This window comes from Pseudomonas sp. NPDC089422 (assembly GCF_044749405.1).
In the GTDB taxonomy this organism is placed as follows: domain Bacteria; phylum Pseudomonadota; class Gammaproteobacteria; order Pseudomonadales; family Pseudomonadaceae; genus Aquipseudomonas.
Genome location: NZ_JBIVHW010000002.1, coordinates 1 through 57,671, shown reverse-complemented (window position 1 = coordinate 57,671; position 57,671 = coordinate 1). Strand labels below are relative to the sequence as shown.

General features: G+C 64.0%; 48 protein-coding genes, 1 other RNA gene and 1 pseudogene (1 of these 50 running past the window's edge). 11 read left to right on the top strand and 39 right to left on the bottom strand.

Features of this window, described 5'->3' with window-relative positions; genetic code table 11:
• The 3 genes in view from ubiH to ACIPZ8_RS03965 are tightly spaced (at most 22 nt apart) and all read right to left on the bottom strand, a layout consistent with a single transcriptional unit that may run on beyond the window.
• Positions 1 to 323, bottom strand: partial view of a 2-octaprenyl-6-methoxyphenyl hydroxylase gene (gene ubiH, locus ACIPZ8_RS03975; RefSeq protein ID WP_400719828.1) — the 5' portion only. 877 nt of this gene lie to the left of the window's left edge; 323 of the gene's 1,200 nt are visible here — the first part of the coding sequence; it begins with the start codon at positions 321 to 323; its stop codon lies off the left edge, out of view.
• A complete protein-coding gene (gene pepP / locus ACIPZ8_RS03970; RefSeq protein WP_400719826.1) occupies positions 320 to 1,654 on the bottom strand; it encodes a Xaa-Pro aminopeptidase in 1,335 nt (444 codons plus the stop codon). Before pepP ends, ubiH begins: the two co-directional genes overlap by 4 nt.
• A 22-nt stretch (positions 1,655 to 1,676) precedes the next feature.
• Positions 1,677 to 2,231 (bottom strand): YecA family protein, encoded by a 555-nt coding sequence (locus ACIPZ8_RS03965; RefSeq protein ID WP_027920874.1) that lies wholly within the window; start codon positions 2,229 to 2,231, stop codon positions 1,677 to 1,679.
• A gap of 182 nt (positions 2,232 to 2,413) precedes the next feature.
• Between ACIPZ8_RS03965 and ACIPZ8_RS03960 the strand changes: the two genes are divergently transcribed.
• The 4 genes from ACIPZ8_RS03960 to ACIPZ8_RS03945 all read left to right on the top strand — a co-directional run bounded on the left by ACIPZ8_RS03960 (position 2,414) and on the right by ACIPZ8_RS03945 (position 3,775).
• A complete protein-coding gene (locus ACIPZ8_RS03960) occupies positions 2,414 to 2,596 on the top strand; it encodes a TIGR02449 family protein (RefSeq protein WP_029886233.1) in 183 nt (60 codons plus the stop codon).
• Positions 2,593 to 2,913, top strand: coding sequence for a cell division protein ZapA (locus ACIPZ8_RS03955; RefSeq protein WP_079230148.1), 321 nt, complete (start codon positions 2,593 to 2,595; stop codon positions 2,911 to 2,913). The genes ACIPZ8_RS03960 and ACIPZ8_RS03955 overlap by 4 nt, the downstream gene beginning before the upstream one ends.
• Before the next feature lie 17 nt (positions 2,914 to 2,930).
• A non-coding RNA gene (gene ssrS / locus ACIPZ8_RS03950) (6S RNA) lies at positions 2,931 to 3,110 on the top strand.
• Between the two features lie 56 nt (positions 3,111 to 3,166).
• Positions 3,167 to 3,775 (top strand): 5-formyltetrahydrofolate cyclo-ligase, encoded by a 609-nt coding sequence (locus ACIPZ8_RS03945; protein WP_400719823.1) that lies wholly within the window; start codon positions 3,167 to 3,169, stop codon positions 3,773 to 3,775.
• Positions 3,776 to 3,795: 20 nt separating this feature from the next.
• Here ACIPZ8_RS03945 and ACIPZ8_RS03940 read toward each other — a convergent pair whose 3' ends face one another.
• A complete protein-coding gene (locus ACIPZ8_RS03940; RefSeq protein ID WP_165837333.1) occupies positions 3,796 to 3,945 on the bottom strand; it encodes a hypothetical protein in 150 nt (49 codons plus the stop codon).
• A 178-nt stretch (positions 3,946 to 4,123) separates the two neighbouring features.
• On the opposite strand from ACIPZ8_RS03940, the gene ACIPZ8_RS03935 reads away from it, so the two are divergent.
• A complete protein-coding gene (locus ACIPZ8_RS03935; protein ID WP_400719821.1) occupies positions 4,124 to 4,576 on the top strand; it encodes an EVE domain-containing protein in 453 nt (150 codons plus the stop codon).
• Between the two features lie 170 nt (positions 4,577 to 4,746).
• Here the strand turns inward: ACIPZ8_RS03935 and ACIPZ8_RS03930 are convergent, their stop codons facing one another.
• Positions 4,747 to 5,151: a flagellar basal body-associated protein FliL gene (locus tag ACIPZ8_RS03930; RefSeq protein WP_027920870.1), complete on the bottom strand. Its 405-nt coding sequence runs from the start codon at positions 5,149 to 5,151 to the stop codon at positions 4,747 to 4,749.
• A 169-nt stretch (positions 5,152 to 5,320) separates the two neighbouring features.
• Here ACIPZ8_RS03930 and ACIPZ8_RS03925 point away from each other — a divergent pair, with 169 nt between their 5' ends.
• Positions 5,321 to 6,298: an NADPH:quinone oxidoreductase family protein gene (locus ACIPZ8_RS03925; protein ID WP_400719819.1), complete on the top strand. Its 978-nt coding sequence runs from the start codon at positions 5,321 to 5,323 to the stop codon at positions 6,296 to 6,298.
• A 24-nt stretch (positions 6,299 to 6,322) separates the two neighbouring features.
• On the opposite strand, the gene ACIPZ8_RS03920 is transcribed toward ACIPZ8_RS03925, so the two are convergent.
• From ACIPZ8_RS03920 to trxA, 5 genes are all read right to left on the bottom strand, one after another.
• Positions 6,323 to 6,997 (bottom strand): gamma-glutamylcyclotransferase, encoded by a 675-nt coding sequence (locus tag ACIPZ8_RS03920; RefSeq protein ID WP_400719817.1) that lies wholly within the window; start codon positions 6,995 to 6,997, stop codon positions 6,323 to 6,325.
• 245 nt (positions 6,998 to 7,242) lie between these two features.
• Positions 7,243 to 8,211: a CDP-6-deoxy-delta-3,4-glucoseen reductase gene (locus tag ACIPZ8_RS03915; RefSeq protein ID WP_400719815.1), complete on the bottom strand. Its 969-nt coding sequence runs from the start codon at positions 8,209 to 8,211 to the stop codon at positions 7,243 to 7,245.
• Positions 8,211 to 9,677 (bottom strand): 4-hydroxy-3-polyprenylbenzoate decarboxylase, encoded by a 1,467-nt coding sequence (gene ubiD, locus ACIPZ8_RS03910; RefSeq protein ID WP_027920866.1) that lies wholly within the window; start codon positions 9,675 to 9,677, stop codon positions 8,211 to 8,213. The genes ACIPZ8_RS03915 and ubiD overlap by 1 nt, the downstream gene beginning before the upstream one ends.
• 123 nt (positions 9,678 to 9,800) lie before the next feature.
• Positions 9,801 to 11,060, bottom strand: a complete 1,260-nt coding sequence (gene rho / locus ACIPZ8_RS03905; RefSeq protein ID WP_003253661.1) for a transcription termination factor Rho — start codon at positions 11,058 to 11,060, stop codon at positions 9,801 to 9,803.
• A 232-nt stretch (positions 11,061 to 11,292) separates the two neighbouring features.
• The gene (gene trxA / locus ACIPZ8_RS03900; protein ID WP_294335681.1) at positions 11,293 to 11,622 is read right to left on the bottom strand and encodes a thioredoxin TrxA; all 330 of its coding nucleotides are present in this window, start codon (positions 11,620 to 11,622) and stop codon (positions 11,293 to 11,295) included.
• Between the two features lie 242 nt (positions 11,623 to 11,864).
• On the opposite strand from trxA, the gene ppx reads away from it, so the two are divergent.
• A complete protein-coding gene (ppx, locus tag ACIPZ8_RS03895) occupies positions 11,865 to 13,367 on the top strand; it encodes an exopolyphosphatase (protein WP_400719813.1) in 1,503 nt (500 codons plus the stop codon).
• On the opposite strand, the gene ppk1 is transcribed toward ppx, so the two are convergent.
• Positions 13,354 to 15,585, bottom strand: coding sequence for a polyphosphate kinase 1 (gene ppk1 / locus ACIPZ8_RS03890; RefSeq protein ID WP_400719811.1), 2,232 nt, complete (start codon positions 15,583 to 15,585; stop codon positions 13,354 to 13,356). The two genes, ppx and ppk1, sit on opposite strands and share 14 nt — an antisense overlap.
• 213 nt (positions 15,586 to 15,798) lie before the next feature.
• Between ppk1 and ACIPZ8_RS03885 the strand changes: the two genes are divergently transcribed.
• On the top strand, positions 15,799 to 16,443 hold the full coding sequence (locus tag ACIPZ8_RS03885) for a DedA family protein (protein WP_400719809.1): 645 nt from the start codon (positions 15,799 to 15,801) through the stop codon (positions 16,441 to 16,443).
• A 501-nt stretch (positions 16,444 to 16,944) separates the two neighbouring features.
• On the opposite strand, the pseudogene ACIPZ8_RS03880 reads toward ACIPZ8_RS03885, so the two are convergent.
• Positions 16,945 to 17,571: pseudogene (locus ACIPZ8_RS03880) on the bottom strand (sterol desaturase family protein); the annotation flags it as partial.
• A 113-nt stretch (positions 17,572 to 17,684) separates the two neighbouring features.
• On the opposite strand from ACIPZ8_RS03880, the gene elbB reads away from it, so the two are divergent.
• A complete protein-coding gene (elbB, locus tag ACIPZ8_RS03875; RefSeq protein WP_400719807.1) occupies positions 17,685 to 18,350 on the top strand; it encodes an isoprenoid biosynthesis glyoxalase ElbB in 666 nt (221 codons plus the stop codon).
• Here the strand turns inward: elbB and ACIPZ8_RS03870 are convergent, their stop codons facing one another.
• From ACIPZ8_RS03870 to ACIPZ8_RS03815, 12 genes are all read right to left on the bottom strand, one after another.
• Complete coding sequence (locus ACIPZ8_RS03870) at positions 18,351 to 18,803, bottom strand: YaiI/YqxD family protein (protein WP_103446197.1); 453 nt, start codon at positions 18,801 to 18,803, stop codon at positions 18,351 to 18,353.
• Between the two features lie 72 nt (positions 18,804 to 18,875).
• Positions 18,876 to 20,816, bottom strand: coding sequence for an FTR1 family protein (locus ACIPZ8_RS03865; protein WP_400719805.1), 1,941 nt, complete (start codon positions 20,814 to 20,816; stop codon positions 18,876 to 18,878).
• A gap of 124 nt (positions 20,817 to 20,940) precedes the next feature.
• Positions 20,941 to 21,192, bottom strand: a complete 252-nt coding sequence (locus tag ACIPZ8_RS03860; RefSeq protein ID WP_400719803.1) for a DUF3077 domain-containing protein — start codon at positions 21,190 to 21,192, stop codon at positions 20,941 to 20,943.
• Between the two features lie 16 nt (positions 21,193 to 21,208).
• Positions 21,209 to 21,463, bottom strand: coding sequence for a hypothetical protein (locus ACIPZ8_RS03855; protein ID WP_400719801.1), 255 nt, complete (start codon positions 21,461 to 21,463; stop codon positions 21,209 to 21,211).
• A gap of 400 nt (positions 21,464 to 21,863) precedes the next feature.
• Entirely contained in the window at positions 21,864 to 22,148 is a 285-nt protein-coding gene (locus ACIPZ8_RS03850) for a helix-turn-helix domain-containing protein (RefSeq protein ID WP_400719799.1), read from the bottom strand.
• Between the two features lie 17 nt (positions 22,149 to 22,165).
• A complete protein-coding gene (locus ACIPZ8_RS03845; protein ID WP_400719797.1) occupies positions 22,166 to 22,492 on the bottom strand; it encodes a type II toxin-antitoxin system RelE/ParE family toxin in 327 nt (108 codons plus the stop codon).
• Between the two features lie 784 nt (positions 22,493 to 23,276).
• The gene (locus ACIPZ8_RS03840; protein WP_400719795.1) at positions 23,277 to 24,683 is read right to left on the bottom strand and encodes an efflux transporter outer membrane subunit; all 1,407 of its coding nucleotides are present in this window, start codon (positions 24,681 to 24,683) and stop codon (positions 23,277 to 23,279) included.
• Positions 24,680 to 25,555 (bottom strand): efflux RND transporter periplasmic adaptor subunit, encoded by an 876-nt coding sequence (locus tag ACIPZ8_RS03835; RefSeq protein ID WP_400719793.1) that lies wholly within the window; start codon positions 25,553 to 25,555, stop codon positions 24,680 to 24,682. Before ACIPZ8_RS03835 ends, ACIPZ8_RS03840 begins: the two co-directional genes overlap by 4 nt.
• On the bottom strand, positions 25,552 to 25,764 hold the full coding sequence (locus ACIPZ8_RS03830) for a DUF1656 domain-containing protein (RefSeq protein ID WP_016392395.1): 213 nt from the start codon (positions 25,762 to 25,764) through the stop codon (positions 25,552 to 25,554). Before ACIPZ8_RS03830 ends, ACIPZ8_RS03835 begins: the two co-directional genes overlap by 4 nt.
• Positions 25,761 to 27,848, bottom strand: coding sequence for an FUSC family protein (locus tag ACIPZ8_RS03825; RefSeq protein ID WP_400719791.1), 2,088 nt, complete (start codon positions 27,846 to 27,848; stop codon positions 25,761 to 25,763). Before ACIPZ8_RS03825 ends, ACIPZ8_RS03830 begins: the two co-directional genes overlap by 4 nt.
• Positions 27,845 to 28,297, bottom strand: a complete 453-nt coding sequence (locus ACIPZ8_RS03820; protein WP_060486199.1) for a MarR family winged helix-turn-helix transcriptional regulator — start codon at positions 28,295 to 28,297, stop codon at positions 27,845 to 27,847. Before ACIPZ8_RS03820 ends, ACIPZ8_RS03825 begins: the two co-directional genes overlap by 4 nt.
• Before the next feature lie 106 nt (positions 28,298 to 28,403).
• A complete protein-coding gene (locus tag ACIPZ8_RS03815; RefSeq protein ID WP_400719789.1) occupies positions 28,404 to 29,198 on the bottom strand; it encodes a tetratricopeptide repeat protein in 795 nt (264 codons plus the stop codon).
• A gap of 206 nt (positions 29,199 to 29,404) precedes the next feature.
• Here ACIPZ8_RS03815 and ACIPZ8_RS03810 point away from each other — a divergent pair, with 206 nt between their 5' ends.
• Positions 29,405 to 29,962 (top strand): WYL domain-containing protein, encoded by a 558-nt coding sequence (locus ACIPZ8_RS03810; RefSeq protein WP_400719787.1) that lies wholly within the window; start codon positions 29,405 to 29,407, stop codon positions 29,960 to 29,962.
• 75 nt (positions 29,963 to 30,037) lie between these two features.
• Here ACIPZ8_RS03810 and ACIPZ8_RS03805 read toward each other — a convergent pair whose 3' ends face one another.
• The 15 genes from ACIPZ8_RS03805 to ACIPZ8_RS03735 all read right to left on the bottom strand — a co-directional run bounded on the left by ACIPZ8_RS03805 (position 30,038) and on the right by ACIPZ8_RS03735 (position 51,425).
• Positions 30,038 to 30,901: an ABC transporter permease gene (locus ACIPZ8_RS03805; protein ID WP_400719785.1), complete on the bottom strand. Its 864-nt coding sequence runs from the start codon at positions 30,899 to 30,901 to the stop codon at positions 30,038 to 30,040.
• Between the two features lie 14 nt (positions 30,902 to 30,915).
• Entirely contained in the window at positions 30,916 to 31,779 is an 864-nt protein-coding gene (locus ACIPZ8_RS03800) for an ABC transporter ATP-binding protein (RefSeq protein ID WP_400719783.1), read from the bottom strand.
• 6 nt (positions 31,780 to 31,785) lie between these two features.
• Positions 31,786 to 32,805 (bottom strand): ABC transporter substrate-binding protein, encoded by a 1,020-nt coding sequence (locus ACIPZ8_RS03795; protein ID WP_400719781.1) that lies wholly within the window; start codon positions 32,803 to 32,805, stop codon positions 31,786 to 31,788.
• A gap of 17 nt (positions 32,806 to 32,822) precedes the next feature.
• A complete protein-coding gene (locus tag ACIPZ8_RS03790) occupies positions 32,823 to 33,722 on the bottom strand; it encodes a TauD/TfdA dioxygenase family protein (protein WP_400719779.1) in 900 nt (299 codons plus the stop codon).
• 213 nt (positions 33,723 to 33,935) lie between these two features.
• Complete coding sequence (gene bcsC / locus ACIPZ8_RS03785; RefSeq protein ID WP_400719777.1) at positions 33,936 to 37,457, bottom strand: cellulose synthase complex outer membrane protein BcsC; 3,522 nt, start codon at positions 37,455 to 37,457, stop codon at positions 33,936 to 33,938.
• Positions 37,445 to 38,557, bottom strand: a complete 1,113-nt coding sequence (gene bcsZ, locus ACIPZ8_RS03780) for a cellulose synthase complex periplasmic endoglucanase BcsZ (protein WP_400719775.1) — start codon at positions 38,555 to 38,557, stop codon at positions 37,445 to 37,447. The genes bcsC and bcsZ overlap by 13 nt, the downstream gene beginning before the upstream one ends.
• A 2-nt stretch (positions 38,558 to 38,559) precedes the next feature.
• The gene (gene bcsB, locus ACIPZ8_RS03775) at positions 38,560 to 40,842 is read right to left on the bottom strand and encodes a cellulose biosynthesis cyclic di-GMP-binding regulatory protein BcsB (RefSeq protein WP_400719773.1); all 2,283 of its coding nucleotides are present in this window, start codon (positions 40,840 to 40,842) and stop codon (positions 38,560 to 38,562) included.
• Positions 40,839 to 43,448 carry a UDP-forming cellulose synthase catalytic subunit gene (bcsA, locus tag ACIPZ8_RS03770; RefSeq protein WP_400719771.1) on the bottom strand — a complete coding sequence of 870 codons (2,610 nt, stop codon included), beginning with the start codon at positions 43,446 to 43,448 and terminating at the stop codon, positions 40,839 to 40,841. The genes bcsB and bcsA overlap by 4 nt, the downstream gene beginning before the upstream one ends.
• Positions 43,445 to 44,161 (bottom strand): cellulose biosynthesis protein BcsQ, encoded by a 717-nt coding sequence (gene bcsQ, locus ACIPZ8_RS03765; RefSeq protein ID WP_400719769.1) that lies wholly within the window; start codon positions 44,159 to 44,161, stop codon positions 43,445 to 43,447. The genes bcsA and bcsQ overlap by 4 nt, the downstream gene beginning before the upstream one ends.
• Positions 44,158 to 44,376 carry a cellulose biosynthesis protein BcsR gene (bcsR, locus tag ACIPZ8_RS03760; protein WP_400719767.1) on the bottom strand — a complete coding sequence of 73 codons (219 nt, stop codon included), beginning with the start codon at positions 44,374 to 44,376 and terminating at the stop codon, positions 44,158 to 44,160. Before bcsR ends, bcsQ begins: the two co-directional genes overlap by 4 nt.
• Complete coding sequence (gene bcsG / locus ACIPZ8_RS03755) at positions 44,373 to 45,995, bottom strand: cellulose biosynthesis protein BcsG (protein WP_400719765.1); 1,623 nt, start codon at positions 45,993 to 45,995, stop codon at positions 44,373 to 44,375. The genes bcsR and bcsG overlap by 4 nt, the downstream gene beginning before the upstream one ends.
• Entirely contained in the window at positions 45,995 to 46,174 is a 180-nt protein-coding gene (gene bcsF / locus ACIPZ8_RS03750; RefSeq protein WP_400719764.1) for a cellulose biosynthesis protein BcsF, read from the bottom strand. The genes bcsG and bcsF overlap by 1 nt, the downstream gene beginning before the upstream one ends.
• Positions 46,171 to 47,661, bottom strand: coding sequence for a cellulose biosynthesis protein BcsE (gene bcsE / locus ACIPZ8_RS03745; protein WP_400720460.1), 1,491 nt, complete (start codon positions 47,659 to 47,661; stop codon positions 46,171 to 46,173). Before bcsE ends, bcsF begins: the two co-directional genes overlap by 4 nt.
• Before the next feature lie 241 nt (positions 47,662 to 47,902).
• Complete coding sequence (locus ACIPZ8_RS03740; RefSeq protein ID WP_400719762.1) at positions 47,903 to 49,279, bottom strand: HlyD family type I secretion periplasmic adaptor subunit; 1,377 nt, start codon at positions 49,277 to 49,279, stop codon at positions 47,903 to 47,905.
• Positions 49,269 to 51,425: a type I secretion system permease/ATPase gene (locus tag ACIPZ8_RS03735; protein ID WP_400719760.1), complete on the bottom strand. Its 2,157-nt coding sequence runs from the start codon at positions 51,423 to 51,425 to the stop codon at positions 49,269 to 49,271. The genes ACIPZ8_RS03740 and ACIPZ8_RS03735 overlap by 11 nt, the downstream gene beginning before the upstream one ends.
• Positions 51,426 to 51,940: 515 nt before the next feature.
• On the opposite strand from ACIPZ8_RS03735, the gene ACIPZ8_RS03730 reads away from it, so the two are divergent.
• A partial coding sequence (locus ACIPZ8_RS03730) for a retention module-containing protein (RefSeq protein WP_400719758.1) occupies positions 51,941 to 57,671 on the top strand: 5,731 nt, incomplete at its 3' end.

Here is a 57,671-nt window from a genome sequence, read left to right as displayed (position 1 = left end):
TAACCCAGGGCCGGCACGCCCTCTTCCATGGCATCCAGGCGGGTAGCACCGAAACGGCCCCGATCAGAGACCTGGATCTGCCGGATCGGCTCGGCACGCGAGCTGATGGTTTGCCACAGGCCAAGGTGCTGATAGATCTGCCGGGTGCCGAAAGACAATGCCGAGGAACGTGCGTCGTAGCTGGGCTGGAAACTGTCGCCGGGGGCGAACGGCTCGATCAGCAGGATCTTCCAGCCACGCGCCTTGGCGCCGGCCTGCAGGGCCAGGGCAAGGCTTGCGCCCACCAGGCCACCGCCGATGATCGCCAGATTGACCCGATTCATGCCGCGTCCTTACGTGCAGCCTGCATCAGCGCCTCGATCTCGGCGACAGTACGGGGCACACCCGAGGTCAGAATGTCACAGCCTTGCCTGGTCACTACCACGTCGTCCTCGATCCTGATGCCGATGCCGCGCCATTTCTTCGCGACCAACTCGTTGTCGGCGGCAATGTAGATGCCTGGCTCGACAGTCAACGCCATGCCAGGCTCCAGCACCCGCCACTCGCCACCCACCTTGTATTCGCCAACATCGTGCACATCCATGCCCAGCCAGTGCCCGGCACGGTGCATGTAGAAGGCCCGGTAGGCCTCGCTGTCGATCAGCGCCTGCACCTCTCCCTTGAGCAAACCGAGCTCTACCAGGCCTTCGGTGATGACTCGCACGGTTGCCTCGTGGGCGTGGTTCCAGTGCTTGCCTGGGGCGATCTCGGCAAAGGCGGCGGCCTGGGCCTTGAGCACCAGCTCGTAGATGGCCTTCTGTTCGGGCGAAAAACGCCCGCTGACCGGGAAGGTACGGGTGATATCGCTGGCGTAGCAGTCGATCTCGCAACCGGCATCGATCAGCACCAGGTCACCGTCCTTGAGCGGGGCATCGTTCTGCTGGTAGTGCAGGATGCAGCCATTGCGCCCGGCGGCGACGATCGAGCCGTAGGCCGGCATCTTCGCCCCACCCTTGCGGAACTCGTAGTCCAGCTCGGCTTCCAGGCTGTACTCGTGCAGCCCGGCCCGGCAGGCCTGCATGGCCCGTACATGGGCGCGCGCAGAGATATCTGCGGCGGCACGCATCACCTTCACTTCCGCTGCCGATTTATACAGGCGCATGTCGTGCAGCAGATGATCCAGCGCAACGAACTCGTTCGGCGGCTGGGCACCGAGGCGCGCCTTGGAGCGGATCACGTTGATCCAGTCCATCAAGCGGCGGTCGAACTCGGCGTTGCTGCCCATGGCACTGTAGACCCGTTCGCGACCTTCGATCAGGCCCGGCAGGATCTCGTCGATATCGGTGATCGGGAAGGCATCGTCCGCGCCAAAGTCCCGGACCGCGCCTTCCTGGCCGGCACGCAGGCCGTCCCATTGTTCGCGCTCAGGGTTGCGCTCGCGGCAGAACAGCACGTACTCGCCATGCTCGCGGCCTGGGATCAGTGCGATCACTGCCTCAGGCTCGGGGAAGCCGCTGAGGTACTGGAAATCGCTGTCCTGGCGGTACACGTGCTCGACATCGCGGTTGCGGATGGCAACCGCGGCAGCCGGCAGGATCGCAATGCTGTTGGGGACCATCTGCGCCATCAGCGCCTTGCGCCGACGGGCATACTCGGCCTTGGGTATGTGGCTCATGGGCAGAACTACCCCCGGTTGATCAGTGCAGCGAAGGTTTTGGCGCGGGTGCGGCAGGCGCCGCCAGCTCCGTGTACAGCAGCAGCGGTGCGACGCGCAGGTACTCCATGACTTCCATGTAGTCGCTCTCGCCGTCTTCGGATTCTTCAAGGGCTTCCTGGACCTGGGAAATGGCCACCAGGTCCTGCAGCACTTCCTTGGCTTCGGTAGACAGGTCCTTGCCACCGGCGTTCAGACCGAAGCCGGTGATGAAGCCCTGGCACCACTGGCCCAGCGCCTCGGCGCGGTCGGCCAGTGCGGCATCGTCGCTCGGCAGCAGCAGGACGATGGCCATGTCCTCGCTGTTCAGCTCGCCCTTGACCATCTCTTGCAGGCCGATCAGGGCATTGCGCACGGTGTCGCCGGGTTCGGTTTCCAGCAGTTGGGCGGCGTCGGCCAGCCAGGCCTCGGCATCGAAGCCGGCACCGGCGCAGCTGCGCCCGATCAGCAGGCCGTGCAGCTCGGCAGGGGTGACAGGATGGCCATTGCTCGAGAGCAGCATGGCAAAAGCAACGTAAGGCGATTGAGTATTAGGCATGGTCGGCTAGGCGCCAGACGGCGCATTTGACTAGAATGAAGACCTTGTATCCTAGCACCGGCAGGCGCGCCAAGACCATCGGCACTGGCCGCCGCTGCGCAGGGAGAGGCATCATCGCAGGGTGATTCAACGACGGAGCGAATCGAGTGCAACCCACGCAAGAGAACGACCTGCAAGCGCTGATGAGCCGATTCGAGTTGCTGATCGAACGCGTCGAGCAACTAAAACGGCAAAATGCACTCCTAGTAGCTCAGGAAAAATCCTGGCGCGAGGAGCGCGCCCACCTCATCGAAAAGAACGAGATCGCCAAGCGCAAGGTCGAGTCGATGATTTTACGCCTGAAGGCCCTGGAGCAAGACTCATGAGTTCAAGCAATAGCGTCACCGTGCAGATCCTCGACAAGGAGTATTCGATCATCTGCCCGCCGGAAGAGCGCAACAACCTGGTCAGCGCCGCGCGCTACCTGGACGGCAAGATGCGCGAGATCCGCAGCAGCGGCAAGGTGATCGGTGCCGACCGTATTGCGGTGATGGCTGCGTTGAACATCACTCACGAGATGCTGCACCGCCAGGAGGATCGCAGCGACGCGCCGGTGAGTGGCACCAGCCGTGAACAGGTGCGTGACCTGCTGGAGCGGGTCGATCAGGCTTTGTCCGACGATGCGGGTACCAAAAACGGCTGAGATTGGTATACTGGCGCCACTCCCTGGGGGATGCGCCAGTCGGTTATGTCCCTGAGCCGATACGCACAACCACGGGGGTTGCACGCTGGGGCCGGTGTGCATGTCCGCCCGACGGAAAGCCTTAACGCCCCCTGCAATCTCCACCTTGAACTTTCGGGTTCAAGGGCTACACCGATAGCGGTCTTATCGGGGAGCCTGATTCTTCCTGCCCAGCGCCCTGCTGGGCAATCCGACACCTGGGATCGCCAGTGCCATGACTGAAACTGCGCCGCTTACACGCCCCCAGCTTCGTCGCCTGCTTCGCAATGCCCGCCGCGCCCTTTCCCCCGCCCAGCAACACCAGGCTTCACGCGGCCTGTACCGCCAATTGGCGCAGCACCCCTTGTTCCGCCGTGCCCGGCATATCGCCCTGTACCTGCCCAATGACGGTGAAATCGACCCGCGCCTGCTGCTGCGCGAGGCCCAGCGCCGGGGCAAGCGCACCTACCTGCCGGTACTGCATGCCTGGCCACGCACGCGCATGGTGTTCCAGCGTTTCGAACAGGGCGAAAAGCTCAAGCGTAACCGCTTCCGCATTCCCGAGCCGTTGACCGATCGTCGGCGCCAGCGCCCGATCTGGTCGCTGGACCTGATCCTGCTGCCGCTGGTCGGCTTCGATGAAGTCGGTGGGCGATTGGGCATGGGCGGGGGGTTCTACGACCGTAGCCTGGCCTACCAGGCACGTCGCAAGACCTGGAAGAAACCGCTGCTGCTGGGGTTGGCGCATGAATGCCAGAAGGTCGAGCGGCTGGCGCAGGCCAGTTGGGACGTACCACTGCAGGGCACGGTCAGCGACCGTGGCTGGTACCTGGCGCCGAAATAGGCGGCGTCAGCGAGGGGATATCAGCGTTGCTGTGGGTTGGCGTCGACCGGCGTCTGATAGGCGGTATCCAGCTTGCGCTCCCAGATTCCCTGGGCATAACCGGTGGTGACCACACCAAGGCCAAAGATGAAGACCAGGATCCACAGTAGATCCGGTTTGCGTTGATTCATCGAAGAATGCCCCCCTAGGCATACGTTCAGGCTCGGCGACCTTCTAGGTGCCGCCGGAGCGTCTAGCTTTAAAATCGGCGCATTTTCCGACAACCTGAGTCGTCACGCAAACGTTGACGCCAACCGGCTGTCGGTTTCGTGCAACAGGTTATTTCAAACCTTTTCAGGAGCAGTATCCATGGCCTATTGGCTGATGAAATCCGAGCCCGACGAGCTCTCGATCGAAGGCCTGGGCCGCCTGGGCGAGGCGCGCTGGGATGGCGTACGCAACTACCAGGCGCGCAATTTCATGCGGGCCATGAACGTAGGCGACGAGTTCTTTTTCTACCACTCCAGCTGCCCGCAACCGGGCATTGCCGGCATCGCCCGCATCATTGCTGCGGCCTACCCGGACCCGACGGCACTGGACCCGGAAAGCCATTACTTCGACGCCAAGGCCAATGCCGAGAAAAACCCTTGGAGCGCGGTGGACGTGGCCCACGTGAAGACCTTCCGCCAGGTGCTGGGGTTGGGCCTGCTGAAGCAGCAGAGTGCGCTGGCAGAGTTGCCGCTGGTGCAGAAAGGCACGCGGTTATCAGTGATGCCGGTAACTGAAGAGCAGTGGGCGGCGATCATCGCGCTGGCGCGCTGACTCTGCTTCGCAGAGCAAACGAGGTCAACTGTGGGAGCGGGCTTGCCCCGCGAACACCGGCGAAGCCGGTGCCAAGCACCGCGGTGCCTTCTTCGCGGGACAAGCCCGCTCCCACAGGAATCGCATACTCAGATGAACATCCGACCTGCTGCGAAATCAACGAGCCTTGCTTACTGCACAATCAGGTTATTGAACAGCAGATCCTCGACAATCGGCTTGCCCTCTTCCGATTCCATCACCTGCTGCACCTGCTTCAACGCTTCCTGGCGCAGCTTCTCCTTGGCGTCGACGTTGCTCATGCTATCCACCGTCTGCTGGGTGAACAGTGCCACCAGCTGGTTGCGGATCAGCGGTTCCTGGTGCTTGACCGCAGCCGCGGCGGCATCACCGGTCACGCGCAGGGCCACATCGGCCTTGTACACGCGCAGCTTGGGGCTGCCATCGAGGGCGTAGTTGCCGACGAAGGGTGGGCTCAGGGTGATGTAGGAAACTTTCGGCTCCCCTTCCTTGGCTTCCTCGGCCATGGCCGCCGCTGGCAGCATCAGCGCCAGTACCATCAAGATCCACGCTTTCACGAATTCGCTCCTCAAAACAATTGGCGCCAGCTTACCCAGCATGCCGCGCAAACCCAAGCACGGGCTTGTGCCGGCACTTATGTCAGCACATCAGGGCGGGGCATGCTCGTTGACCCGGCAGGCGACCCTCCTACACTTATCGGCCACTACACGCAAAGGAATAGCCCCGATGAAAGCTGTGTTGTGCAAAACCCTGGGCCCGGCTCGTGACCTGGTGCTGGAAGACGTGGCCAGCCCGGTGCCGAAGAAGAACGAGATCCTGCTCGATGTGCAGGCTGCCGGGGTCAACTTCCCCGACACGCTGATCATCGAAGGCAAGTACCAGTTCCAGCCACCGCTGCCATTCTCGCCTGGTGGTGAGGCCGCCGGCGTGGTCGCTGCTGTCGGCGAACGGGCCGGCACCTTCAAGGTGGGCGACCGGGTGATGGCCCTCACCGGCTGGGGAGCGTTCGCCGAGCAGGTGGCGGTGCCCTTCTACAACGTGATGCCGATCCCCGAGCAGATGGATTTTGCCACCGCAGCGGCGTTCGGCATGACCTATGGCACCTCGATGCATGCCCTCAAGCAGCGCGGCCAGTTGCAGCCAGGCGAAACCCTGCTGGTGCTCGGTGCATCCGGTGGTGTTGGCCTGGCAGCGGTGGAAATCGGCAAGGCCATGGGTGCAAAAGTGATTGCCGCCGCCAGCAGCGCCGAGAAACTCGCCGTCGCCAAGGCTGCCGGGGCTGACGAACTGATCGACTACAGCCAGGCCAGCCTCAAGGAAGAAATCAAGCGCCTGACCGGCGGTCAGGGCGTGGATGTGATCTACGACCCGGTGGGTGGCGAGCTGTTCGACCAGGCCGTGCGCGGGCTGGCGTGGCAGGGCCGGCTGCTGGTGGTGGGGTTTGCCAGCGGGACGATACCGCAGATGGCGGCGAACCTGGTGCTGCTCAAGGGGGCGGCGGTACTTGGGGTGTTCTGGGGGGCGTTTGCCCAGCGCCAACCCGAGGACAATGCGGCGAACTTCCGGCAATTGTTTGCCTGGCATGCCGAGGGCAAGTTGAAACCCTTGGTATCGAAGACTTATCCACTGGCTGAAGCCGGGGCTGCCATTGAAGAACTTGGGCAGCGGCGGGCTGTGGGTAAGTTGGTGGTACTGGCCAAGTAAGGCAGGTCTGGCCTCTTCGCGGGTTTATCGAGGCGTCGAACCGCCGCGAAGAGGCCCGTGCAGGTTATGGCAGCGCCTGAACCGCGCCTCCAGATTGCGATCCGGCATCTGATGGCTGCGCAACGCATTCAATGTCTGCTCGACATAGTCCCGCGTGGTGCCATAGCGCCCCTTGGCACTGGCCAAGATCTGGCTGAGCAGCGTATCCGGCAAATTGCCCGCATAGCACGGCAGATGCCGCTCCAGCACGAACCCCAACGCCTGCACCTTGCTGCCATCGCCCAGTCGGCAACTGAGCCAGTGCGGCCGATACGCCGGATAAGGCATTTCCCGCTGCCACAGGGCCATCAGCGAATCATCGAGGTTGCTTTCATCCAGGCGGTAGGCAAACCCGCTGCAGGAGCCGCCGCGATCCAGGCCGAACACCAGGCCGGGCGTTTCCGGCGTGCCCCGGTGCTCGTGCGACCACAGGTACAACCCACGGTGATAACCATGCACTCGCGCCCGTTGGCGCTCCACGGAATTACATTCCGGGCGCCAGATCAACGAGCCATAGGCAAACAACCAGACAGGGCCACCTTCATGGCGAGACATGGTCATGTGCATGGAGTTGAGCAATTGCTCACGGGTCAGTTGCTGGCCGAAGTCGAGCGTCGGAGGATAGGCAACTTCCCAGGACAAACTTTCAAGTGCCGACATAACTGCCGCCATTATTCCCCGTGTACTACAGATGTAGCGAGAGTCGTGTGTCATGCGGCCTGCGCCGCCGCGCCATGGGCGCTTGCATTAACCATAGGATAGAAACCGGGCAATGCTCAAGCCCTGGCGCGAAAGTTTCACGCACTGTTCCGACGACTGGGAATTATTGTTTCGAAGGCGGTGAAAGTTAGTGGCGCAGGCGGTAACAATTACCGCCTTATACCCGCTAGTTGGAACTTCGGTTATTAACCGCGTGGTGCGTAGGCAAACACATCGGCGCGCATGCGGTGCGCATCCATGCCGGCCTCGACCAGGGCGTCGAGGGTGGCGTAGACCATGTTCGGCGAACCGCTGGCATACACATGCACGGTATTGAGGTCTTTCACGTCCTCGCATACCGCTTCATGCAGCATGCCGCAACGCCCTTCCCAGCCACACAGGTCGCTGACCACCTTGTGCAGGAACAGGTTGGGCAAGCGCTCCCATTCAGCCCAGTGCTCGATGCTGTAGAAGTCCTCCGGGCGACGGACACCCCAGTACAGGTGCACCGGATGCTTGAAGCCCTGGGCACGGCAATGTTCGACCAGGCTGTGCATCTGGCCCATGCCGGTGCCAGCGGCAATCAGCACCAGCGGTCCGTCAGGCAACTCGGCCAGGTGGGTATCGCCGAACGGCATTTCGATACGCGCCACGCGATCACGCTGCAGCTGCGCCAACAGCTGCAGCGCACTGGCTTCGCGGGCCAGCACATGCAACTCGAGCTCTCGCCCGGAATGCGGCGCAGAGGCGAGCGAGAAGGCCGCCGGCTTGCCACCCTCACGCTCGATCATCAGGTACTGCCCGGCATGGTAGCGCGGCGGCTTGCCGGCCGGCGCACGCAGGCGCACCCGCCAGACGTCGCCACCGACCTCGACGCATTCGCTCACGCTGCACGCCAGCTTGCGCACTGGCAGCTCACCCAAGGCAAGCACACCATCCCAGAGCAACACACAGTCCTCCAGCGGTTCGGCAATGCAGGTGAACAACTCGCCATGGTCACGGACTTCACCGTCCTGACGCACGCTTCCTTCGACCAACAACGCGGCGCAGACATGGCAATTGCCATTGCGGCAGCTGTTCGGGCAGTCATAGCCCAGCCGCCGCGCTCCATCCAGGATCCGTTCCCCGGGTTCGAGCGCCAGCACCGCCCCGGACGGCTGCAACGTTACCTGCATCAATCTATTCCCAACTGATCCCACAGCTCATCGATACGGCGGGTGACGGCCTCGTCCTTGACGATGACCCGGCCCCATTCGCGTGTAGTCTCGCCCGGCCACTTGTGCGTGGCGTCCAGGCCCATCTTCGACCCCAGCCCCGATACCGGCGACGCGAAGTCCAGGTAGTCGATCGGCGTGTTGTCGATCATCACCGTATCACGCTTGGGGTCCATGCGCGTGGTGATGGCCCAGATCACATCGTTCCAGTCGCGGGCGTTGATATCGTCATCGGTGACAATAACGAACTTGGTGTACATGAACTGTCGCAGGAACGACCACACACCCAGCATCACGCGCTTGGCGTGGCCTGGGTACTGCTTTTTCATGGTCACCACCGCCATGCGGTACGAGCAGCCTTCCGGCGGCAGGTAGAAGTCGACGATTTCCGGGAACTGCTTCTGCAGGATCGGCACGAACACTTCGTTCAGTGCCACACCCAGGATCGCCGGCTCATCCGGCGGCCGGCCAGTGTAGGTGCTGTGGTAGATCGGCTTCTGTCGGTGAGTGATGCGCTCGACGGTGAACACCGGGAAGCTGTCCACTTCGTTGTAGTAGCCGGTGTGATCGCCATACGGGCCTTCCGGGGCCATTTCGCCCGGGTGAATCACGCCTTCGAGGATGATCTCGGCGGTGGCCGGCACCTGCAGGTTGCTGCCACGGCACTTGACCAGCTCGGTGCGGTTGCCGCGCAGCAGGCCGGCGAAGGCGTATTCGGAAAGGGTGTCCGGCACGGGAGTCACGGCGCCAAGGATGGTGGCCGGGTCAGCGCCCAGGGCCACGGCGACCGGGAACGGCTGGCCTGGGTTCTTTTCGCACCACTCGCGATAATCCAGGGCGCCGCCACGGTGGCTCAGCCAGCGCATGATCACCTTGTTGCGGCCGATCACCTGCTGGCGATAGATGCCCAGGTTCTGACGGTCCTTGTTCGGACCGCGGGTCACGGTCAGGCCCCAGGTGATCAGCGGCGCAACGTCGCCTGGCCAGCAGTGCTGGATCGGCAGCTGGCCGAGGTCGACATCGTCTCCCTCGATGACCACTTCCTGACATACCGCGTCCTTGACCACCTTCGGCGCCATCGACACGACCTTCTTGAAGATTGGCAGCTTGGACCAGGCGTCCTTCAGGCCTTTCGGCGGCTCGGGCTCCTTGAGGAAGGCCAGCAGCTTGCCGATCTCGCGCAGTTCGTCGACCGACTCGGCGCCCATGCCCATGGCCACGCGCTCTGGCGTGCCGAACAGGTTGCCCAGTACCGGGATGTCGAAGCCGGTGGGCTTTTCGAACAGCAAGGCCGGACCCTTGGCGCGCAGGGTGCGGTCGCAGACCTCGGTCATTTCCAGGACAGGGGAAATCGGAACCTGGATGCGCTTGAGTTCACCGCGCTGCTCCAGGCCACGGATGAAGTCGCGCAAATCGCGATACTGCATGCATGAGCCTCGTGTTGGCCGTATCGGTCGGGGTGCAGAGTGTAGCGCCGATAGGGCCGCAATAGCCAAAGTACAGATAGCAAAAAGCCGGGTTTCCCCGGCTTTTCGCGTGGTACGACGATCTTACTTGCGCTTCATCGACAGGAAGAACTCGTCGTTGGTCTTGGTCTGCTTGAGCTTGTCGACCAGGAACTCGATGGCGGCGATCTCGTCCATCGGGTGCAGCAGCTTGCGCAGGATCCACATGCGCTGCAGTTCGTCGTCGGCGGTCAGCAGCTCTTCGCGGCGGGTGCCGGAGCGGTTGATGTTGATGGCCGGGAACACGCGCTTTTCAGCGATGCGACGATCCAGGGGCAGCTCCATGTTGCCGGTACCCTTGAACTCTTCGTAGATCACTTCGTCCATCTTCGAGCCGGTTTCGACCAGCGCGGTGGCGATGATGGTCAGCGAACCGCCTTCCTCGATGTTACGCGCAGCGCCGAAGAAGCGCTTCGGCTTCTCCAGGGCGTGGGCGTCGACACCACCGGTCAGCACCTTGCCGGAGCTCGGGATCACGGTGTTGTAGGCACGCGCCAGACGGGTGATGGAGTCCAGCAGGATGACCACGTCCTTCTTGTGCTCGACCAGGCGCTTGGCCTTCTCGATGACCATTTCGGCAACCTGCACGTGGCGGGTTGGCGGCTCGTCGAAGGTCGAGGCAACCACTTCGCCGCGCACGGTGCGCTGCATTTCGGTCACTTCTTCCGGGCGCTCGTCGATCAGCAGGACGATCAGGTGGCACTCGGGGTTGTTGCGGGTAATGTTCGCCGCGATGTTCTGCAGCATGATCGTCTTACCGGCTTTCGGCGGAGCGACGATCAGGCCACGCTGGCCTTTGCCGATCGGGGCGCACAGGTCGATGACGCGGCCGGTGAGGTCTTCGGTGGAGCCGTTGCCGGCTTCCATCTTCAGGCGCTTGTTCGGGAACAGCGGCGTCAGGTTTTCGAAGAGGATCTTGTTCTTCGCGTTTTCCGGACGATCGAAGTTGATGGTGTCGACCTTCAGCAGGGCGAAGTAACGCTCCCCTTCCTTCGGCGGGCGGATCTTGCCGACGATGGTGTCGCCGGTACGCAGGTTGAAACGGCGGATCTGGCTTGGCGAGACGTAGATGTCGTCGGGGCCGGCCAGGTAGGACGCATCAGCCGAACGCAGGAAACCGAAACCATCCTGGAGAATCTCCAGCACGCCGTCACCCGAGATCTCTTCGCCGCTTTTCGCGTGCTTCTTCAGCAGGGCGAAAATCACGTCCTGTTTGCGCGAACGGGCCATGTTTTCGATGCCCATCTGTTCGGCCATTTCCAAAAGATCGGTAATCGGCTTTTGCTTGAGTTCAGTCAGGTTCATAAGGGGAGTGACGTAATCATGTAAGAAGGGAGAATTAAGCTGTGGCTTAATGAGGCCGCGCCGCTAGATGGCGACAGGATCGCGTACTGATTCGAATTAGGGATGCTTCGGCGACGGCGTGCAGAGGGCACTGGAGAAGCAGTGCGAGGCCGAATGTAACACTTGCTTTTTTCTGCGTCTAGTGCTCTGAAAAAGAAAAAACCCCGCATTTGCGGGGTTTTTTCACATCACATCACAGGCTGGCGTCAAGGAACGCCTTCAGCTGCGACTTCGACAGGGCGCCGACCTTGGTGGCTTCGACGTTGCCGTTCTTGAACAGCATCAGGGTCGGGATGCCACGCACGCCGTGCTTGGCCGGGGTTTCCTGGTTGTTGTCGATGTTCAGCTTGGCGATGGTCACCTTGCCTTCGTATTCAGCGGCGATGTCGTCCAGAACCGGAGCGATCATCTTGCATGGACCGCACCATTCAGCCCAGTAGTCGACCAGTACCGCGCCTTCGGCCTTCAGGACTTCGGCTTCGAAGGTAGCGTCGGTGACGTGTTTGATCAGATCGCTGCTCATGGATATCTCCAGGGTCGTAAGCAAAAAAACGTGGCCCATGATAGCGGCACCCAGGCCCTACAGGAAGTCACGGACGATTGAGTGTAACTATAGTTGTGCAAGACGCCGCGAATCGAAACTGTCACACAAGTGTCATAGCATGGAATGGCACATTGCCTTGCATCAAGGCCCGGTGTGGTGCGCGTTGGCGTCAGCCAAGGATCGTGGCACGATTGCCGGGTTACCGACCGAGAACACACAGAATGCCGCATACCTCCGCGAAGAACCTGTCCCTGATCGCCGCCATCGACCTGGGCTCCAACAGCTTCCACATGGTCGTGGCCAAGGCGCACCACACCGAAATCCGCATTCTCGAGCGGCTCGGCGAGAAGGTTCAGCTGGCCGCCGGCATCGACGATGAGCGCATGCTCAGCGAAGAAGCCATGGAGCGAGGCCTGGAATGCCTCAAGCGTTTTGCCCAACTGATCAACGGCATGCCGGCAGGCTCCGTGCGCATCGTCGGCACCAACGCCCTGCGCGAAGCGCGCAACCGCAACAACTTCATCCTGCGCGCCGAAGCCATCCTCGGCCACCCGGTAGAGGTCATCTCCGGCCGTGAAGAAGCACGCCTGATCTACCTCGGTGTATCGCACACCCTGGCCGACACCCCCGGCAAGCGCCTGGTCGCCGACATCGGCGGCGGCAGTACCGAGTTCATCATTGGCCAGCGCTTCGAGCCGCTGCTGCGCGAAAGCCTGCAGATGGGCTGCGTAAGCTTCACCCAGCGCTATTTCCGCGACGGCAAGATCACCCCGGCGCGCTACGCCCAGGCCTACACCGCCGCACGCCTGGAGCTGATGAGCATCGAAAACGCCCTGCACCGCCTGACCTGGGACGAGGCCATCGGGTCGTCCGGCACCATCCGCGCCATCGGCGCCGCGATCAAGGCCGGTGGACTGGGCAACGGCGAGGTCAATGCCGAGGGCCTGGCCTGGGTCAAGCGCAAGCTGTTCAAGCTCGGCGAGGTCGACAAGATCGACTTCGAAGGCATCAAACCCGACCGTCGCACCATCTTCCCGGCTGGCCTGGCGATTCTCGAGGCGATCTTCGACGCCCTCGAACTGCAGCGCATGGACCACTGCGACGGCGCCCTGCGCGAAGGTGTGCTGTTCGACCTGCTCGGTCGCCACCACCACGAGGACGTGCGCGAGCGCACCCTGAACTCGCTGATGGAGCGCTATCACGCCGACCAGGGCCAGGCGGCGCGGGTCGAGCGCAAGGCCCTGAGCGCCTTCGACCAGGTGGCCAAGGCATGGAAGCTTGAAGAAGGAAACTGGCGCGATCTGCTGGGCTGGGCGGCGAAGATCCATGAAATCGGCCTGGATATTGCCCACTACCATTACCACAAGCACGGCGCCTACCTGATCGAGCATTCCGACCTGGCCGGTTTCTCGCGCGACGAGCAGCAGATGATGGCCTTGCTGGTGCGCGGCCATCGCCGCAACATCCCCAAGGACAAGTTCACGGAATTCGGCGACGACGCCGTGCAACTGATTCGCCTGTGCGTGCTGCTGCGCTTCGCCATCCTGTTCCACCACATTCGTGGCAACCAGCAGATGCCCAAGGTGGAGCTGCAAGCCGGCGAAGACAGCCTTGAAGTGGTGTTCCCCGAAGGCTGGCTGGAACAGAACCAGCTGACCCAGGCCGACTTCGCCAACGAGGCGGAGTGGCTGGCCCGGGTCGGCTTCGTCCTCAGCGTACGTTGAGGAGCGGGTTGCTCAGGCGCTCCAGCAGGGTCGCCTGGGCACTGCGCGGGTTCTGGTTGCCGGTCGGGGTGCTGCGCACGTAGCGCCCGTCAGGCTGCAGGGTCCAGGCGTGGGTGTTGTCGGTCAGATAGCCTTCCAGCTCCTTCTTCACCCGCAGCAACAGCTTCTTGCCCTCTACCGGGAAGCACGTCTCGACGCGCTTGTCGAGGTTGCGTTCCATCCAGTCGGCGCTGGACAGGTAGATCTGCTCTTCGCCGCCGTTGAGGAAGTAGAACACTCGCGTGTGCTCAAGGAAGCGGCCAATGATCGAGCGCACCTGGATGTTGTGCGAAACCCCCGGAATACCTGGGCGCAGGCAGCACATGCCACGTACCACCAGGTCGATCTTCACGCCCGACTGGCTGGCCTTGTACAGCGCCTTGATGACCTTGGCGTCGGTCAGCGAGTTGAACTTGGCGATGATGTGCGCGGGCTTGCCTTCGAGCGCGAACTGGGTCTCCCGGGCGATCATGTCGAGCATGCCCTTCTTCAGGGTGAATGGCGCGTGCAGCAGCTTCTTCATGCGCAGGGTCTTGCCCATGCCGATCAGCTGGCTGAACAGCTTGCCGACGTCCTCGGTGAGGGCGTCGTCAGAGGTCAGCAGGCTGTAGTCGGTGTACAGGCGGGCGTTGCCGGCGTGGTAGTTACCGGTACCCAGGTGCGCATAGCGCACGATCTCGCCCTGCTCGCGGCGCAGGATCAGCATCATCTTGGCGTGGGTCTTGAAGCCGACCACGCCGTAGATCACCACCGCACCGGCTGCCTGCAGGCGGCTGGCCATCTGCAGGTTGGACTCTTCGTCGAAGCGCGCGCGCAGCTCGATCACCGCGGTGACCTCCTTGCCGTTACGCGCCGCATCCACCAATGCGTCGACAATCTCCGAGTTGGCCCCGGAACGGTACAGGGTCTGGCGCACGGCGAGCACGTGCGGGTCCTTGGCGGCCTGGCGCAGCAGGTCGATCACCGGGGTGAAGGATTCGAACGGGTGCATCAGCAGGATGTCCTGCTTGCCGATCACGCTGAAGATGTTGTCGGCGTTCTGCAGCAGCTTGGGGATGGCCGGAGTGAACGGCGTGTACTGCAGCTCCGGGTGGCTGTCCAGGCCGGTGATGCTGAACAGGCGGGTCAGGTTGACCGGGCCGTTGACCTGGTAGAGCTCGCTCTCGCTCAAGCTGAACTGCTTGAGCAGGTAGTCAGACAGGTGTTTCGGGCAGGTGTCGGCGACTTCCAGGCGCACGGCATCGCCGTAGCGGCGCGAGAACAGCTCACCGCGCAGGGCGCGAGCCAGGTCGTCGACTTCTTCGGAGTCCAGCGCCAGGTCGGCGTTACGGGTCAGACGGAACTGGTAGCAACCCTTGACCTTCATGCCCTGGAACAGGTCATCGGCGTGGGCGTGGATCATCGATGACAGGAAGACGTAGTTGTCGCCTGGGCCACCGACGTCTTCCGGCACACGAATGACGCGCGGCAGCAGGCGTGGGGCCGGGATGATCGCCAGACCGGAATCGCGGCCAAAGGCGTCGACACCTTCGAGCTCGACGATGAAGTTCAGACTCTTGTTCACTAGCAGCGGGAACGGGTGGGTCGGGTCGAGGCCGATCGGGGTGATGATCGGCGCGATCTCGTCGCGGAAGAAGCGGCGCACCCAGGTCTTGAGCTTGGGTGTCCAGTAACGGCGACGAATGAAGCGGATGGCGTGCTTCTCCAGCTCCGGCAGCAGCACGTCGTTGAGGATCGCGTACTGGCGCTCCACTTCGAAGTGCACCAGCTCGCTGATGCGCGCCAGCGCCTGGTGCGGCTGCAGGCCATCGGCGCCGGCCAGCTCGCGGGCGAAGTTGATCTGCTTCTTCAGGCCAGCGACGCGGATCTCGAAGAACTCGTCGAGGTTGCTGGAGAAGATCAGCAGGAATTTGAGGCGTTCGAGCAGCGGGTACGATTCGTCCAGCGCCTGCTCCAGCACGCGGATGTTGAATTGCAACTGCGAAAGTTCGCGATGAATGTACAGGCTGCTGTCGTCCAGGCTCGGGACGGCGATGGCCGGCGCAGGCGCGGGGGCCGGGGCGGCGACTTCGACCACCGGTTCCACGACCTCAGGCAGGTCTGGCGGGGTCTGAACCATCTCTTCGGGGACTGCCTGGGCATCCTTGATCGCGACAGGGGTTAGCACTTCATTATTCATCTGACGTTCCTGAGGACGTTAACGCCCTATGATCAATTGAGCGGCAAGATAAGCGCCCATTATGACGCCTGTGTTACAGCTTCAGGCAAGCCGCGACTTAAGGCTGCCGGTATTGTCCGTGCAGGAAATGTTCACGTCGAGACACATTTGGACACTTTCACGAATGCGCGCGAAGGGGTAGGCTGCGCGTTCATTTCGCCAGCACCTCAGAAAATGCTCCAACAATTCCTGCAGGATTTCGGCTACTTTGCCCTTTTTCTAGGCACCTTCTTCGAAGGCGAGACCATTCTGGTACTTGCGGGATTCCTTGCGTTCCGCGAATACATGGACATCAAGCTGGTGGTCCTGGTGGCCTTCTGCGGCAGCTACGCCGGCGACCAGCTGTGGTACTTCATGGGCCGGCGGCACGGGCGCAAGATCCTGGCGCGCAAGCCGCGCTGGCAGGCCATGGGTGACCGGGCACTGGAGCATATCCGCCGCCACCCGGACATCTGGGTACTGAGCTTCCGCTTCGTCTATGGCCTGCGCACGGTGATGCCGATCGCCATCGGCCTGTCCGGCTACTCGCCGCGCCGCTACCTGCTGCTCAACGGCATCGGCGCCGCCGTATGGGCACTGGCACTGGGCCTGGCGGCCTACCACTTCGGCGCCATCCTCGAAGGCATGCTGGGCAGCATCAAGAAATACGAGCTATGGGTGCTCGGCGGCCTGTTGCTGCTGGGTGGCCTGCTCTGGCTGCGCCGGCGCTTTCGCACCATCCGCGCCGAGCGTCGCGCGGCAGCAGACGAGCAGCCCGCCAGCACTGAGCAGCAGGTAGGCACCGAGAAGCAGCCAGAACACGGGCACGACCACCGCTAAGCCCAACGCGCCGGCCAGGTACAGCGCCGGCACCAGCGTCAGCAGGCGCGCCAGCTCCAGGCGCACCGCCCACGACCGGCGCTCCAGGGCCGCCCCCAGCACGAACAGACCGAACACCATCAGCGACCAGCCAAGCAGCAGGGCGGCGTTCGGCACACGCTCGGCCACGTCCATCAGATAACTGCCCAGCGCGATGTAGACGGCGAACTGCGCCACCACGTACACCTGCCACGCCCGGCCCAGGGCAACCTCGAACTTGCGGAACAACGCCAGGTTCTGCTTCGCCTGTGGATAAGCTGCCGCGACATCAGCCGGGCGCCAGCCGGTGGGCATGAACCAGATGCGCAGCTTGTCCTTCCAGCTGCGGGTGCGACGGGCATCGCTGAACAGCTGGGCGTAGAACTGCAGGTTGGCCCACAGCGGGTTCCAGCTGGCCAAAGGCGTGGTCACGCCGAACACCACCGGCTCGGCCGGGTCCTCCTCCTTGAACGTGCCGAACAGACGGTCCCAGATAATGAACACACCGCCGTAGTTGCGATCCAAGTAGGCAGGATTCTGCGCATGGTGGACGCGATGGTTGGACGGTGTGATCAGCACCCACTCAAGCCAGCCGAGCTTGGGGATGTGCCGGGTGTGCACCCAGAACTGGTACAGCAGGTTCAGCGAAGCCACGGTGATGAACACCACCGCAGGTACGCCGATCAGCGCCAGCGGCAAGTAGAAGATCCACGAAAAGATGAAACCGCTGCTGGTTTGGCGCAACGCCGTGGTGAGGTTGTACTCCTCGCTCTGGTGATGCACCGAATGCGCCGCCCACAACACGTTGCGCTCATGGCCCAGGCGGTGCAGCCAGTAGTAGCACAAGTCGTAAAGCACGAAGGCCAGCAGCCAGACCCAAACGGCGTTCTGCGGCAGGCGCAACAACGCCAGGTGCTCCCAGGCCAGCGCATAGCTCAGCAGCCCTACCCCCTTGGTCAGCAGGCCGGTGCTGGTGGACAGCGCGCCGGTGCTGAGGCTGTTGATCGAATCGGCCAGGGTGAAGTTGCGCTGGCCGCGCACGCGGTCGGCAATCAGCTCCACGGCGATCAGCACGAAAAAGAACGGCACGGCCAGCAGAATCAGGTCCATGGGCAACGCTCGGTAAGGTTATCCACAGAGATTAGGATGCGCCCGCAGTAATCCCTATGGCCACATCTGCCAAACTAGAGGACATTTAGCGCCTCGAAAATGGAGTAATGAGCATGACCAAGAAAGTAGCGGTGATTCTTTCCGGCTGTGGCGTCTACGACGGCGCCGAAATCCACGAAAGCGTGATCACCCTGCTGCGCCTCGACCAGCGCGGCGCACAGGTGCAGTGCTTTGCGCCGAACATCGCGCAGATGCACGTGATCGACCACCTGACCGGTCAGGAAATGCCCGAATCACGCAATGTACTGACCGAATCGGCGCGCATCGCCCGTGGCGAGGTGAAGGACATCCGTGAGGCCAAGGCCGAGGACTTCGATGCGTTGATCGTGCCAGGCGGTTTCGGCGCGGCTAAGAACCTCTCCAACTTTGCCGTGGAAGGCGCCGAATGCACGGTGAACCCAGATGTATTGAGCCTGGCCGAAGCCTTTGCCGAGGCCTGCAAGCCGGTTGGCCTGATCTGCATCTCGCCAGCGCTGGCGGCGAAGATCTATGGCCCCGGCGTGATCTGCACCATCGGCAATGACGCCGGCACCGCGGCGGCTGTGGAAAAGATGGGTGGCAAGCATGAAGCGTGCGATGTGCATGACATCGTCGAAGACACCCAGCGCAAGCTTGTGACCACCCCGGCCTACATGGTGGCCACGTCGATCAGTGAAGCAGCCAGCGGCATCTACAAGCTGGTAGACCGAGTGCTGGAGCTGACCCACGAAGGGGAGTGATCAGCCCTTGCTCAGGCGGGTCAGGATGCGATCCAGGGCATTGGCGAACGCCTGCTTCTCGCGTTCGCCATAGGGCGCCTGCCCGCCTCCGACCTGGCCCTGTTCGCGCAGTTCGGTGAACAGGTTGCGCACCGCCAGGCGCTCGCCCATGTTGCGTTCATCGAACTCTCGGCCACGTGGATCCAGGGCCGCTACGCCCTTCTTGATCAGGCGGTCGGCCAACGGTACGTCGCTGCAAATCACTAGCTCGCCGGGCACAGCGTGCTCGACCAGGTAATCGTCGGCCGCGTCCATGCCGCTGGGCACCACGATGAGGCGGACGATCGCGAAGGCCGGCTTGGCCACGGCCTGGCCGGCCACCATCACCACTTCGAGCTGGCGCTTGAGGGCGAATTTGACGATCAGGTCCTTGGCTGCCTTGGGGCAGGCGTCGGCGTCGATCCAGATGCGCATTCAGTTAAATCTCTTCTTTCCTGCACTGGCCTCTTCGCGGGTAAACCCGCGAAGAGGCCAGCAGCATCAGCTTTAAACGGCAGCCCGGCGCTTCTCGGCCAGGCGACTACGCCCATACAACACCACAATGGCCAGCAACGCCACCGCCTGTGCACTCAGCGAGTACACATCGGGGTGAATCCCCAACCAGTCGAACTCGAAGAACGCCACCGGCCGCGTGCCCAGCACGCCCGCCTCCTGCAGCGCCTTCACGCCATGCCCGGCGAACACCACCGACAGGGCGCACAGCAGCCCGGCGTTGATGCTGAAGAACAGCGACAGCGGCAGCTTCGCCGAACCGCGCAAGATCACCCACGCCAGGCCCACCAGCAGCACCAGCGCCGTGGCGCCCCCGGCCAGCACCGCCTGGTGGCCAGCTGGGCCAGCCTGCAGCCACAGGGTTTCGTAGAACAGGATCACTTCAAACAGCTCGCGGTACACCGAGAAGAACGCCAGCACGGCAAAACCGAAGCGCCCGCCGCCACTGACCAGGCTGCTCTTGATGTAGTCCTGCCAGGCGGCAGCATGGCGGCGGTCGTGCATCCACACGCCCAGCCACAGCACCATGACGCTGGCGAACAAGGCTGTGCTGCCTTCCAGAAGCTCACGCTGGGCACCACCGACGTCGATCACATAGGCCGCCACGGCCCAGGTGGCAAAGCCCGCAACCAGCGCCAGGCCCCAACCGATGTTGACGCTGCGGATGGCCGACTGCTGCCCGGTGTTGCGCAGGAAGGCCAGCACAGCGGCCAGTACCAGAATCGCTTCCAGGCCTTCTCGCAGCAAGATCAGCAGGCCGGAAATGAAGCTCAGCGACCAGCTCAGGCCATCGCTGCCCAGCAGCTTGGCGGCCTGGCCGAGCTTGGTTTTCGCTTCGTCCAGACGTTGTTCGGCCTGGGCGACCGGCAGGCCGTCCTGCAGCGACTGACGGTAGGCCATCAGGGCCTTTTCGGTGCTCTTGCGCGCTTCGGTGTCGATGTTGTCCAGCGAGCTTTCGACCAGTTCGAAGCCTTCCAGGTAAGCCGCCACCGACAGGTCGTAGGCTTGGTCGTGATCGCCTGCACGATAGGCCGCCAGGCTCTTGTCCAGGGTGCTGGCGGTGTAATCGAGCAACTGCGACGGGCCGCGCTTGACCTGCGGCGGCTGGGCGCGCTGGGCGCGGAACGCCTCGACCGACGCGGCGCCTTCGTTTGCCGCGACTTCGGCCGGTGTCTGGCGGGCCAGGTCAGCGATGTTCCAGGTCTTCTCGCCCTTGGCCGCTTCAGGCTTGGCGGTAAAGCTGGCGATGTAGGCGGCCACGTCCCAACGCTGGCGCTCGTCGAGCTGGTCGGCGAAGGACGGCATTTCGGTGCCGTCGATGCCCAGGGCCAGGGTGTTGTAGAGGTCGAACAGGCTTAACTGGTCGAGACGAGCGATGTCACGCAGGTTGGCCGGAGCTGGCTCCAGGCCCACACCTGCCGGGCCATCACCGGCACCGGTATCACCGTGGCAGATCGAGCAGTTCTGCGCATACAGCGAGGCGCCACGGGCAGGATCCGGGGTGATCACCGGGGCCTGGCTGACCTCATAGGCCACCGCCAGGCGAGCGCCCAGCTGGCGGGCCTGCTTGGCTACCGCTGCGCCGTCCTGGCGCTGGTCGATGGCCTGGCGCAGCGCCTGCACGCCCTGCTGAAGCCCGGCTTGCTCGGCGTTGGCCGGCAGGCCTTTGACCAGGTCGGCCAACACCGCGCTGAATTCTTGCTGCTCACGGTATTCGCCGTCGTCGATGACTTTGCCGTTTTCCACGGTCGGCGGGTAGTCGGCGCCAATGTAGTCCAGCAAATGCAGGGCTTTGGCGGCCTCGGCGGGCGCTTCGGCCTGCGCCAGGGTGCTGCACAGCGCCAGCACCGGGCCGAGCAGTACAGCCGGCAACCAGGCGAGCAGACGGGAACGGGTTTTCATGGCCAGTCTCGGAGGGAATGCGAAAGAGAACATTGTTCACTTCCACTTTGCTTCGCTCAAGCGTTGTCGGTGGATTTCATGAAAAATCTTGAGACAAATCAGATGAAGTGTTTCGCCACAGCGATGGGACTGCTATGCAGCCCCATGTGCTCGAGGTTTATTGAAGAAGCTTGTTCAGCCCCAGCTCCATATCGTCGATCAGCGCCTTGGCCATTTCACTGAGAATTCGCGCCGCGCTGCCGGCCATGCGGTCGTTCTCCATTTCTGCTTCGGTGGTGAGGTGGCGGATGCAGCCGAGCAACACCGATAGCTGCGAGAAGGCATGGTCAAAGGGCACGTTAGGCTTGAGGCTGAAAAGGTCGAAGGTCTGCACGCCTGCTGTTACTGCGTCTTGTGGATAAGTGCTCATCCTGTCGCTCCTTGCTTTAGATGGGGAGGTCCGAGTGTTCGGCCAGGGCAGAGACCATTCGGCACAGCAGACGGATGTTCATGGCCATGGCATCGCGCTGCGGGCCTGGCTCGCTGTCCAGCAGGACGCTGTAGGTTTGCTGAACGGTGAGGGTCAAGGCGTGCATCAGTGCATTGCATTGCTCGGTGCCGGGTGGCGTGATGAGCGAAAAGCCGGGGATGTCGAGTTGGGGGATAGAGGTAGGAGGTGGGTCGGGGACTAGCTTTTTCATGGCGGAACTCCGTATGAGAGATGGTACTGCTCTCCTCTTCGTCTCACGGAATTGGGTGGCAGTCGTGCACGGTGTGAGACCCGGGACATACGGTAACCCCGGCCAGGCCAAAGCCTGTCCGCGCACGACCGCCATGAAGCGGTGCTACCGAATGTAAACCGGGTGTCTCACGCCCGATCGCCTTGCGAGGCGACCCAGGGACAGTAGTCCGGGAGCACTTCCCAGCCAAGACAGCACCTTCCGACAGGTGCCGTAGGATAATTCGACATGGAATCAGAACTGAAGCATTTGGTTTCAGGTTCGGAAATGTCTGACAGCACGGGACTTCAGTGGATTCAGGAGGTGCCTGCCGGGAGATAGGGTGAGGGCTGACAGATGCCAAGGCAGGCACCTCCAAAAACTACGCTGCCTTCCCTTTCACCGTGAAATCTACTTTCAAATCAGCGTTGGCCAGCAGGTTCACCAAAGCATCCAGTGAAAATTTATCAATCTTGCCATTGAGCAGCTCGCTCAAGCGCGGTTGAGTCACCCGCAACCGCTTTGCTGCATCCTTTTGCGGTAGATCCCAAGCCCGCACAGCCCTGGTCAATTCGCGCATAAGCTTGGAGCGCAGTCGGAGGTTCTCGGCTTCCTCAGGCGAGTCAACCAGCGCGTCCCAAACCGAGGTAGATCTCTCGTTTGCCATCGTTGAATCCCTCTGTTTTAACCCAGCGACCTGAACCGAGCTCTTGCCAGGTCGATGTCGCGTTTCTCAGTCTTCTCAGTAGTCTTGCGAAATGCATGCAGGACATAGATGGCTTCAGGACGGCTAATCACATAAAAAACGCGAAAAGCCCCGTCTTTGCATTTGATGCGTATCTCCCGCACGCCTTGTCCAACCGTTTCCACTGGCTTCCAGTCCGCAGGCTCCTCGCCGGCTTGAATCAAATCCAGCTGATACCCGGCTCGCTGCCTGGCTACCAGCGGAAAGCTGCGTAGGTCATCCTTACTGCTGCCCACCCACTCGATGGGCTTCTCATCGATCCGCATGCCAAATGCCCCTTTGCCGTCGGTCCAGATGCTAGATGTGCTCGCAATTCATCACTCGCCCTGACCAGGGCACTGAGTCACGCTGCTCCATCCGTCTGTCTCGAAAGGCTTGGCTGAACATGCAGGAAGCTGCAGATCAAAATATATCGATATCGATATAAACTCAAGCCAGGAAACTGTACCCAGGCCAATAATTACGGCGCCAGAAGTGAACAGGGGGATGAATTCCGGGAGGGTCAATGTGCCTGGAAAGGGGTCCCGAGGACAGTATTCCGTGGAGACTTCCCAGCCAAGACAGCACCTTCCGACAGGTGCCGTAGGATAATTCGACATGGAATCAGAACTGAAGCATTTGGTTTCAGGTTCGGAAATGTCTGACAGCACGGGACTTCAGTGGATTCAGGAGATGCCTGTCGGGAGATAGGGTGAGGGCTGACAGGTGCCCGCCTTGACGCATTCAGCGCCTGTGAGATCGAGCGCCGCCCGCGCGGCGCATCGCGGATAAATCCGCTCCTACATCTGTTTCAGGCCAGTTAGACCTGCACCATTGGTGCTCGCACCCTTGGCGCATGGCGGGAGACCGTGGAACGGCAGCCGCAATACCTTCGATTACGAATGGGACAAACTAGGCGGACAGCGGTGACCTGTCAGGAGGGACTGGCCCGAAACAGATGTAGGAGCGGATTTATCCGCGATGCGCCGCGCGGGCGGCGCTCGATCTCACAGGCGCTGAATGCGTCAAGGCGGGCACCTGTCAGCCATCACCCAATCTCAAGCCAAAACCTCACTGCTTCCACCCCCCACCCAACGCCAGAAACACCCCAATCTGCCCAATCGCCACTTGGCTATTCGCCGCAGCCAACTGCGCCCGCACATCGGTATAGGCCCGCGTTGCCTGCAAATCCGCCAGGAACGGCTCACGCCCCGCCTGGTAATACTGGTGCGTCTGTTCCGCCGCTACCTTCGCCGACTTCTCCGCTTCGGCCAGCGCATCACGCCGGTCCAGCAGGGCGCTGTACTGTGCCAGTCGGGTCTGGGTCTCGCGGATGGCGTTCAGCACCACCCCGTCGAAATGCGCCAGGGCAGCCTGGGTCGAGGCTTCGGCCATGCGAATGCGCGCACGGGTGCCGTTGGTCGGGATGCTCCAGCTGATCTGCGGGCCAAAGCCCCAGCGATTGGTGGACGGATCGCCGAGGTCTTCGAGGATACCGATGGTGCCGACCTGAGCACCGATGCTGATGTCCGGGTACAGCGCACCGGTGGCCACGCCGATTTCGGCGGTGGCCGCCGCCAGCTGGCGTTCGGCCTGGCGCACGTCCGGGCGGCGCTTGAGCAGGGCCGCGCCGTCGCCCACCGGCACCAACTGGTTGAGGTGCGGCAGCTCGGCGCAATCGGCGGTACCGGCGGGCAACTTATCCACAGGCACGGCCAGGAGCGCCGCCAGGGTGTACATACCCGTTTCGCGCTCGGCCTTGAAGCGCGGCAGTTCGGCGCGCAACGACTTGAACTGGGTCTGCGAGCGGGTGACCTGGGTTTCGTCGCCACGGCCAGCGTCGCGCAGGCGCTGGTTGAGCTTCACGCTCTGCTCCTGCAGGTCGAGCGACTCGCGGGCGATGTGGTATTCCTCGTTGGCCGAGCACACCTGGGTGTAGGCCTTGACCACGTCGGCCACCAGGGTGATGCGCGCAGTGTCAGCAGCGGCCTGCACCGCATCGGCGTTGGCCTTGGCGGCCTCGGTGCCGCGCTTGAAGGTGCCCCACAGGTCGAACTGGTACGAGGCACTGATGATCGCCTCGCCGATGTTGGCCACCGGCACCTTCTCCGGCAGCAGGAAGGCCTGGCCAGACTCCTGCAGGCGCTGGGCGCCGGCCTTGATACCGCCATTGAAGCCGCCCTGGGACTCGGCCACTTCGACCTGGGCGCGGGCCTTGGCGATGTTGGCCGCAGCCACGCGCAGTTCGGTGTTGGCACTCAGCGCCTGGCGCACCAGCTCGTTGAGGCGTTGATCCTGATACAGCTGCCACCAGTCCTCGGGCACCGGCGCCGACACCACACTGTCGGCATCCTGGCGCAGCGGGCCGTTGAGGTCGCTGCGTTGCACCGCCGCATCCTTCGGCACTTGGTAATCGGGGCCGACCATCATGCAGGCCCCCAGGGACAGGCAGAACCCCGCCAGGATCAGCTGTTTCATGGGCGCTGGCCCTCGAGAATCGACACCGTGGCCGTACGCCCGGCGATCATGCGGAAGTCTTCCGGCACCTCGTCGAAAGCGATGCGCACCGGAATGCGCTGGGCCAGGCGCACCCAGCTGAATGCCGGGTTGACGTTGGGCAGCAGGTTGGCGCCGCTGACGCGATCACGGTCTTCGATGCCGGCGGCGAAGCTCTGCACATGGCCGCGCAGGCGGGTGTTGTCACCCATCACGCGGATGTCCACGGCGTCGCCGATGTGGATGCCACCGAGCTTGGTCTCCTCGAAGTAGCCATCGACGTGGTACGAGGTACTGTCGACCACCGACAGCACCGGGCGGCCAGCGCTGACGAATTCGTGATCGCGCGGGGCGCGGTCGTTGAGGTAGCCATCTACCGGGCTGCGTACCACTGAGCGGTCGAGGTTGAGCTGAGCGGTGTCGACCGCCACCTGGGCCTCGCTGACCGCCGAGCGGGCACGGGCCTCGCGGGACTGGCTCTCTTCCAGCTGCTCGGCCGCCACCAGGTTGCCGAGCTTGCGGTTGCGCTGCGCTTCACGGGACGCCTGGGCCAGGGTTTCCTGGCGCTCGCCAAGGGTCGCCTTGGCCTGGCGCAAGGCCAGGGTGAAGCGGTCCTGGTCGATAGTGAACAGCACATCGCCGCGTTTGACCGTCTGGTTGTCGCGCACCTCGACCTTCTGGATCAGCCCGGACACGTCCGGAGCAATCTGGATCACGTCGGCGCGGATGTGCCCGTCGCGGGTCCAGGGGGCGAACATGTAGTACACCACCATCTGCCACACGAGCACGGCGGCGAAGGTCACTACCAGCAAGGTCAGGACCACACGGCCCAGGGTCAGCAAAGGTTTTTTCATGGCAGCATCAGGCTTCGGCAAAAGTGGTCGACCGCACCCAGCAGCACGGCATACAGGGCAACGTTGAACAGCGCCCGGTGCCAGACCAGGCGGTAGAAATGCAGGCGCACCAGCACCGCGTGCACCCCCAGGAACAGCAGGTAGGTGCCAAACATCATCACCAGCAGCGTGGGCAGGAATACCCCGCTGATATCCAGTTCACCGATCACAGGGGCGCTCCATCGAGGCCGGGGGGCAGTAGCGGTTGTTCGGCAGGCTCAAGCATCACCTCGACACCCGGCAGCAAGGCCAGGCGCAGGCCTGCCAGGGCGTGCAGCAGATGAGTGCGGGCATCGCCGCGTTCGTACAGTTCATCCAGGTTCAGCGCCAGGCGCGCGCGCTCCATGTTGCGCAGCAGTGCGGCCGGAGCATGCAGGCGCTCGCCAGCACGCAGGCAGGCGGCGTAATGCGCGCCGACTTCCTCGATCACCGTACCCAGGCGCTCGCGGGCCTGCTGGCCGGCGCGCGGCATATAGGCCAGCAGGTCGAGCAGGTTCAACCCCACGCGCAGGTCGCGCAGCGCCACGCCGCTGTCCTGGCCGGTCTGCGACAGCCGCGGCAGGTGCTGCATGAGGCGGTCGAGCATCTGCACACCGACCTGGCGATGCTCGGCCAGGGTCGCCGGCTCGGTCATTTCGACGATGTCGCGCCAGAGGAAGCGGGTCATGCGCTTGGCCGCCAGTTCCACGCCGAACGGGCGCATCACCAAGGTCCAGATGAAGGCGAACAGCAGGCCCACGGGGCCGGCCAGGTTGGAATTGAGGAAGGTAAAGAAGTCGGCGTCGTAGGCGTCCTGGATACTGATGAACGTCGAGGTGTTGACGATGGTCAGCAAGGTGCCGAGGTAGAAGCGCGGCTGTACGGTCAGGGTACCGACACAGATGAACGGGACCGCGAAGGCCAGCACCAGCATTGGGAAGTCGTGCAGGTTGGGCAGCACCAGGAACAGGTACAGGCTGGAGAAGATCACCGACATCAGGGTCCAGAAGAAGAACCGGTAGATCTGTGGCGCCGGGTCGTCCATGGCGGCAAAGAAGCTGCACGACACGGCGGCGAGGATCACCGCACTGGCGCCGTCGTTCCAGCCCAGGCCAATCCACAGGCCGCAGGCGACGACGATCGCCAGCACCGTGGAGACCACCGAATAGAGCATCAGGCCACGGTCGAAGAACGCCGTCAGCCGGCCCAGGCGCCAGTGGCGGTAGACCGCGCGCCAGGGCTTGGGGTCGTCGGTGCGCAAGGCATGCTGCAAGGCGCAGCAGTCCTGCCACAGGTCGGCCCATTCGGTCAGGCGGTAAAGGGCGTTGGACAGCAGCAGCTCGGCACGCTGATCGAGGGCGGCGGCGCCGGGCTGCAGGCGGTCGATCTGCTCGTGCAAGGCTGTCCAGCGGGCGATGGAGGCGCTGTCGGCGGTGCCTTTGAGCCATTCGCGGGCGGCATCCAGCACCGGCTGGATCTGCAGGTAATGGGCCGGGGCGCGGCCTTCGAGGGCGACCAGGGCATCGTCGAGGGCGTCGATCACCGGTAGCAGGTGAATCATCCGCCCGCGCAGCTCGCGGGCGTTCTTCAAGGTATGCGGGCCGGCACCTTCGTGGCCGAGCTGGCCGATCATCAGCTCCAGCGAGTTGAAGGTGGTGACCATCGCCCCGCGCATGCCACCGACCTTGTCGGCGCTGGCTTCACGGGCGAGGTAGGTGTCGCTGTAGCGGATCGCCTCGGTGAACCAGTTGCCGGTGGCACCCACCACCACCGGGGCCAGCCGGCGCGGCCAGAAGATCGCACCGACCACCGCCGCGCAGACGATCCCCAGGCAGATTTCCTGGGCCCGGGAGGACGCCACGTCGAACACCGCCAGCGGGTTGTCGACCACCGCCAGGGCAATCATCGGCAAGGTGTAGCCCGCCAGCATCAGCACGTAGTTGTTGGCCGTGCGCAGGTTCAGCGAGAGGAACAGCAAGGTGCCGGTCCACAGGGCGATGGCGATGCTCAGCAGCAACGGTGATTGCACCAGCGGCGGCACGAAGAAGATCGCCCCGGCAGCACCGAGCAGCGTACCCACGGCGCGATACACCGCCTTGGAGCTGGTCGGGCCGACGAACGGACTGGAAACGATGTAAACGGTGGCCATCGCCCAATACGGGCGCGGCAACTGCAGCAGCAGGGCGATGTACAGGGCGATCATCGACGCGGCGAAGGTGCGCACGCCGTAGAACCAGTCGCGGGCCGGCGGCACCGAGCTGAAGAAACCGTTCATGCCACCCCGCCTGCAGTACCCAGGCCAGCGGCCTCGAAGGCACGCAACACGCGTAGCGCGGCCTGCAGGTCGGCCTCGTCGATGCCTTGCAGCACGTCATGGCGTACGCGCACCAGCTCGGCTTCGATGGCTTCGGCCAGGCGACGGCCTTCGGCGGTCAGGCTCAGGGCCTTGGCTCGGCGGTCCAGCGGGTCCTCGCTGCGGCAGACCAGGCCTGCCTTGCACAGCTGGTCGAGCAGGCGGACCAACGACGGGCTTTCCAGGCCGGCAGCCTGGGCCACGGCCACCTGGTGCACGCCATCGCCCAGGCGCACGATCATCAGCAACGGTGCGGCGCAGGCCTCGGAAATACCGTAGCCGATCAGGGCGTTGTGGCAGATGCGCCGCCAGTGGCGAGCGGCAACCACCATGCCGCTGCTGACTTGCAGGCGCAGGGAGTCAATGGACATGTGGGGAACCAAGGATATTCATAGTTTGCTAACTATCAATATACGCCTGTGCCTCCCCCTGTCGTCAACCGTGGGCGACGGGGGGCCTTGATGAATTCTTGTTCATTCAGGGCTGAACCTGGTCTTCCAGCTTCATGGTCAGGGCCAAGGTGCTGCCCATCTGCACGGCCCGGTCACGCCAGTCCTGGTAACGCGCATCATCCCGGCTGCTGAAATGCACCGCCAACTCCTCGGCCGCCTGCATCACCCCGGTTGCCGCCGCCAGCTCCAGCCAATACAGCGCGGCCTTGATGTCCGCGTCCACGTACAGGCCATGCAACAAGCGGTAGCCCACTTCGAACCGGCAACGCGCCTCGCCCCGCTCGGCCCCGCGCAAGAACCACTGGTAGGCCTGGCCCGGGTCCACCTGCCAGCCCAGCGCGGCATCGCAGACTTCTTCTTCGTAGAGGTCACCCAGCGCGGCAGCGGCATGCAGCATGCCCCGCTCGAAAGCCTGGCGATAACACTCCTCGGCCTGGGCATAGGAGGTTTCGACACCCTTGCCGAAGTAGTGCTGCTGCCCCAGGTTGAACCACGCCGCCGCATTGCCCTGCAGCGCCGCCATGCGCAGCAGGTGCCCGGCCAGCGCGGTGTCGGCGCGCCAGTACTTGCCGTTGAGCCAGATCCAGCCGAGGTCGTTGAGTGCCGCCACGTTGCCAGCCAGTGCCTGCTGGCGCAGGTCGCTGTACACCGCCTGCAGGTCGTGGGCCTCATCCAGCCGGTTGACCAGCAGCGCGCGCTGGCTGGGCTGCCCTACCCCGGCAAACAGCCGCTGTCGCCTGCCGGCGTGTGTCGGTGGGCAAATCACCTGCTCAGGCAGAAGACGGGCGAGCAGCGAATGGATATTGCTGACAGCAGACATGTTCATCCTCATTGAACGACCCACAGCCCCGACCGCGGCTGTGATGAGGCGTGATTCTGCGCGACGTCACGTCAAAACCTGTCGCGAACGATTCGGGGCAAGGCAACCAATTGCACATTCCTGTATCTGAACGAGTTATGGCTAATTGCCATGACCCGCTCTAGCCGCCATCCTGTTGCGGCAAGCCTAGACAAGGACGTTACCTTTTGCCGTTCGCCACCACCCGCGCCACCCTCAGCCGTCAGTGGGCGCTGCTGCGCCAGTTACCCAGCCGCTCCCCGGGCATTACCAGTGCCGAACTGGTGTGGCGCCTGCGCGATGTGGGCTTCAACATCAGCAAACGTACGGTGGAGCGGGACCTCAATGAGCTGTCGCTGATCTTTCCGCTGGATCGCAATGACAAGAGCATTCCGTTTGGCTGGCATTGGTCGGCGAATATTGCTGGCGAGTTGCGGGGGAATTTCGACCTGCAGGGATATTTGCGCGGTGATGCGCTTCAGCCGGCGCAGGGTGAAGGGATCGAGATGCAGGCCTGGGTCAGCGATCCGTTGGCCAGGCAGTTGCGTGAAGCGCCGTTGAGCGTGGACATGCAGTTGACCGCGCTGGACCAGGGGCATCGGCTGCGGGCCACGGTGGAAGATGGCGGGCCATTGCGCTGGTGGGTGCTGAGCCAGGGGGAAGGCCTGGTGGTCGAAGAGCCGCAGGCACTGCGCGAAGAGATCGCCAGGACCTTGAGCAATGCGGCAGCACAGTACATGAATTAGGCCCCTGCGCTGCCCCTTTCGCGGGTACCCCCCTGTGGGAGCGGGCGTGCCCGCGAAGAGGCCGGCACAGGAAAACTACCGCTGCATGCCCCAACGCCGCACGGTCAACCGCTCCAGGGTATTGAACACCAGCCCCTCGACCAGCAAACCGATCAGGATCACCACCGCCAACCCGGCAAACACCTTGTCGGTATATAGCTCGTTGCGGTTCTGGAAGATGTACCAACCCAGCCCGCCCTTGCCGCTGCTGGCGCCGAACACCAGCTCGGCGGCGATCAGGGTGCGCCAGGCAAACGCCCAGCCGATCTTCAGCCCCGAGAGAATCGACGGCAGCGCTGCCGGCACCAGGATATGCAGGACCAGCCGCAGCCCTTTCAGGCCATAGTTGCGTCCGGCCATGCGCAAGGTTTCCGACACTCCGAGAAAGCCCGCATAGGTATTCAGCGCCAGTGCCCACAGCACCGAATGCACCAGCACGAAGATCAGGCTGTTGTCACCCAGCCCGAACCACAACAGCGCCAACGGCAGCAGGGCAATCGCCGGCAATGGGTTGAACATCGAGGTCAGGGTACCGAGCAGATCGCGACCGAGCTGGGTCGACACCGCCAGGCTGGTCAGGCCGAAGGCCAGCACGATGCCCAGCAGGTAACCCTTGAGCAGAATTACCAGCGACACGCCGACCTTGGCAGGCAGCTCGCCAGTGAGCAGGCCGTCCCACAATGCAGCGGCGGTCTGCAGGAAGGTCGGCAGCAGCAGGTCGTTGCCCTGGTAGCGGGCGATCGCTTCCCACAAGGCGGCGATCGCCACCAGGATCACCGCCTTGCGCAGCCAGCCGTGCTGCCACAGGCGCTGGGCCAACGGTAGATTGCGTTCCACAGGCACACTGAGCAAAGGCTCCAGCTGCACCTCGTATTCCTGGCGCACAGGTGTAGGGGTCATGGCTGAAGCTCCTGTCAGTAGGCAATGCGGATGTCGTTGAAGCCCAGCTCGTCGGCCTGCTCAGGGGCTTCGGTCTCGTCGAACAGCAAGCGATGGATGCGCCGCGCACTGGCCTGGAAGTCCGCGCCGCCGAGGCTGCCGAGGTCGTACTGGTGGCTGTGCACCTCGGCCCGTACCCGGCCCGGATGGGGCGACAGCAGCAGGATGCGGTTGCCGACCACCAGCGCCTCTTCAATGGAGTGGGTGACGAACAGCAAGGTGAAGCGCACCTCCTCCCACAGCAGCAGCAGTTCTTCCTGCATCTTGCGCCGGGTCAGCGCATCGAGCGCGGCGAACGGCTCGTCCATCAGCAGGATCTTCGGCTGGGTCGCCAGCGCCCGGGCGATTGCCACGCGCGCCTTCATCCCGCCCGACAGCATGTGCGGGTAGACATCGGCAAAAGCGGCCAGGCCGACCTTGTCCAGGTAGTGCAGGGCCCGTTCCTCGGCCTCGGCGCGCTTGAGCTGGCCAGACACCACCAGCGGGAACATGACGTTCTCTTTCACCGTTTTCCACGGTGGCAGCTGGTCGAACTCCTGGAACACCACGATGCGGTCAGGGCCAGGGCCGTTGACCGGTTGGCCCTGCAACAGGATCTGCCCTTCCCGGGGGGCGATGAAGCCGGCCACGGCCTTGAGCAAGGTGGACTTGCCGCAGCCCGACGGGCCAAGCAGGACGAAACGGTCGGCACGGTCGACTTCGAAGCTGACCTGGTGGGTGGCCCGCACCACGCGCTGCGCGGTGCGGTACTCGAGGCTCAGGTTGTCCACCTGGAGCAACGGTGGTGTAGCGACACGGCTCAGGTTGCTGGCCGTGTGGCCTGGCAATGGGGCGGTCATGGTCGGTCAGCTCCCTTGCAGCGGGCGTTCATCCTGGAAGAAATAATCCTTCCACGATTCCGGCTTGTGCTTGATGGCGCCAACCCGATACAGGAACTCGGCCAGCTTGTAGGTGTTCTTCGGCGTGACGGTGAACTCGTACTGCGGGTTGTCGATCAGCTTGATCAGTGCGTCGCGGTCGATCTTGGCCTTGGTCACGCGGATGTAGGTATCCGCTGCAGCGGCCTTGTCCTTCTGGGCAAAGTCCGCCGCCTCGGCCAAGGCATCGACGAAGGCCTTGTAGGTCTTGGGGTTGTCGTGACGGAATTTCTCGGTGGCGAACAGCAGGGTCGGCGAGTTGGGGCCGAGCAGGTCATAGCTGTCGAGCACCACATGCACGTCCTTGTTGGCCAGCACCTGGTCCTGGAACGGCGGGTTGGAGAAGTGCCCGTTCAATTCGGTGCCGCCGGCCAGCAACGCGGCGGTGGCATCCGGGTGCGGCACGGCCAGGGTGTACTTGTCGAGGCGGTTGTATTCCTTGTCGCCCCACTGCTGGGCAGCGGCGTACTGCAGGAAGCGTGACTGCACCGAAACCCCCACGGCCGGCACCGCAATGCGGTCCTTGTCGGAAATGTCGGCGATGGTCTTCACATTCGGGTTGCTGCTGACCAGGTAGTACGGAAAGTTGCCCAGCGAAGCCACGGCCTTGACGTTCTGCCGGTCCCTGGTGCGGTCCCACACGGTCAGCAGTGGGCCGACCCCGGCCCCGGCGATGTCCACCGAGCCGGACAGCAACGCGTCGTTGATCGCCGAGCCGCCGGACAGCTGGGCCCAGTCGACGTCGATGTCGATGCCCTGCTCCTTGCCATGCTTCTCGATCAGGTGCTGGTCACGCACCACGTTGAGCAACAGGTAGACGATGCCGAACTGCTCGGCGATGCGGATCTTGCCTTCGGCTTGCGCCACGGCGGGGGCCGCCAGGCTGCCGACAACCAGGCTTGCGCCCAGGCCGATGCTTGCCGCCAGGCGGCTGATGGATTTGCGCATGATGAATTCCTCAGTCGTCAGAACGGGGCATCGCCCTGGATGGTGGTGCGGAACAGTTTGCGGCGCAGGTGCGCGGGGCAACCGGTGGCCAGGTGGATCAGCGATCGGTTGTCCCAGAACACCAGGTCGTGGGGCTGCCACTGGTGGCGGTAGATGTTCTGCTCGAGCACGCTCAGCGCGTAGAGCTGCTGCAGTACGTCGCGGCTTTCGTCATCGGGCAGGCCGACGATGCGGGTGGTGAAGCCTTCGCTGACGAACAATGCCTTGCGGTGGTTTTCCGGGTGAGTACGGACCACCGGATGGATGACTTCCTTGACCTGCGCCAGCTGCTCGGCGGTCAGGGTCGGGCGCCAGTTGCCTTCGAATTTGGTTTCGGCGTAACGGGCGGTGTAGGAGTGCGCGGCACTGCGGCCCTCGACCACCTTGCGCAGCGCCTCGGGCACGGCGTCCCAGGCTTTGTGCATGTCGGCGAACAGGGTGTCGCCACCCTCGCTGGGCAGCTCCTGGGCGTGCAGCATGGAGCCGAGGCTTGGCAGCTCCTTGTACGACAAGTCCGAGTGCCAGAACTTGCCGGCATCGCCCAGGCCGATGTTCTGGCCGTGCTCGACGATGTTGGAGACGATCAGGATTTCCGGGTGGCCGGCGAGCAGGAACTGCTTGAGCACATGGATCTGCAGCTCGCCGAAGCGGCGGCTGAAGGCGATCTGTTGGTCCGGGCTGATGCGCTGGTCACGGAACACCAGCACATGGTGGTCGAGGTGGGCGCGATGAATACGGGTGAAATCCTCGGCGGTGACCGGCTTGGCCAGGTCAAGGCCAATGATCTCGGCGCCGACGGCACCGGAGAACGGGCGGATTTCAAAGGATTGCGGCTGGGCGCTGTCGATGGACGACAAGGCGTTCGAGGCGGCTGGCATGTTTCACTCCCACGCAGTGCGCGACGTCAATGGCGCGCAACGATCAGAAACGCACGGGGATTACCCGTGTGGGTTCAAGTCGTGCGGCGCATCGATTGGTCGACGGGTACGCAGTGAGAGCGACTATAAAGGCATAAGAAAAATAATTTAAATACCGTTAACGCATAACCATATGAAACGGCTCACGCTTGGAAAAGGGGCGCCGGGCGCCCCTCAACGCCACTCGCTGTAAGGCTCCAGCGAGGTGACCGGCAAGGCCAGGTTGCCGCGCCACGGCTCGAACAGGTAGCGCACGTAGAACACGGCATGGCTGGGCGCATAATCTTCGCTGTGCTGCCAGTCGAAACCTCCGCCCAGCGCCCAGCGATCGTTCAGGCGCCGCTCGAAGGCACCATGCAGACGGTAGCCCACGCCGGTGCTGCTGCTGGCATCGGTAGTCGCATCGATGTTCGATTCGATGATGTCGTAGCGCGCCAGCAACTTGCGGTTGAGGCTGTCGTTCGGGTAGAGCCGGCTACTGTCGCTCTTGGCATGGGACAAGCTGACCGATCCCTCCAGCAGGAACGACCAGTCATAGTTGCGCCAGGCATAGCTGACCGGCACACCGATCGACTCGTACCGTTGCGGGCTGTAGTAGCCGCCCTGGCCGAGGCTGTAGCCGCCCAGGTCCTTGTCATAGCGCCAGTTCATCACGGTCAGGCCCACGCGCATGCGCTCGTCAGCCTTCTCCACGGCGCGGTAGTAGTACCCCGCCATGGCGCGGGTGCGCTGGTTGTCGGCAACGTTCTCGCCGTAAAGCCAATGGTGGCCAAGACTTGCCCAGACACCGTGATCACCACCCTGGTCCCAGCTCAGGCCCAGTGTGGCACCGTTGGCCGTAACTCCACCCCAGCGTACGTTGGTAGCCGGGTCGCGCGCGCCAGCGAACGACAGCAGCGAGTTGCTCATTGGCCGGCGCGAGGCCGCCAGCGACCAACCCACCTGCCCCAGGTCACCGTTGACGATAGCGCCGCCCAGCCAGTTGTTGACCTCATAGCCCTGGGTCGTGCCCAGGTCGAAGCCCCAGCGACTGTTCTGCCACCCCATCGCCAGCACACCGCCGTTGGCCGTTTGCGACCCCGCCTGGCACGTCGGCAGCGGCGCGCCACTGCGAGTGACGCCGACAAACTGGCAGGTACCGAAGTCAGCGGTGTTGTTGCCGTTTTCATCAAGGTCGAACGAGCCAGCATCCATCCCGATGCGCTCGACCCGCGCAAACGCCCTGCCGTCTTCCCACGGGGTATCGACATGCAGCAAGGTCGATTGGGTGCTCAGGCGGGAGATGCCGGGCGTGCCGTCGTTCTTGCGCCAGCCGTAGTCATGCATGAGGGTGACGCTGGTATTGCGCTGCTGGTACAGCTCATCGACGTCGCTGCGCAGGCTGCGCGCCAGCCAGTCGTCGGTGTCCTTGGCACGGCTGGCGAAGGTCATGACGCGGTCGTCACGCGGCGACGCCTGCGAGCGGCTGATCATCTGCGCATCGGCCATCGCCGCGGCATACAGATCCAGCGCCCGTTGTGGGTCGTTGGCCGCCACCAGCCTGGCTGCGTCGCGGCGCAGCAACGGGTCGGGCAGCGTCTGCCTGGCGGCAACATGCTCCAGCAACCTTGCGGCTTCTTCCTTCTCGCCCAGGGCGACCAGCACTTTAGCATAACGGCGTTGGGCATCGCTCTGCTCATCGGTCAGCTGCAGCGGTTGTGCATCCAGCGCCTGGCGCACACGGGCCAGGTCGCCTTCGGCAATCCAGCTCTCCATCACGCCCAGTCGGGCCTCAGCACGCTGCGGCTGAACCTGCAGCACGCGCTGGTAGTAACCCAGCGCCTTGCGATGATCGCCCCGCTGTGCCTCCCAGTCCGCCATCAGCAACAGGTCGTCAGGGTCACCCTCGCCGTGGGCCAGGCCGGCTTCCAGCACGGCACTGGCTTCGTCGGTGCGGCCCTGGTCCTGCAGGCGCTGGGCCTGGGCCAGGGTCATGCGCCGGCGCACGCGCTTGTCGAGGGTACGCATGTCGTCGGTCCAGGCGCCTTGCGGCACGGCGTGCAGGGTGTCCTGGACCTGTGCATCGCGGTCGCTGGATTCCAGGTACAAGCCATGGGCGTAACGCGTGGCAGGATCGGCCGGTTGGCGCTGCAATACGCGGCTGAATGCGGCGTCTGCCTCAGCGTTACGGCCCTGCTGACGCAGGCTGTTCGCCAGTTGGTAGGCCAGCCAGGGCTCATCGGGCGACAACGCTGCAGCCTGCTCCAGCAGCCGGCTGGCGGTCGCCCAATCCTGCCGTTGCACGGCGGCATCAGCCTGCTCGCGCAGGCGGCCAAGCGCCAGACTGCGACGCAGGCTGGCGAACTGGGCCTGTTGGGCCGCAGGCAGGCTGCTCAGATACGCTTCGGCCTTGTCTGTCGACTGCGCCTGATAGATCCGCATCAGGCCGCGCACCGCGCTTTCATTGCCCGGTACCTTGCGCTGCACCTGCAGGTATTGCCGCTCGGCACTGGCCAGGTCACCTTCGGCGAACGCCACATCGGCCAGCCCCAGCATGGCGAATTCGTCGTCAGGGCGCTGCTGACGCGCCTGCTGGTAGAGCGAACGGGCAGTGCGCAGGTCCTGTTTTTCCAGCGCGCTGTCGGCCCGTTGCAGCATTCCCCAGTACTGGCTGGAAGCTTCGAGGTCTTTCCACTTACTCATCAGGCGGGTGTTCTGCTCGATGGTAACGGCCTGGTGGAATGCCGCATTGGCTTCCCCATAGCGGCGCTGCCGCATCAGCGCAACGCCGAGCGCGCCGTGCAGGCTGGCATCATCGGCATAGCGGCGCAGGGCCAGGCGCAGCTGCGCTTCGGCCTGGACGTTGCGGTCCTGGTCGAGCAAGGCCTTGCCACGCTGCCCGGCCTGCCAGGCCGGGTCGGCCACCAGGGTGCGTTGCTGCTTGAGGTTGTCACTGGCCAGCGGCAACAGCGGCGACGCCGGATAACGCTGAACGAATGCCTGCCAGGCAGCGACGCTGCTGGCACTTACTGGTTGCTCGGACAGGTAGTCGAACTCGCGCTGTGCGGCGGCGTCGCGCGCCGTCGGGTCGTGCGACAACTGGTCGAGGATGGCCAGGGCTTCGCTGTCGCGGTCCTCGCTGAACAGCCAGGCGGCCAAGGTCTGGCGCAGGCCGACATTGCCTGGGTATTGGCGATCCAGCTGCTGCAACTGGCGGATCGCTTCCGGCCGCTGACCGGCCAGGTTGCCGCGCACACGCCAGTAGTCCAGGGCCAGGTCGAGGCTGGGCGGCTCGCCGCCGAACAACTGGTCATAGGCGACCCGGGCCTCGTCATAGCGCCCGGTCACCGCCATCAAGCGTGCCTGCTGCAGGCGCTGCGCCTGCTCCGGCTGCTGCAGCGCCATCAGACGCCGAGCTTGCCGATCCTGAAGGCTGCCGGGCGCCAGTTCGCTGATGCTGGCACGCAGTTGTTCGGCTTCTTCAGGTTTCTGCTCACGCAGCGCCAGGCTCAAGGCAGCCAGCAGGGCGTCAGGGTTGCGCGGTTCCAACAGGCGCAACCTGGCCAGAGCATCGTGAATCAGGTCATCGCGGTGCAGCGCCTCGCCGATACGCACCTGTTCCAGCAGCCATTGGCGCTGTTCATCGCGGTCCTTCGGTTGCGCAGCCACGGCACAGGACAATGCGGTCAGCGTGAGCACGCCGATCATTCGGAACATGGAGCACTCCAGGCGGGCAGCAGACGACCTTGGTTGTCGAAGCGATAACGGGCTTGGTCCCAGCCTTGACCGAACAGGGCAAGGACCTGGTTGTAATACGCCTGTGGCTCGGCAGGCTGCTCGCGCAACCTTTTGCGCTGGGCTTCAAGCGCAGCGTGGCCATCTGCGGCGTTGGCCAGCAGCGGCAACAACGCGGCGGAAAAGCCCACCGGGCCATGGCCGCTCTGTTTGCCAGTGCGGGCATCGACGCTCTCAGGCGGCAAGCCGCCCTGGGCAGTGGCGGCAACCATCGGTGCAAAGTGACGCAGCAGCTCGTCGCGCTGCGCTGCACCGTTGGCCAGCATGCCCAGCCACAGGTACACGCGGATGGCGTCATAGTCCCCGGCACTGCCGTGCTCGGGGTCGGGCTCGATGGCTGCCGCCGGTGTCCACAGCAGCCAGTCCGGGGCAAAGCCCTTGGGCGATGACTGCAACCAGAGGCGGCGGACGTTGCCGGCCAACTCGCCCCATAGCGGGTCCACCAGGGCAAAGCGGTCGAACAGTTGCGGCGGCAGGTAGCTGGGGTTCAGGCGCCAGCCACGGTTGCCGTCGAAGCCGTAGTCCGCCGGCAGCAGCATCACACCCAGGCCCGGCAACTTGCGCACGGTCTGCGCAGCGATGCGCCAGAGCATCTGCGTGCCCAGCCGGGCATACGCCGGCTCATTCCACAGCCGCCCCGCTTCGAGCAGGCTGTAGGCGATCCACAGGTCGGCATCGCTGGCATTGTTGCTGTCCAGCACCTGCCATTGCTGTTGCTTGTCGCGCCCCCAGAGCCAGGCCGGCAAGTGCCGGGCAAGGTCGCCTTCGGCGAGGTTGTTGCCGGTCCAGCGCAGCAGGTTGTTGAACGCCTGGCGGTCGTTGCCGACCAGGGCGAAGAACAGCCCATAGCTCTGCCCTTCGGAGGTGGTGACCAGGCGCTCGTCACTGCGGTCGAGCACCCGGCCATCCGCACTCATCAGGTCGGTCTTGAAACGCTCCCAGGCCGGCCACGGGCACGCCGTCGACGCGCTGGCGACAGTGGGCATGGACAACACCAGCAGCAAGGCCAAAAGCCGGCGCATGGTCAATCGGCCCCGCCCAGGCGACGGCGCCCGGCCCAACGCAGCGCACGCCACAGCAGGAAGGCGAACAGCAGCACGCTGATGACGGCAATCACCGCGATCAGTGTCGGGTAATCGGAGAGGTGGAACCACAGCAGCAGCCACCATGGCAGCTGGCCAACGTAATAGTGCTCGCCCACGAACTGGCTGCTGACACCGCTGCTGCGCACCAGGGCGACGGAGCCTGCCACGGCGTCGAGCTTGCCGGAGTCGACCAGCACTTCACGCAGCAAGGCGTACGCGTCATCGGAGCTACCCAGCAAGGCAACGACGCTGCGCTGCTCGTGGAACGGCGACTTCAGCCCGGTGATCGCGGCGATCGGCGCCTGTGCACTGACTTCGATGCGGTTGTTGGACACCACGGGCGCCGTGTCGAAGCGGCGGTTGCCAGGTTGCTCCACCGCCCGCCCCTGCACCATCCAGTCGCGCTGCGCGTTCAGCAACAAGCCCAGGTTCGGCTGATCGTGCAGGTCTTCGGGCAGGCTGCCAATCAACAGCAGGTCGGCATCGGCATCCGCAGCCTGTTTCCAGTTGTCGCTCAAGCGCACATTCAGGGCCGGGTAGCCCACCTGCCCGCCGATGCTGCTGATCACGTCAAGCAAGACACCGACCTGCATCGCGGTGGGCTTGGCCGGTACCACGACCAGGGTCTCGGAGAGGTCGGCCATGCGGCTGTAAGGGAAGCCGCTGCGCACGAAGGCACGCAGGTCAGGCATGGCCATGTAGTGGTAGTAGCCGGACAGGTCGATGGTCGAGTTTTCGTCGATCGCCGCACGTACGTCTACCGGCAGGGTGGTCTGGCAGTGGTCGCGCTGGGCGCTGCCCAGGGTGCTGGCGAAGCTGAAGTCGAACCGCAGGCGGTTGCGCGCACCGATCTTCAAGGCCGGGACCAGCGATTGCTCGGTCAGGGCGGTGCTGTCGGTAGACAGCACATTCAGGCGCATCTCTTCCAGGGTGCTGCTGCGGCGGTCGTTGCCCACCAGCGGCATGCTGGTGATGTACTGGTCGTTGACGCTGATGCTCAGGCGCGACTCATCGGTGACCGCTGGCGGCGTGTAGCGGTAGAGGGTCTGCAGCGGAATGCCCTGGTTGCGCCAGACGAACAGGTCTGGCGGCAGGTTCACGTCGAGGGTGATCGGCCGTGGCTGCAAGCCGCTGACCTGCAGTTGCTCGGGGTAGTCGAGCAGCTCGGAGAACCGCACCGGGCGGTCGGTACGCGTCCAGTTCGGCGCATCGTAAGGCTTGCGTGGCTGCAGCGCGGTCATCTGCTCGACCTTGACCCGCGAGCCGCGGAACAGGTCGCTGCCGACGGCCAGCGCCGAGGCAGCCTTGACCAGGTCTTCGTCATTGCGGCCCAGGACCAGCAGCAGCTTGCTCCAGCGATCGCTCGGGTGATCGATCAGTTGCACCACCGGGCCGTCGACCGCCGGGAATTTTTCCAGGTCGGCGAGAAACGCCGGGCGCCGATCATTGGTGGCGAAGACAATGGCTGGCTGTGGTTTGTCGCCGCTGGCCGGCAGGCTGTTGAACGACACCGGGAAGGTCGCCTTGCGCCAGCCGGCCTTGCTGCCGAAGTACGACGCCAGGATGGCAGCGGCACGCTGCTCGCCCAAGGTCGGGGTGTCGGCAAACACCACCGGCAGCTCGACCTTGCTGGTATCGCGCGCATCGAAGAACGGTAGCGGGAAGTAGGCCAGGTCATTTTCCAGCGCCAGCGCCTGCTCGCGCAGTTGCACCTGGCTCTTGCGGTTGACGTTCAGCCACAGGCCGCTGTGCGCCGGGTCTTCACAGATATCGGTGTAATGCCCGACGAACTCCAGGCGCACCCGGTTGAAATCGCTGATCAGTTTCGGGTCCAGCTGCAGCTGACGACGCACGCGCTGGCCGAGTTGGTCCTTGTCGATCGGCACCACCCCCATCAGCTCGTCGTTGAGGTACACGCGCAGATGCGACAGGTTCGGCAGCAGCGCTGGCGACGGGGTGTAGTCCAGTTGCAGCACGGCGTCGGTGGCCAGGCGATCCCGGCGCAGGCCGAACTCGATGTTTTCGCTGTTGCGAACGCCCAGCATCAGGCTGTCGGCCGATCGGCCAAGCTGCTCGAAGGTCTGGGTGACGGGCCAGTTGGGCACCGATGGCTCGGCCGGCATGGCAAGGGGGGCTACAGCGGCGACAGCAGCGTTCTGGAACAGCGAGGCAAGCAGCGCCATCGCCAGGCCCCAGGTGCGTGCGGGATAACGAGTCATCATGCGTCTCGGTCAGCAAGGTTCGTGGAAGGAAGAGGTCGGGGTGTATGCGGCAGGTAGCTGGCCAGCCAGCGCAGCAGTGCGTACAGGGGCAGCAGCCAGCCGCGCAGCCAGATGGGGGTGTGCTCGATCATGCGCAGGTAGCCGACACCGCCCAGCTTGAGCACGTCCATCAGGCTGCGCAGCGGGCGGTCGGCTTCGTGCTTGTCCTGCCAGCCCAGCCAGGCATCGGCGCGGGCGAAGGTGCAATGCACCAGGTCGATGCGCTGCTGCTGGTTGAGGCCCTCGAAGGTCAGGCCCACATGCCGGCCGACAATGCGGGTAACCCGTGCATTGAAGGCAAACTCACGCTGCCCGCGGCTCAGCAGCAGGCGCACGCGTTCCCCTGAGGCCGGCTTCACGCCATCGCCCAGCTGCAGGCCGATGCCGCCATCGGAGTAGTCGACCAGGGTGCACGGGAAAGCGTGGCCACTGTCCAGCAGCAGTGCGGCCGGCAAGTGCATCTGCACGCGGTGTGCACGGCGCACCTGGCGCACTTCGGCGGCCACTGCGCAGGCGGCGCCGAGGATCAGCAGGTTGTAGGTCACCCACAACGAACTGACGATGACCGTGCCGATTTCCGCAGCCGGGCCGGTGAACAGGCGCCAGACGGCAAAGCCCAGGCCGGCCACATTGAGGCCCGCGAGGAACAGGTACGGCTGGGCGATGCGCCAGTCAAACTGGCCCTCTTCCATCAGGCCGCCCTTGGCGGTGACGTTGAACTTGCCCTTCTTCGGCGCGAACAGCGCGACCGTGGTCGGGCGGGCGATGTACCAGGCCAGCACGGTCTCGTACACCTCGCCCCAGAAGGTCTGCCGGTACTTGCCCTGCATGCGCGAGTTGGTGAGGCTGGCGTGGATCATGTGTGGCAGCACGTACAGCAGGATCATCACGGCAGGCGCGTAGATGATGTAGGCGTGCAGCAGCAGGAACGCCAGCGGCGCGGTGAGAAAGACCAGCCGCGGCAGGCCGGCCAGGAAGTGCAGCATGGCGTTGGCGTAGCAGATCCGCTGGAACAGGCTCAGGCCGCGGCCGAACAGGGGGTTGTCGGTACGGAAGATCTGCACCATGCCGCGCGCCCAGCGAATACGCTGGCCTATGTGCGCCGACAGGCTCTCGGTGGCCAGGCCCGCAGCCTGGGGAATGCCCAGGTAGGCCGAGGTCCAGCCCTTGCGGTGCAGGCGCAACGCGGTATGGGCATCTTCGGTGACCGTTTCCACGGCGAAGCCACCAATGTCTTCTATCGCGGTGCGCCGCAGCACGGCACAGGAGCCGCAGAAGAAGGCAGCGTTCCACATGTCGTTGCCGTCCTGGATCAGCCCATAGAACAGCTCGCCCTCGTTGGGACGGCGGCGGAACGAGCCCAGGTTGCGCTCGAACGGGTCGGGCGAGAAGAAGTGGTGAGGCGTCTGCACCAGCGCGAGTTTCGGGTCCTTGAGGAACCAGCCGACGGTCATCTGCAGGAAGGAGCGCACCGGCACGTGGTCGCAGTCGAAGATGGCGATCAGCTCGCCGTCGGTGACCCCCAGCGCATGGTTGAGGTTACCGGCCTTGGCGTGGTTGTTGTTCGGCCGCACGATGTAGCCCACGCCGACCTCGGCGGCGAAGGCGCGGAATTCCGCACGCTTGCCATCGTCGAGGATGTAGATGCGCAGGCACTCGCGTGGCCAGTCCAGGCCCAGGGCAGCGAGCACGGTGGTACGCACCACCGAGAGGTCCTCGTTGTAGGTGGGGATCATCAGGTCGACCTTGGGCCAGTGTGCCGGGTCTTGCGGGAGGTTCGCCGGTTTGCGCTGCAGCGGCCAGCTGGTCTGGATGTAGCCGAGGATCAGCACGAACCAGGAGTAGGTTTCCGCCGCGAGCAGAATCACGCCGCAGACCAGGTCGAGCGTGTCGTTCCAGTTCAGGGTCGAGGTGTAGCGCCACCACAGGTAGCGGCAGGAAATGATCGTCGACAGTACGATCAGCATCAGGGTCGGGAAGCGGCCTGGCATGTAGCGCACCAGCATGGCGATGCCCCACAGCAGGAAGATGAACACCAGCTGCGCCAGGTAGCCGAAGGGCTCGGTCACGCAGAGCACCGCCAGCAGCACGGCGAACGCGGTGAGCACGGTAAAGAACAGGCGCCGGCCGAACACACTCAGCTGGCGAAGGCGCCGGGCGGCACCTTGCTGCAGGTCGCTGTCGCGAAAACGTGCCGGCACCTGGCCCATGATTTCGGCCACCCGGGCGCGGCAGTTGCGCAGCACCTGCAAGGCGCCGCGCAAGTAGCCGGCCGCGAACGACAAGATACGCAGCGGCCGACCAGGTTTACGCGGCTGAGGCACTCGCCGCAGCAGCAGCCAGATGCACTGGATCAGCAGCCGCAGTGGGTCGCCAAGCGATGGTCGCTTGCCGACGAACTGCGGGAACAGGCGCTGACGTTCGGCCAGCAATGCCTGCCAGGCAGGTGATTCGAGGCGCAGGAACAGGTATGCCAACCACACACCCAGGGTGAACAGCAGGGCAACCGCCCGCTGTGCGCCGCGTGCGGTGAAGTGGGCGTAGGCCGAGCGGGGGGTCACGTTCACGCTTCACGCCTCGCCAGGCAACGTACCGCCAGGCTTTGCACATCTCGGGATGCCAGGCACTGCGGGGCGTAGTGGCCGACCGGCGCCTTGCAGGCGAAGGCCTCGACGAACGCTTCGTCACGGTGCACCAGCTGCATCGGCAGGCGCTTGCGGAACAGGTCACGCCACACCATCAGCACATCGCTCTGCAGGGCGCTGGCAGGGTCGAAACGGTTGACCAGCAGCAGGTCGTAACGCTCGACCTGCTGACGGCCAAGCAGGATGTGGCTGGTCATCTCGGCCTCAGCCACCAGGATGCGCATGTCGGTGACAAAGGCAGACGTCGCCTTGGCCGTTACCGGGTGAGGCAGGTCGAACAGCAGCCAGTCGAAATGCCCGGCCAGGGCCGCCTGACGAGTACGCCAGACTTGGGGCTGCTGATAGCCGTTCACGTCACCGAGGCGGTGGGGCGCCACTTCACCAAAGGGGATCAGGCACAGGCCGTCGAGGACCTCATAGAGCGTCTCGTCGTAGGGTCGCCCCTGCAGCTCGGCGCACGCCCAACCATCGCGCTGCTCGAGCGGCAGGTTGAAGTGCAGGCCCAACAGGTTGTCCGGGCTCATGTCGACCAGCAGCACGCGCTCGCCCAGCTCACGCAAGGCATAGCCCAGCGCCGCCAGCAGCGCGGTACGGCCCAACCCGCCACGCAGTCCATGCAAGGCCAGGCTGATCATGACTGCACGGCCTCCGACCGCTCGGGCCGTACCAATACCGCTTCTTCCCGCAGGGCCATGCAGCTCTCGCCCAGCAGCGGCCAGCGCTGCAACGCCTGCTGCACACCGACCATCATGGAAATGTCCTGATAGCTCAAGGCAGGCATGGCCAGGTACTGACGCAACTGGGCGATATCGTCACTGCGGTCGGATGGGTCAGCTTTGCCAGACTTCATGGGCTCTCCTTGGGAACAGGCTGCCAATCCGGCTGGCCTTGCAGACGCATATAGGTTTGGCCCTGGTAGTCCAGCACCTGGGCGCCGGAGGTTTCCGACACACGCTCGGTAGTCGGCAGGTCGGTCAGCAGGCTCGGCAGGTCGAGGGTCTGCCCCGCTCCGAGGCCGGCATACACACGAGAAACCAGCTCGGACAGCGCCAGGAAGCTGGTCGGCGCGGTAACCCGCAACGGCTCGCCCCGCGCTGGCTGGCCCATGCCAATGAACTTGAGGCCGACCGGCACATGGGTGATCGACGGGGTCGGGATCTCACGCATGCCGGACAGCTGCATGCGGTCACCGTGCAAGGCCGCGCCGTGCTCGGGAACGATGGCGACCACCACCCGACGGCCGCTGGCTTCGAGCTCATCGAGGAACTTGCCGAGGTCGCCGAACAGGCGGTTGGCACGCGTGGCGTAATCGGCCGGGCGCGTGCCGCCGTCGGCAGTCACCATGCGGTTGCCGTCATGCAGGCTGATGGTGTTGTAGAACAGCGAGACGTGGTCGGCGCCAGAGCTCTTGCGCTTGCCCCACCAGCCGTGCAGCACGTCCAGGTCGCCGGCGATCGGCGAGCCATCGAAGCTGACCAGCGCCCGCGGGAAGTCGCTGACGCTGAAGCCCGGCTGCGGCATGTGCTGGGTGGTGATGTCGCCGATGAAGTTGTCGAAGCGCCCGCTGTGGTTGAGCAGTGTCTGGCTCTGGAACCCGAGCTTGGCCAGGTTCTGGAACAGCAGGCACTGTTCGGGCGCCTGCTGGTACAGGCCCGCATGGGACGACTGGCCGCAGCTGGCGCGGAGCATGCGAATCGCCGCCGGCCCGCTGTAGGAGGTGGCCGAGTTGAACTGATCGAAGACCACGTCCAGGCGCGAGAACAAGGCATTGTCGTGCATGCCGACGGCCGAGAGGTCATCCCAGGCCAGGGAGCACACGTTGATCACCAGCAGATCGAACGTCTGCTCGTCAGGCTTCACGGCGGGGAACGTGGTCACCCGTTGCCGCTCGCTGGCGAAGAAACGCTCCAGCCAGGCATTCAGGGTCGCCGTATCGGCAACGGCCGCAGCCGGAGCCGCCGTGGTAGCCGAGGCGGCTGCACCGGCAACCGCTGGCTGGCCGCCACCGATGCTCAATGCCGGCAACCCGCCGACCGCCAGCCATGCCAGGCCGGCCAGGCTCAAGGTACTCAGGCGCAGCCAATGACGCAGGAACAGGTAGCCCACCAGCAGCAGTACCAGAGCGCCCATCAGGTTCCAGTTGATGAACCTGGTCAGCAATTCCAGCAGGTAATCCCACGAGAAATCGAGCACCCCCGGCTGCTCCAGCAAACGCCGGAACGGTGGCAGCCAGGTGTCGTGATAGAACAGCGCGATGCCCACAGGTACGGCCACGACCTGGCGCCCGATACGCAGCCAGCGCCCCGGCAACGGGATCAGCAGAAATGCCGCGAACAGCAGGTTGGGCAGCGCCTGGAAGTCGAGCATGCCAACCGCGACCAACAGGAACTTGGCCAGGAAATAGAGGTTCCAGGCACCCAGACCGTGCCAGCGGGCCGGTACCTGGGCAGAAAATGTCGAACTAGTCATTATTCAGAGTCCTGACGCACCACACGGCGGCGTACACCTACCGGCTTCAGGTAACGGGGTCGCAAAAGGCGGTTCAGCCAGCCCTGCACGGTGGCACGCACGCTCACCACGAACAGGACCAGGATCAAGGTAACCAGCGCACTGATGCCGACTACCTGAAGCAATTGCACGAAGTTCATGCTGCCCCTCCATGGCCCAGGGCGATCTGCCGAGGCACTAGGGTGGGCCGCTTGTGCGCCGCTGGCAGTGCCATCGACTCGGCCAGCGGCGGCTGCGGTACGGTTTCGTCGAGAAACGCCGCAGCAGACAGGCTGTCGAGGCTGACCAGAAGATCCTGGCTGATGAACAGCTCCTTCCAGGACAACTGGAAGATATGGTCCAGCGCCTGTTCGACACCTTCCGAACGGCAGGCGAACAGGAACAGGAACAACACCTCGCCGACCACGCAGGCGATGTCGCCATCGCGGCGGAACACCGTGCGCGAGCAGGCCTGCAGCGGGCTCAGGCCCGGAGCCGGGCGCAGCACCAGCAGCTGGTGGACGATTTCACCGTTGCGATGGCCGTGCCACATCTGCTGCACCGCTTCGGCGAACACCCGCGGTGCCACCAGGCCGCACACCGGCATTGGCCGCAGGCGAGCGAGCAAGGCGTCGAAATCGGCCGGCAGGTGGCGGCGCCAGATATAGCCCTGGATGCTGTCGACCATGGTCAGGAAGCGCGAAAGGCTGGCGCCGAACGGTACGATCTGGCTGGCACCACAGGCCAGCAACAGCTGCTCGTCCTGGTAGCGCAAGGTCGGCGCCATTTCCCGCACCACCAGCTTCAGGGCATTGCCACGCAGTTGCCGCAAGGCGTGCAACTGACGGGCGAGGATATCGAGGCGCTGGCCACCGTCCATGGCAAAGATCACGGTTGCCGACACGGCGCGACTGGCCTTGGCGCCAACCTCGCTGATGCTGTCGAACACCTGCCAGTGCTCCGACAATGCTGGCGCACCTTCGAGGACCTGGCTCTGGGCCAGGCAGAGCAGCTCGTCGCCGCCGGCATCGGTCAACGGCAGAGGCCGATTGGCAACGGCAAAACCACCGGCATGGCGTGCAAGTTCCAGGTCCTGGGTGCCAGCAACACCGAGGCTGTTGCTCCAGAAGTGCTGCAGGTAACGCGTGCCACCCTGGCCGCGATACAGCTGGGCGAGCCCGTCCAGCGACTGGTTGAAGGCGCGCAGGCGCTCGACCAGCGAGGCGCTCTGCCCTTCACTGATCACCAGAATCAGCGCACTGGCCGCAATCGCCGCCTGGCGCAGTGCCAGGCACCAGTGCTCGGCCTTGCCGTCTTCCCAGGCAGCCGATGGCACGATGGCCAGCAGCACTCGGCCAGGCAAATCGATACGCGGCAGGTCGTTTTTCAGGTGCAGGATGGCCCGCGTGTCGGCCTCGAACAACGTCAGTTCGCCAGGCCCGCAAGCGGGATCGAGGCCTTCGAGGGCTTCCTGAATGACGCGCGCACCACCGAGCAACGCCGCCCGGCCTTGTTCAGGCATGGCTTCGATCACTTGGCGGCAGAGCGTAGCGGCGTTTTCTGTGGTGTCACAGGCCAACCAGTACAGGCCTTGCTCATGGAACTGACTATGCTCGGCACCTAGTCCGGGAATAGCCAACAACGGAATACTTTTCGTCAAAACGATGACTCTGAATTCGAAATCGGAACTGATTCAAAGACGTAGGCCGCACGTATGCTTCAGCGGCTTTTTGACGAACAAAAGTGTCAAAAATACGACGCATGCAGATTGGGCTTTACTTTAGGCCGTCAATTCTACAGCACCATGTGAAAATAGTGTCAAGATGATATTTGTGAGTTGCCGCACACGTTTGCCAGTGGCGATCTGACGCGACGCGCCCTGACGATGCTCAGCGCTCGCGCAGTGCTTCTGTCTGGGCCTTGATGATCGGCTTGAGCAGGTAACTCATGATGGTCTTCTTGCCAGTCTTGATATCCACCGTGGCGACCATGCCAGGGATGATCAGCAGCGGTTTGTCATCGCTGCCCAGGTGGCTTTTCTCGGTACGCAGGCGGATCGGATAATAGGTGGTCTTCTTGTCCTCGTCGGTGATGGTGTCGGCGCCGATCTGCTCCAGCTTGGCTTCGAGGCCGCCATAGATGGTGTAGTCATAGGCGGTGAACTTGACCATGGCTTCCTGGCCGGGGTGCAGGAAAGCGATGTCCTTGGGCAGGATCTTCGCCTCGATCACCAGGGTGTCATCCAGCGGGACGATTTCGATGATGTCGCTGCCCGGCTGGATCACCCCGCCGATGGTGTTGACCAGCAGCTGCTTGACGATGCCGCGTACCGGCGAAGTGACCAGGGTGCGGTTGACCCGGTCGTCCAGCGCCTTGCTGGTGGCAGTGGCCTTGCTCAGCTCGGTACGGGCCTCGTTGAGCTGAGTGAGGGCATCGCTGCGGAATTTGCCGCGGGTTTCCTCGATCTTGCTCTGAACTTCCTTGATGGCCGCTTCGGCACGCGGAATGGCCAGCGCGGTGGCATCCAGCTCGCCACGGGTCTCGACCTCGGAGCGGCGCAAGCGCAGGATTTCGACCTGGGAGACGGCGCCTTTGGCCACCAGTGGCTCGGACATGCCGATTTCCTGGCGCAGCAACTGCAGGCTGTTGGCGTACTGGTCGCGCTTGGAATTGAACTCGCGCAGCTCCTGCTGCTTTTGCACCAGCTGCTGCTGCAGGCCGCTGACTTCATCCTGCAACTGCTGGCGACGGCTCTGGTACAGCGACTCTTCACTGGCAGCCTGGCTGGGTGCCGCCTGGCGAAGGTTGTCTTCGATCTTCAGCGGAACGTCTTCGACCTCGGCACTCAGGCGTTCGACGCGCAGGGCCATGGCCACGCGGTCGGCCTCGGTTTCGCCCTTGTTCGAGGCGAAGCGGGTTTCGTCCAGGCGCAGCAGCGGCTCGCCGACTTCGACCACCTCCCCTTCCTTGGCGAAGATTTCGGCGACGATACCGCCCTCCAGGTTCTGGACCTTCTGCACCTTGGACGAGGGAATGGCCTTGCCCTCGCCGCGGGTGACTTCGTCGATGGGCGCGAAGCTGGCCCAGACGATCATGAACAGGAAGAACCCGATCACACCCCAGATGGTCAGGCGCACCACCCTTGGGGCGTCTTCGATCAGCGCCTTGTTGACCTCGGGCAGCGGCTGCCCGTGCAGCGATTCCGAGCCCTTGAAGTAGCGGCGCAGCTGTTCCTTGAACTGACCGATATCAAGCTTATGCAACACTGATCTGCCCCTTCTTCAGTGCATCCATGACGGCGGCTTTCGGGCCATCGGCAACCACCTGGCCACGGTCGATGACGATCAACCGGTCGACCAGCGTCAACAGCGAAGCGCGATGGGTAACCAACAGCACGGTCTTGCTCTCGATCACCGCCTGCAGGCGTTGCTTGAGGCGCTCTTCGCCGGTGTTGTCCATCGCTGCGGTGGGTTCGTCGAGCAGCAGGATCTGCGGGTTGAGCAGCAGCGCACGGCCCAGAGCCACGTTCTGCCGCTGGCCACCCGACAGGTTTTGCCCGCGCTCGCCGACCTGCAGTTCGTAGCCGTCCGGGTGCAGCCGGGCGAACTCGTGTACACCGGACAGCTCGGCAGCCTGCAGGATCATCTCGTCCTCGATGTAACGCGCACCACTGACCAGGTTGTCGCGCAAGGTACCGGCCAGCAGCTGGATGTCCTGGGGCACGTAGCCGATGTTGTGGCGCAGTTCGCTGACGTCGATCTGGCGGATATCCACGCCGTCGACCAGCAACGAGCCATTGTCTGCTTCGTACAGGCCGACCAGCAGCTTGGCCAGCGAACTCTTGCCCGAGCCACTGCGGCCGATGATGCCGACCTTTTCCCCGGGGCGAATGCTCAGGCTGATGTTCTTCAGCGCCTGGTTCTGCTGGTTGGGGTAGGTGAAATCGACGCCGCGGAACTCGATGGCGCCCTGCAGCACCTGGCGGCTCAGCGGGCGCTCCTCGAAATTGCGCTCCTGGGGCAGCTCCATCATCTGGTCGGTGGCGGCCATGGTCACCTTGGCCTGCTGGTAACGCGCCAGCAAGCCATTCAACTGGCCAAGCGGGCCGAGGGCGCGGCCGCTGAGCATGTAGCAGGCGACTAGCCCGCCCATGCTCAGGCTGCCGTCGATGATCAGGTAGACCCCCACACAGATCATCGCCACGCCGGCCAGCTGCTGGATCAGCAAGGTGATGTTCATGGCCAGGCCCGACAGCACTTTCACCCGCAGCTCCAGACGGCTGAGGGTGCCAAGGGTCTGCTCCCACTTGTACTGGCGTTCGCTTTCGGCGTTGTTGACCTTGACCGCATCCAGCCCGGCCAGGGTTTCGATCAGGCTGGACTGGCGTTCGGAGGCCAGCGCCATGGTTCGCTCCATGGTCGCCATCAGGGGTTTCTGCAAGGCATAGCCAATGCCGAGTGCCAACGGGAAGGCGAGCACCGGAATCCACACCAGATGCCCGCCGATGATGCCGATGACGATGAGAATGATCAGGGTGAACGGCAGATCGATCAGGCTGGTGAGCGTCAGTGACGCGAGGAAGTCGCGCAGGCCCTGGAACTCGTGGATGTTCTGCGCATAGCTGCCGACCCTGGCGGGGCGGTACTTCATGGCCATGCCGACGATGCGCTCGAACAGCGTGGCCGAGATGATCAGGTCGGCCTTCTTGCCGGCCAGGTCCAGGCACAGGCTGCGCAGGCCCTTGAGGATCAGGTCGAAGAGGTAGGCACCGGTAATGCCCACCGCCAGCACCCAGAGGGTCGAGGTGGCCTGGTTGGGCACCACCCGGTCGTACACGTTCATGACGAACAACGGTGCGGCCAGGGCAATCAGGTTGATCACCAGGCTAGCCGCGATGGCGTCGACGTACAGCCACTTGCTGCGCAGCAAGGTATCGCGGAACCAGGACTTCGCGCGCGGGATGAGGTTGCCGTGGTTGACGTCGTACTTGTGCTGCGGCTGGGCGAAGAATACCCGGCCGCTGTAGTCGCTGATCAGGGCTTCCCGGCTGACCAGCACTTCGCCACCGTCACTTTCGCTGAGCAGCAGGCGTGCGGTTTCAGGGTTTTCCCAACCGAGCAGGACGGCGGCGCGCCCCTCCTTGAGCAGCAGCATGGCCGGCATGGCGATACTCGGGATCTGCTCCAGCTTGCGCTGCAGCAGGCGGCCCTGCAGGCCCGCCCGGGCAGCTGCACGGGGCAGCAACTCCGGGCTCAGGCGCTGGGCCGGCAGGGGCAATCCGGTGGTCAGCATCACCCGGCTGGCGGGCTTCTGATGCAGTACGCACAGGGTCAGCAGACAGTCCAACAGGGGATCGTCGTGCTGACTACGCGGATCGTGGCTGAGCTGGATTCGTCTGACGTCGGATTCCACGTGGCGCTCTTCCTTGCAGTAGTTGGGGATGGCCCCTTCAACAATTGCCCATTGTTCTTTCAAGCAGACGACAGCAAAACCCGAAGGTTTCATTACTGTTGCACGGCGGACAACCCTGAGGATATAGCCACCCTTTCAGCAGCACTACCAAAAGACTAACGATTGATCTCGCCCGCGCAAGTCAAAGTTGTTCACCGTCTGTTACCTGCAGCGGCCAATCATGGACAAAGCCAAGCACCACGGGCCCTTCGCCGCAAAAATAAAGCGCCTGACACCGAGCAGACAATACAACTAATACGAAAGTGAGAGTTGGCAAGCGGCCAATTAACGATATGACTTTAGATTGCCCTTTATTCGCAATGCCGCATGAGCAGTCAATATTTCGTCATTCAACAGCCGCCATAACCGCAAGTGCGCGAAAGTTATATATCTATTGAATAAAGGCACTTTCGAATCATTCCACAACCCTGTCAGCGGGGTATGGAAGGTACTGGTCGAGTCATCTGGAGAGCCCCATGAGCACGGTAGTAGCCATCGTCAAAAGCATTGTTGGCCAAGTCATTGCGGTATCCCCGGAAGGCATCCGCCGTGTGCTCATCGAAGGTGATCGGTTGTATGCGGGCGAGCAGGTACTGACCGGCGTGGGAGGGGCCGTCACCCTGCAACTAAGCGATGGGCGCTATCTGGACCTGGGCCGCGACAGCCAGTGGAGCGCCGGCACGCCTGACACCAGCACCGACATGTGCATGGCCACGGCCCAGTCCGCACCGTCGGTTGAGCAGCTGCAGCAGGCCATCCAGGCGGGCGTCGACCCGACTACGGCGCTGGAGGCGACGGCTGCGGGCCAGACGTCATCGGGCGGCAGCAGCGGTGCGCTCGGTGGCGGGCACAGTTTCGTCATGCTCGAGGAAACCGCAGGTCGGGTCGACCCGACCATCGGCTACCAGACCGGGCCGCTGAACTTCAGCGAGAGCCTGCGTTTCGAGCAGTTCGCCGGCCCGGACACGACCGTGGCCGCAGAAACGGGTGCGAGCTCGGGAACGGCCGTGACACTGAGCGCGACACCGTCGATCAGCGAGAACGGCGGCACCATCGTCTATGTCGCAACGGTTGGCCAGGCCCCGCTCAGCGAACTGACCGTGACCTTGTCCAATGGTGCTGTGATCGTGATTGCCGCCGGGCAGACCAGTGGCTCGGTGAATGTCGCAGTGCCCGCCAACGACACGGTGTACATCGATGGCCGGGTGCTGTCGGTGAACATCACCGGCACCAGCGGCGGCGGCCTCCCCATCGGCATCGACGGCACCCACGCCGACACCCGTGTGGTCGATAGCGTCGACACCACCACCGCCACCCTCAGCGCCAGCCCCAGGGTTGCCGAAGGTGGGGCGATCACCTACACCGTGACCCTTGACCACCCGGCGCAGACCGCCGTCACGGTCAGCCTCTCCAATGGCCAGATCATCAGCATCGCCGCGGGCCAGAGCAGTGGCAGCGTGTCGCTGCAGACTGCCAATGATGTGTACAAGGGCGCGAGCACGCTCAGCACCAGCATCTCATCCGTGACCGGGGGTAACTTCGAGCACCTGGAGGCCAACCCTGCCCCCGTTCTGACCGTGATCAGCGATTCGGCCGATACCAGCACGGTGACCCTGACGGCCACTCCCTCGGTGAGCGAGAACGGCACCATCGTGTACACCGCCAGCCTCTCGGCGCCGGCCACCGGTTCGCCAGTGGTGGTAACCTTGGCCAACGGTCAGACCATCACTGTGGCGGTGGGCCAGAGCGTCGGTACGGTCAGCCTGCCGGTGGGCAACGATGTGTATCAGGGGCAGGGGCAAGTCAGTAACAGCATCAGCGCGGTCAGCGGTGGCAGCTTTGAAAACCTGGTCGCCAACCCGACACCGGTCAGTACCTCGATCAGCGATGCACCGGACACCACCACGGTGGCCCTCAGTGCGACCCCGAGCGTGACCGAGGGCGGTCAGATCGTCTACACCGCGACCCTCACCAATCCCGCCCAGACCGCCGTCACCGTGACCCTGAGCAACGGCCAGAGCATCACCATCGCGGCCAACCAGACATCCGGCAGCATCAGCGTGGCCGCACCGGGCGACGATCGCTATGTCGGTGGCGGAGTGGTCAGCGCACGCATCACCGATGCCAGCGGCGGCAACTTCGAGCACCTGGCAATCAACAGCACGCCAGCGGTGACGACTGTCACCGATACCCTCGATACTTCGACAGTGACGCTCAGCGCCACGCCTTCGGTGGCCGAGGGCGGCACCATCATCTACACCGCCACCGTGAATGCGCCGGTCACCGGCTCTGCCGTGGTGGTGACCCTGACCAATGGGCAGACCATCACCATCCCGGTCGGCCAGAGTTCCGGCACCGCCACCGCCGGCGTCAGCAACGACGTCTACCAAGGCCATCCGGCAGTCAGCAACAGCATCAGCAACGTCTCCGGCGGCAATTACGAGAACCTGGTCGCAGACAAATCCCAGGTCAGTACCACGGTCACGGATGTACAGGACACTACTACCGTCTCGCTGTCAGCGACGCCAAGCGTGGCCGAAGGCGGCCAGATCGTCTACACCGCGACCCTGACCAACGCCGCACAGTCGCCAGTGACCGTCACCCTGAGCAACGGCCAGACCATCACCATCGCCGCCAACCAGACCTCCGGCAGCGTCGCCGTCGCCACGCACGGCGATAACCCGTACCTCGACGCCGGCCAGGTCAGCGCGCGCATTACCAGCGCCTCGGGTGGCAACTTCGAGAACCTGGCGGTCAACAGCACGCCAGCGATGACCCATGTCACGGACACCGTCGACACCTCGACCGTGAGCCTGACCGCCACGCCATCGGTGGCCGAAGGTGGCACCATCGTCTACACCGCCATCGTGACCGCTCCAGTCACCGGCTCTGCCGTGGTGGTGACCCTGGCCAATGGGCAGACCATCACCATCCCGGTCGGGCAGAGTTCTGGCACCGCCACCGCCGCAGTCTCCAACGACGTCTATCAGGGCCATCCGGCGGTCAGCAACAGCATCAGCAATGTGACCGGCGGCAATTACGAGAATCTGGTCGCCGACAAATCCCAGGTCAGTACCACGGTCACCGATATTCAGGACACCACCACCGTCACCTTGACCGCCACGCCATCCGTGGCAGAAGGCGGGACCATTATCTATACGGCCAGCGTCGGGGCGCCTGTGACCGGCAGCCCGGTGATGGTCACCCTGACCAATGGCCAGACCATCACCATTGCCGTCGGCCAGAGCTCTGGCACCGCCACCGCCGCCGTGAGCAACGACGTCTACCAGGGCCATGCCCCGGTAACCAACAGCATCACCGCCGTCAGCGGCGGCGATTACGAGAATCTGGTCGCTGACAAGTCCCAAGTCAGCACCACCGTCACCGATGTGCAGGACACCACCACCGTCACCCTTTCCGCCACCCCATCCGTGGCAGAAGGCGGCACCATCCTCTACACCGCCACCGTTGACGCTCCGGTGACCGGCAGTCCGGTCGTGGTCAGCCTGGCCAACGGCCAAACCATCACCATTCCAGTCGGGCAAAGTTCGGCGACTGCCACGTCCGCGGTCTCCAACGACGTCTACCAGGGTCATCCGGCGGTCAGCAACAGCATCAGCAATGTCTCCGGCGGCAATTACGAGAACCTGGTCGCCGACAAGTCCCAAGTCAGCACCAGCGTCAACGATGTGCAGGACACCACTACCGTCTCGCTGTCGGCGACACCGAACGTGGCCGAAGGCGGCCAGATCGTCTACACCGCGACCCTGACCAACGCCGCACAGTCGCCAGTGACGGTCACCCTGAGCAACGGCCAGACCATCACCATCGCCGCCAACCAGATCTCCGGCAGCGTCGCTTTCGCCACGCACGGCGATAACCCGTACCTTGATGCCGGCCAGGTCAGCACGCGCATTACCGACGCCTCGGGCGGCAACTTCGAAAACCTGGCGATCAACAGTACGCCAGCGGTGACCAACGTCACGGATACCGTCGACACCTCGACCGTCAGCCTGACCGCCACGCCATCGGTGGCCGAAGGTGGCACCATCGTCTACACCGCCACCGTGACCGCCCCGGTCACCGGCTCTGCCGTGGTGGTGACCCTGGCCAACGGGCAGACCATCACCATCCCGGTCGGCCAGAGTTCCGGCACCGCCACCGCCGGCGTCAGCAACGACGTCTACCAGGGCCATCCTGCAGTTACCAACAGCATCAGCAACGTATCAGGCGGCAACTACGAGAATCTGGTCGCCGACAAATCTCAGGTCAGTACCAGCGTTACGGATGTGACCGACACCACTACCGTGTCGCTCTCGGCAACGCCGAGTGTGGCCGAGGGCGGTCAGATCGTGTACACCGCGACCCTGACCAACGCCGCACAGTCGCCAGTGACTGTCACCCTGAGCAACGGCCAGACCATCACCATCGCCGCCAACCAGACCTCCGGCAGCGTCGCCGTCGCCACGCACGGCGACAACCCCTACCTCGATGCCGGCCAGGTCAGCACGCGCATTACCGACGCCTCGGGCGGCAACTTCGAGAACCTGGCGGTCAACAGCACACCAGCGGTGACCAGCGTCACCGACACCGTCGACACCTCGACCGTCAGCCTGACCGCCACCCCATCCGTGGCAGAAGGCGGGACCATCGTCTACACCGCCACCGTGACCGCTCCGGTCACCGGCTCTGCCGTGGTGGTGACCCTGGCCAATGGGCAGACCATCACCATCCCGGTCGGGCAGAGTTCCGGCACCGCCACCACCGGCGTCAGCAACGACGTCTACCAAGGCCATCCGGCAGTCAGCAACAGCATCAGCAACGTGTCCGGCGGCAACTACGAGAACCTGGTCGCGGACAAGACCCAGGTCAGCACCACGGTCACGGATGTACAGGACACTACTACCGTCTCGCTGTCAGCGACGCCAAGCGTGGCCGAAGGCGGCCAGATCGTTTACACCGCGACCCTCACCAATGCCGCGCAGTCTCCGGTGACCGTCACCCTGAGCAACGGCCAGACCATCACCATCGCCGCCAACCAGACCTCCGGCAGCGTCGCCGTCGCCACGCACGGCGACAACCCCTACCTTGATGCCGGCCAGGTCAGCACGCGCATTACCGACGCCTCGGGTGGCAACTTCGAAAACCTGGCGATCAACAGTACGCCAGCGGTGACCAACGTCACCGACACCGTCGACACCTCGACCGTCACCCTGACCGCCACGCCATCGGTGGCCGAAGGTGGCACCATCGTCTACACCGCCACCGTGACGGCGCCGGTCACCGGCTCTGCCGTGGTGGTGACCCTGACCAATGGGCAGACCATCACCATCCCGGTCGGGCAGAGTTCCGGCACCGCCACCGCCGGCGTCAGCAACGACGTCTACCAAGGCCATCCGGCAGTCAGCAACAGCATCAGCAACGTCTCCGGCGGCAATTACGAGAACCTGGTCGCAGACAAATCCCAGGTCAGTACCACGGTCACCGATGTGCAGGACACCACCACCGTCACCCTGACCGCCACCCCATCCGTGGCAGAAGGCGGGACCATCCTCTACACCGCGACTGTCAGCGCAGCCGTTACCGGTAGTCCTGTAGTGGTGACCTTGGCCAACGGCCAAACCATCAGCATCCCGGTCGGGCAAGTTTCCGGCACCGCCACTGGCGCTGTGAGCAACGACGTCTATCAGGGCCACGGCCCCGTCACCAACAGCATCGCCAACGTCAGCGGCGGCAATTACGAGAACCTGGTCGCGGACAAGACACAGGTCAGCACCAGCGTCACCGACGTGCAGGACACCACTACCGTCTCGCTGTCGGCAACGCCGAGCGTGGCCGAGGGCGGCCAGATCGTCTACACCGCGACCCTGACCAACGCCGCACAGTCGCCAGTGACCGTCACCCTGAGCACCGGCCAGACCATCACTATCGCCGCCAACCAGATCTCCGGCAGCGTCGCTTTCGCCACGCACGGCGACAACCCCTACCTCGATGCCGGCCAGGTCAGCACGCGCATTACCGACGCCTCGGGCGGCAACTTCGAAAACCTGGCGATCAACAGTACACCAGCGGTGACCAGCGTCACGGACACCGTCGACACCTCGATCGTGAGCCTGACCGCCACGCCATCGGTGGCCGAAGGTGGCATCATCGTCTACACCGCCACCGTGACGGCGCCGGTCACCGGCTCTGCCGTGGTGGTGACCC

Coding starts and splice junctions, on each gene's coding strand:
- ACIPZ8_RS03960 (WP_029886233.1), top strand. CDS start 2,414: ATGAGCCGATTCGAGTTGCTGATCGAACGCGTCGAGCAACTAAAACGG.
- ACIPZ8_RS03855 (WP_400719801.1), bottom strand. CDS start 21,463: ATGAAAAAGCTAGTCCCCGACCCACCTCCTACCTCTATCCCCCAACTC.
- bcsF (WP_400719764.1), bottom strand. CDS start 46,174: ATGAACTTCGTGCAATTGCTTCAGGTAGTCGGCATCAGTGCGCTGGTT.
- ppx (WP_400719813.1), top strand. CDS start 11,865: ATGCCGCATACCTCCGCGAAGAACCTGTCCCTGATCGCCGCCATCGAC.
- ACIPZ8_RS03920 (WP_400719817.1), bottom strand. CDS start 6,997: ATGTCGGCACTTGAAAGTTTGTCCTGGGAAGTTGCCTATCCTCCGACG.
- bcsC (WP_400719777.1), bottom strand. CDS start 37,457: ATGTTCCGAATGATCGGCGTGCTCACGCTGACCGCATTGTCCTGTGCC.
- ACIPZ8_RS03935 (WP_400719821.1), top strand. CDS start 4,124: ATGGCCTATTGGCTGATGAAATCCGAGCCCGACGAGCTCTCGATCGAA.
- rho (WP_003253661.1), bottom strand. CDS start 11,060: ATGAACCTGACTGAACTCAAGCAAAAGCCGATTACCGATCTTTTGGAA.
- ACIPZ8_RS03850 (WP_400719799.1), bottom strand. CDS start 22,148: ATGGCAAACGAGAGATCTACCTCGGTTTGGGACGCGCTGGTTGACTCG.
- ubiD (WP_027920866.1), bottom strand. CDS start 9,677: ATGCAGTATCGCGATTTGCGCGACTTCATCCGTGGCCTGGAGCAGCGC.
- pepP (WP_400719826.1), bottom strand. CDS start 1,654: ATGAGCCACATACCCAAGGCCGAGTATGCCCGTCGGCGCAAGGCGCTG.
- ACIPZ8_RS03800 (WP_400719783.1), bottom strand. CDS start 31,779: ATGACCGCCCCATTGCCAGGCCACACGGCCAGCAACCTGAGCCGTGTC.
- ACIPZ8_RS03870 (WP_103446197.1), bottom strand. CDS start 18,803: ATGCGCATCTGGATCGACGCCGACGCCTGCCCCAAGGCAGCCAAGGAC.
- ACIPZ8_RS03790 (WP_400719779.1), bottom strand. CDS start 33,722: ATGCCAGCCGCCTCGAACGCCTTGTCGTCCATCGACAGCGCCCAGCCG.
- ACIPZ8_RS03965 (WP_027920874.1), bottom strand. CDS start 2,231: ATGCCTAATACTCAATCGCCTTACGTTGCTTTTGCCATGCTGCTCTCG.
- trxA (WP_294335681.1), bottom strand. CDS start 11,622: ATGAGCAGCGATCTGATCAAACACGTCACCGACGCTACCTTCGAAGCC.
- bcsQ (WP_400719769.1), bottom strand. CDS start 44,161: ATGATCAGCCTGGCCTTGCATGGACTGCGTGGCGGGTTGGGCCGTACC.
- ACIPZ8_RS03865 (WP_400719805.1), bottom strand. CDS start 20,816: ATGTTCTCTTTCGCATTCCCTCCGAGACTGGCCATGAAAACCCGTTCC.
- ACIPZ8_RS03815 (WP_400719789.1), bottom strand. CDS start 29,198: ATGTCTGCTGTCAGCAATATCCATTCGCTGCTCGCCCGTCTTCTGCCT.
- ACIPZ8_RS03860 (WP_400719803.1), bottom strand. CDS start 21,192: ATGAGCACTTATCCACAAGACGCAGTAACAGCAGGCGTGCAGACCTTC.
- ACIPZ8_RS03845 (WP_400719797.1), bottom strand. CDS start 22,492: ATGCGGATCGATGAGAAGCCCATCGAGTGGGTGGGCAGCAGTAAGGAT.
- bcsZ (WP_400719775.1), bottom strand. CDS start 38,557: ATGCGCCGGCTTTTGGCCTTGCTGCTGGTGTTGTCCATGCCCACTGTC.
- bcsR (WP_400719767.1), bottom strand. CDS start 44,376: ATGAAGTCTGGCAAAGCTGACCCATCCGACCGCAGTGACGATATCGCC.
- ACIPZ8_RS03835 (WP_400719793.1), bottom strand. CDS start 25,555: ATGAAAAAACCTTTGCTGACCCTGGGCCGTGTGGTCCTGACCTTGCTG.
- ACIPZ8_RS03805 (WP_400719785.1), bottom strand. CDS start 30,901: ATGACCCCTACACCTGTGCGCCAGGAATACGAGGTGCAGCTGGAGCCT.
- ACIPZ8_RS03885 (WP_400719809.1), top strand. CDS start 15,799: ATGCTCCAACAATTCCTGCAGGATTTCGGCTACTTTGCCCTTTTTCTA.
- elbB (WP_400719807.1), top strand. CDS start 17,685: ATGACCAAGAAAGTAGCGGTGATTCTTTCCGGCTGTGGCGTCTACGAC.
- ACIPZ8_RS03825 (WP_400719791.1), bottom strand. CDS start 27,848: ATGAACGGTTTCTTCAGCTCGGTGCCGCCGGCCCGCGACTGGTTCTAC.
- ACIPZ8_RS03820 (WP_060486199.1), bottom strand. CDS start 28,297: ATGTCCATTGACTCCCTGCGCCTGCAAGTCAGCAGCGGCATGGTGGTT.
- ACIPZ8_RS03955 (WP_079230148.1), top strand. CDS start 2,593: ATGAGTTCAAGCAATAGCGTCACCGTGCAGATCCTCGACAAGGAGTAT.
- ACIPZ8_RS03795 (WP_400719781.1), bottom strand. CDS start 32,805: ATGCGCAAATCCATCAGCCGCCTGGCGGCAAGCATCGGCCTGGGCGCA.
- ACIPZ8_RS03945 (WP_400719823.1), top strand. CDS start 3,167: ATGACTGAAACTGCGCCGCTTACACGCCCCCAGCTTCGTCGCCTGCTT.
- ACIPZ8_RS03915 (WP_400719815.1), bottom strand. CDS start 8,211: ATGCAGGTAACGTTGCAGCCGTCCGGGGCGGTGCTGGCGCTCGAACCC.
- ppk1 (WP_400719811.1), bottom strand. CDS start 15,585: ATGAATAATGAAGTGCTAACCCCTGTCGCGATCAAGGATGCCCAGGCA.
- bcsB (WP_400719773.1), bottom strand. CDS start 40,842: ATGATGACTCGTTATCCCGCACGCACCTGGGGCCTGGCGATGGCGCTG.
- ACIPZ8_RS03940 (WP_165837333.1), bottom strand. CDS start 3,945: ATGAATCAACGCAAACCGGATCTACTGTGGATCCTGGTCTTCATCTTT.
- bcsG (WP_400719765.1), bottom strand. CDS start 45,995: ATGACTAGTTCGACATTTTCTGCCCAGGTACCGGCCCGCTGGCACGGT.
- ACIPZ8_RS03925 (WP_400719819.1), top strand. CDS start 5,321: ATGAAAGCTGTGTTGTGCAAAACCCTGGGCCCGGCTCGTGACCTGGTG.
- ACIPZ8_RS03840 (WP_400719795.1), bottom strand. CDS start 24,683: ATGAAACAGCTGATCCTGGCGGGGTTCTGCCTGTCCCTGGGGGCCTGC.